Origin of the sequence: Myxococcus llanfairpwllgwyngyllgogerychwyrndrobwllllantysiliogogogochensis (assembly GCF_006636215.1) — a bacterium.
Lineage (GTDB): Bacteria > Myxococcota > Myxococcia > Myxococcales > Myxococcaceae > Myxococcus > Myxococcus llanfairpwllgwyngyllgogerychwyrndrobwllllantysiliogogogochensis.
Genome location: NZ_VIFM01000015.1, coordinates 1 through 57,671 on the forward strand (window position 1 = coordinate 1; position 57,671 = coordinate 57,671).

Sequence of the window (57,671 nt, forward strand, 5' to 3'; positions counted from 1 at the left end):
GCCCCCGCGCGCACCGCCCAAGCCCCCGCGCCCGAGCGACTGGATGCAGGACTTCCTGAACGCGCACGCGGCGGCGCATCCAGAGGCGGCGAAGCCTCGACTCACGAGGGCGAAGCCCGCGGCGCCTCCGCCCCCCGCGAAGCCGGGCACGCCCTCCTGGATGGAGGACTTTGGAGCGAAGCCACGCCCGGCGGCTCCCTCTCCTGGCACTCGGCGTGAGCCGTCCGCCCCCTCGGCGTCCGTGCCCTCGAAGAAGCCCGACTGGATGTCCGACTTCGAGGACTGAGGGCGCCTCGCGCGAGGGCGTGGAACCCCGCCGGAAGGTGATAGCCTCGGCCCCCAACCTGGCAGGGGGAACGATGGGTCACGAGAAGCCGGTCGAGCCGTTTTCGGATCTTCACGTCGAGGAGGGGAAGGTACGTGCGGTGTTGCTGCACGACCCCACCGTCGAGGGCCTGGACGTCGCCATCTACATGGACGCGTCCGGCAGCATGCAGGAGGAGTACAAGTACGAACGTCCCAACCGCTCCTTCCTGGAGTGGTTGCGCGGCGCGCCCCTGAAGGACCCCGCCAACCAGGTGGAGCCGCAGGTGCAGTGGATGCTGGAGTACCTGGCCACCAAGGACCGCAACGGAATGCTCCGCGTCGCCTACTGGGCCAGCGGCTCTTCCGGCAAGGACGTCGAGGTGGTGGGCGAGCTCAAGGGCGTGGACGTCAAGCAGTACAAGTTCCCCGGCGCGAAGAGGCTGGGCAAAAACACCTTCCTGGCGCCGGCGCTGAAGGACTACGTGCGCTACCTCAAGGAGCAGGTGCCGCTGGGCGCTCGCCGCGGCTGCGCGGTCATCGTCACCGACGGACAGTTGCATGACGCCGACGAGGTGGAGGCGTTCTCCGCGAAGGTGGCGAAGGACATCGCGGCGGGACGGCTGCCCCGGCTGAACTTCGTGCTCGTCGGCGTGGGTGACGCCATCGACGAGGAGCAGCTCGAGAAGATTGCCCACATGGAGTACCCGGGCGTGGGGCACCTGTGGTGCCACCGCATCGCGAAGGAAATCAACCAGGTCGCCGAGCTGGTGGCGGTGCTGGTGGACGAGAACATGACGGTGGCCGCTGGCGGCACCATCTACGACGACAAGGGCAAGGTGCTGAAGACGTACGAGGGCCGCCTGCCCGCGGTGCTGGAGTTCGACGTGCCCGAGGGAGCGGAGAGCTTCACCCTGGAGGTGAACGGCCAGCGCTTCACCCAGCCGCTGCCGGACGAGGACCACCACGAGGAAGACGAGGACCATCACTGATGGCTGGCCACGAAGTCATCGTGCGTCCGTTCTCGGACGTGCATCGGATGGGGAACAAGGTGGTGGCCACGCTGCTGCATGACCCCACGGTGGAGGGGCTGGACGTGGCCCTCTACATGGATGGCTCGGCGAGCATGGAGGACGAGTACGGTCCTCGCGGTGTGCTGGCCAAGCTGGCGCCGGTGAAGAACCTGGTCGAGCCGCAGATGCGGTGGATGCTGGAGTACCTGGCCAGCAAGGACCGCGACGGGCAGGTGCGCGTGGCGTACTGGGCCACCGGGGATGGCAGCCAGTTGGAGGAAGTGGGGCTGCTGTCGGCGGTGCAGGCCAAGGACTTCCGCTTCCCGGGGCCGAGGGCCTACGGCAAGGCCACGGTGATGCTGCCGGTGCTGCGCGACTTCGTGGCGCACATGAAGCAGCAGGTGCAGACGGGCGCGCGGCGCGGGCTGGCGGTCATCATCACCGACTCGCAGTTGTCGGACGGCAACGACGTGCGGGCCTACGCCACGCAGGTGGCGAAGGAAATCGCGGCGGGCCGGCTGCCTCGGATGAGCTTCGTCTTCGTCGGCGTGGGCGACCAGGTGGACGAGGAGCAGATGGAGGAGATCTCCCACGAGACGTATCCGGGCGTGGGCCACCTGTGGTGCCACCGCATCGCCGACCGCATGGAGGAGATGGCGGAGCTGGTGGCGGTGCTGGTGGACGAGACGATGACGGTGGCTGCTGGTGGCACCGTCTACGACGAGCAGGGCAAGACGCTGAAGTCGTACGAGGGTCGGCTCCCCGCGGTGCTGGAGTTCGACGTTCCTCCGGAGTGCAAGGCGTTCACCCTGGAGGTCGCGGGGCAGCGCTTCACGCAGCCGATTCCCGAGGAGCACGAGGACGACGACCACCACGAGGAGGAGGCCGAGCCCGTGCGTGCTCCGACTCCCGCCCCCGCCCCTGCCCGCAAGCACGGCGGACACCGCCACTAGGTTTCAGCTTCAGGAAGAAGACGCCATGTCCGAGCAGAAGAAGACCGATGCCCAGGCCGACCACGTCCACGGACCGGACTGCAAGCATGACCACGGACATGGCCACGGGCCGTCCCTCGCGGCGGTGAAGCCGGCCGCCGCGAAGCCCGTACTGAAGGGATTGAAGATCATCGGCCCCAAGCGCGAGGACAAGCACGTCCACGGGCCGGGGTGTACCCATGACCATGCCGCGCACGGTGGAGACGCGCATCAGCACGGTCATGACCATGCCCACGGTGCCGATGCGCATCAGCACGGTCCAGGGTGCTCACACGACCACGGTCAGGCCGCCGCGCATGAGCACGGAGCCGGGTGCGACCACGACCACGGCGACCACGGGCATCACCACCACCACCCGAAGCCGAAGCGCGTCCGTCCACCGGGCTACCGCTCGGCGGAGGGCGGAGGAGTCGCGCTCCAGCTCGACCTGGAGGACGCGCTACCGGGAGAGACAGATGACGCGGGCCGCTTCCAGAAGTTGGAAGCCGCGCTCGAGGCGCACCACGGCGTCATCGACGTGCACCTGCGCCGGGACCAGGGCTACGCGGAGGTCTGCCTCCACTACAACCCCGGGCTGGTGAACGCGGCGGCGCTGCTCGCGACGGTGAAGCGCACGGGTGAGCAGGTGGCGAAGCGGTACAAGAGTCACACGTGGTTCGTGCGAGGGATGAGCTCAGCCGACTCGGCGACGGCCATCGAGCACGGGCTCGGCAAGCTCCCGGGCGTGCTGTCCGCGAACGTGGCGTATGCCAGTGAGCGACTCGTCGTGGAGTACGACAGCGAGGACATCTCGCTGAAGGGCATCGAGACCGGAGCGAAGAAGCTCGGCTACACGCTGGAGGTGCCGAGCCACGGCCATGCGTGTTCGCACCATGCGCACGGAGGCGGCCTGGCGCCGCTCCTGGAGATGCCGCTGGTGGTGGCCTCGGGAGTGCTGCTCGTCGCGGGGTGGCTGCTGGAGCGCTTCGCGCCCGTGCCCGCGCTAGTGCCCACCGTGGTGTGGGCGCTGTCCATCCTGAGTGGCGGGTTCTTCGCCATCCGGGGTTCGGTGAAGTCGTTGCTCCAGCTGCGCATCGACATCGAGACGATGATGGTGGTGGCCGCGCTAGGAGCCGCGGTGCTGGGTTCCTGGTTCGAAGGGGCCTTCCTCCTCTTCCTGTTCAGCGCGGGTCACGCGCTGGAGCACAGGGCAATGGACCGTGCGAGGCGCTCCATCGAGTCGCTCGGTGCGCTGCGTCCCGAGGTGGCCCGAGTGCGCCGGGGTGGCGAGCTGGTGGAAGTGCCCGTCGCGCAGGTGCTCCGTGGCGACCGCGTCGTCGTCCGTCCGGGAGACCGCGTTCCGCTCGACGGCATCATCCGAGAGGGAAAGAGTTCGCTGGAGCAGGCCGCCATCACTGGCGAGTCCATGCCCGTCCCCAAGAAGCCTGGGGACGAGGTGTTCTCCGGAACGGTCAACTGCGAGGCGCTGCTGGAGGTGGAGGTCACGCGGCTCTCGTCGGAGTCGGTGCTCGCGCGAGTGGTCGACATGGTGGCCGAGGCCGAGGCCCAGAAGGGTCCGAACCAGCGCTTCGCGCAGCGGCTGGAGCGCACGTTCGCCCCGCTGGTGATGATTGGCGCGGTGGTGTTCCCCGTGGTGCTCGTGTTGATGGGGATGCCGCTCAAGGAGGCGATTCTGCGCGCGGTCTCCCTGCTCGTCGCCGCGTCTCCGTGTGCGCTGGCCATCTCCACGCCGTCGGCCGTGTTGTCCGCTGTGGCGGCGGCCGCGCGAGGTGGCGTGCTCATCAAGGGCGGCATCTACCTGGAGCTGCTCGGGAAGGTGAATGCCATGGCCTTCGACAAGACGGGTACGCTCACGGTGGGCAAGCCGAAGCTGCTCAGCACTGCGCCGGTCGAGGGCGTGACGGACGAGGAGCTGCTCGGAACGGCGGCGGCAGTGGAAGCGCTCTCGGCGCACCCGTTGGCGCACGCCGTGGTGGAGGCCGCGTCCGCGAGGGGCATCCAGGCCCCGGCCGGAAGCAACATGGAAGCCATCCACGGCAAGGGCCTGCGCGCGAAGGTGGGTGACGCGCTGGTGGACGTGGGCAGCCTGGCGCTGTTCGAAGGGGACACTGTTCCCGCCGACATCAAGGCGCAGGTGGACCGGCTGGAGGAGGCGGGGCAGACGACGATGGTGGTGCGCAAGGCAGGGCGCTACCTCGGAGTGCTTGGGGTTGCGGATACCGTGCGCGCGGGAGCGCGGCATGTCATCGAGACGCTCAAGCAGCAGGGCATCACCCGGACGGTGATGCTGTCTGGAGACAATGCGCGGGTGGCGAGGTCCATCGCCGCGCAGGTGGGGCTCGACGAAGCGCGAGCGCCGATGATGCCCGCCGACAAAGTGACAGCGGTCCGGGAGATGGGGCGGCAGGGCTCGGTGGCCATGGTGGGCGACGGAGTCAACGACGCGCCCGCGCTGGCGGCTGCGGCGGTGGGCGTGGCGATGGGTGGAGCGGGCTCGGACGCGGCGCTGGAAACGGCGGATGTGGTGCTGATGAGCGATGACCTGTCCCGTCTGCCCTTCGCGTTGGGACTGGCGCGTCAAGCCACGGCGGTGATGAAGCAGAACCTGGTCATCGCGCTGGGAATCAGCGCGGTGCTCATCATCGCGACCCTCTTCGGCCTGACGCAGATCAGCCACGCGGTGGTGCTGCACGAGGGAAGCACGTTGCTCGTCGTAGCCAACGGCCTGCGCTTGCTCGCCGTCAGGCCCAAGGTGATGGGCTCAACGCCCTTGCCTTCGATGGGTATCCAGCCCGCGCCTCGGTGAGCCGAAGGAGGCTGGACTCTCTCCAGCCTCCTCCGTAACGCCCACCCTCACCAACAAGGAAGAGGGACGGAGCTCTTCAAATAGAGGCACGCACACAAGGTGCTTCCCACCCTCTACAAGACGAGTCCTACGCGATTTCGGTGGCCCGTGGAACACCGTGGAACCATCAAAAGCGTGCTGCTGGGTGACGCGCTTCGTGGCCAAGTACAACACCGAGCACCGACACTCCGCCATCCGCTTCGTCACGCCCGACGACAGGCACTTCGGTCGCGAGGCCTCGCTGCTGGCTCGACGCCACCGGGTGTACCAGCGCGCCCAATCCCGTCACCCGGAGCGCTGGAGCCGCGTCACGCGCAACTGAACTCCTGCGGGCTCCGTCCGCCTGGGCCCCTCGCCCAACCTCACCCCGGCCGTGCAGGAGATGAATCCCATCGGCTGAACCCTCTCACGCGACATCTACCTTGACGCTCACCAAAAGCCTCGCCAGACATGCGTACTGGAGGCCACCGCCAGCACGTAGGGCTGATGTAAGTCTTCGAGAAGCGCCCACGGACTTCTCTCCCGTCTTCATAAAGCCCGTCTCGTCCACCGCCAAGATGCCTCCTTCGCCCAGCGCCCTGCGTGCGTATTCCAGCACGTCGTCGCTCACCGCATCCGCGTCCCACTTCGCACGCAGCAGTAGGTGCAGGAACGAATAGGACGCTTGATGCCCCGCATCCGCCGAAAGGCTCTGCACGTTCTTGAGCTGTGCTCACCCCTGCAGAGCCTTCACGTACTCGACTGCGGTGGAATGCGCCTTGCGCCTGCGGAAATGCGGCCGCAGCCAGCCACTTACCGTCTCCAGCGCTATCGCGACACAGCCAACCAGTCGGACTTCCTATGCCTGTGCTTCTGTAGCCGATGGCTGCTGCATGAGAAGCCTCGCTCAGTCCTCCTCCTGTTTCTTCAACAGGAGGAGGACTGCGGGGCCTTCGGAACTTCAGCCGTAGGATTACGCGGACCAGATGCTGCTAAGTTAGGACTCTCTTGGTATGATCCCTGGTGAAGACAGCGTATCGATGGACCACACACAATGAACTATGGCGGATGGCGGAAATGACAAAGTCTGTTGCATTTTTCAACAACAAGGGCGGGGTCGGAAAGACAACACTGATCTGCAACATAGGCGCTGTACTGGCTCAGGAGTATGGCAAGCGAGTGCTGATCGTGGACGCCGATCCGCAATGCAACGCAACACAATACATCCTACAGGAGAAGCTCGTAAACAGTGTCTATGCCAATCCGGACAAGGCATTTACAATCAACAGCGTGGTGCATCCACTTGCTGTCGGTCGTGGATATAGCGGGAGATTCTCTCCCACTGAGGGAGGAGAGTATGGGGTTGATTTGATTTTGGGTGACCCCCGGCTCGCGATTGCAGAGGATTTGCTTTCGGGAGACTGGAAAGATGCCACCTCCGGCAGCACCCGAGGCCTCAGGACAACTTTCTTGTTTTCGGATCTAATTTCCAGATGCGGCAATTATGACTTCGTCTTGTTTGACATGGGGCCTTCTCTGGGTGCGATCAATCGCTCTGTTCTTCTGGCGGTTGATTTCTTTCTCGTCCCTATGTCAATTGACATTTTCTCCTTGCGCGCAATCGAGAACATTACACAGGTTCTAGACAAATGGCGCCGACAACTTCGGGTCGGCCTGGAGTTGAACGAAAACCCAGGCGATCTGAGCTTCATTCGACGGCCGGAGAGTCTAAAATTCTGTGGCTATATTACGCAGCAGTATAAGGCCAAGAAAGACAAGCACGGCAAGGTTCAGCCTGTTGCCGCCTACGAGCGAATTCGAGCCCAGATACCCGACATTATTGAGGCCAACTTCATTTCAAAACTGCAACCAGAACACTCTGAGGTGAATTATGAACTGGGCTCTGTCGAGAATTTGTCGAGCTTGATCCCAATGTCTCAACAGCAGAGGCGACCAATTTTTGCGATTTCGGCTCAGGGGACGCATAACTCCAAGGCTCGAAAGACCAAGAAGGTGTTTGCCGCCATGGCCGATCGGTTGATGGAGAATATTGAGGAACTCCAATGATCACTTGGCCGGCTAGCGTTATTGAAGCACTTGCGCAGCGACGAGCGGTTGTCTTTATCGGAGCCGGAATCTCTGCTGGCTCAGTAAACATGGAAGGCAGTCGTCCGCCAAACTGGACTGAGCTACTCACAACGGCTGCCGAAAAATGCCCTTCTTTAAAGACAAGGGCGCGCAAGTTAATTCGGAATGGCGACCTATTGACCGCATGTGAACTGATTGGTGGGGATTTGGCCGAAGACTGGCCTAGATTTCTTGACGCACAACTCTCGGCCGGATTCAAGCACAACAAGAACCACGAACACATTCACAATCTAAAGCAGCAAGTCGTTGTCACTCCCAATTTCGATAAAATATATGACGCCTATGCCTCGACACATGTCGACAGTGTCATTGTAAAATGGGCTCGCGACTATGATGTCGTTTCAGATCTTCGCCAGGGGAAACGACTGCTACTGAAGGTTCATGGCACAATCGACCATCCAGAGAGCATTATCCTCACGCGTTCGGCGTATGCTGCAGCGCGAGTCAAGGAATATGCTTTCTTTCGAGTCATTGATTCGCTCCTTCTTTTGAATACGACGCTGTTTCTTGGATGTGGATTGAGCGATCCAGATATTCAGTTGATACTCGAGAATCAATCTTTACGCCACAATCCGGGGCAGCCACACTACTTTGTGACTGCCGAAAAGCTGTCTTCGGAAGAGCAGAAAATTCTCAAAAATACGCGAGGGCTGCGAGTGATCAAGTATAGCTCCAGCAATGGACACATAGAGTTGACTGAGAGTCTGGCTGATTTGGTGGAAAAGGTGGCAAATGCCAGGAAGGGATTCTTGGCTAGGCAGATTGAGCGAGAGAGCATGGACACCACCTACGCAGTATTGGATGTGTAGTAGCGCTGATGTAAGCGGATTGTAGCCCTGCCGAATGGTAGAGCAGGGCCGGTTGTTGGTGAGGGCCACCCATGGTTCAGACGATGGTCTGCAAACTCGTTCCGACACATGCTGGCCGCGCGCGAAGCAGTTGCCAGCTCAATCAGAAACGGGCCGTCGGCAGGCTGCTGCTCGACTCAGAGTTGTAGGACAGTGTCTTCGTGCATAGACGCGGCGGTTAGCTTCACCCGCTTCTGTGGCTCACCCATACTTCGTGTGAGTCCCTTCGAAGGCGAACGGGACACGGCGAGCTGCCGGAGCCGACCGACGGCCGGCGTTCAGCGGTTGCACGCTTCCGCTCGCACAGTAGAGTAGCCGCGCATGGATGTCCTGGCGCCGAGGCTTGCGCAGATTCAGGATGAGTCATCTGCGTCTCACCATCCTACCCGTGGTCACCCAGCTTCTTCTCTCCTGCTGAGTCAAGGTGCTGAGCGCCCCCCGATCTCCGGAAAGCGATCATAAGCACGCAGGAGCGCTTCCAGATGAACGGGATTGCCGAGATCGAGCGGCGCATCAGTGAGCCGCACGACCCAACCGCCCGATTCCGTGCGCCGCGCTCGTGAGAGCAGGTCCGCATCCCGGGCTGAGTCCGGAAAGCCGAGGGCTTCTGCGGTAGCGGACGACCAGTAATTCAACCACCCAAGATAATGTGGAATCTCGGCCGCACGATTGTACCGTGGGCGAAGAAGGCCGGGGAGTCCGTGGGACGTCGCAGATGGCTCCTCTTCCGGACCACGAAACTGCTGCGACACGACCTCATTATAGCCCGACGGCGATACATGCCCCCAGACGGCGCGAGCTTTCTCGCCTATCGCCTCCAGCACATCAGGCGCCGCCGCGATGCCGCCTGCGTCGAGCGGCAGATTCGCATGAACGTCAAGGCGTGGCGGACTGCCTACAGCAAGGCCGCTTGGATTCTCCCACCCGGTAAGCGTCACAGGCCGGCTTTCGTCATCGTTGCAAAGGAATGGAAACCCACCGTCGGTCCTTTCCGCCGCAATCCATTCATCGCGGCGCGGCAATGCAACGAAGCCCCCTTTTTCAGAAAGCGTCCACGCGAGCCGCAATCCGGGCACAGCGCGCTCCATCCCATGAATGATGGCAAGCGGCCGTTTATCGTCATCAACAAGCGCGGGCGCGTACACGTTGAGGTTGAGAGATTTCTGCAAAGCCATCACCTTAACACCAGTCCATGACAACGATTTCAAGATCGGGATCCAGTTCAAGAAGCGCGGTCCTGTGAACAGCGCTTCGGACCCCCACGACAAATTTGTACCCACATGCCTCCGCGAGCATTTGCTCGCGCTTTATCTCCGGTAGTTTGACCCGGGCAAAGAACCTCTGTGAATGAGGCGAGTGCAGGTCAAAATCATCAGTCTTTACTTCCCATAGCGTGCGCGTGGCCCGCTGCAATGCATCAAATTGCTTGCCGTTGACGACTACATCCCAGCCAGGGAAGCTGTTGTTCGGGACCTTATCAGCACACCTGTTGTGCTCTTCATCTCCGCCTCGGTGCGGCACTGGGACGGGCTCGCACTTGTGACGTCGCTCCGGGCCTCGGGGCTCGGTCGTCCCCGGAGGGAACCAGTCCTGTCCTGATGGCACAGGCTTGGGCTTTCGCTTCGCGGAGAGTTCCTGCGGGGCAGGCATCGACTGAGGCACGGACTCTATTTCTTCGGAACCACTCCCTCTCCTCAACTCATAGGCATCCAGCGCTTCCTTGATGGCGACGCCCACCACCACAACGCCGACGACGACGACCGCGCCCACGACGATCTCAGGGGCAGCCAAGACACAGAGGCCAACTCCCAGGACAACCGTTCCCGCCGAGGCGACGGCGCACCTCCCGCTCAGGTCGTTGAACCGGATCCGCTCATGGTCCAGGGCGTGATAGCACCGCTCCGCCAGCACGGGCCAAGGGAGGGAAGCCTCACGGGCTGCGCACCGTCCCCCATCACTCCACGGTAGCGCTGCCGCTCTTTGGAGATTGGCGCGCCTGGGGTTCGGGGACACTCGCTCTCTCAAGTTTGGTTCTGACGTAGCGCACGCCGAGAGGACGAGCAGGAGTGCAGTGCAGGCGCGGAAGCGCATCGCTACGTCCTTTCAGTCGAACCTGTGAGCCGAACTACGCAACGGGACATGGCTCCCTCTCAGCAACAGGTGACGCGGGGACGATACAATACCCCCTGGGGGTGATACCCCGGCAAACCGCCCCAGGCGCACAGTGCTTCTCCTCCGCGCCACCGTCCGACGGCGGGGACTCTTCACGGGGGAGACTTCCATGCAGCCTGCCGTCCTGGCCCTGGCGATTTCGAGCCTGCTGTTGACGGGACTCCTGGTCCGCACCGCCCTCCAGCTCCGAGCCGTCCGGGCCCGCTTCAAGCCCGTGCTCGACGTGGAGGCCGAGCGACAGCGCGTCCTCTCCTCCCTGGAACGCACCAAGGCCGAGTCCGAACACATGCTCGCCACCGAGCGCAACCGCGTCGCCTCCGAGCTGGCCCGGGAACGCGACCTCGCGGACGCCGCCATCCGGGGCGCGAAGGCAGACCTGGAGCAGGTCAGGGCGTCGACGGACCATGCCATCCGCCTCGAACGAACCCGCGTCGCCTCGGAACTCACCCAGGCCCGCGAACAAGCCCAGACCGAACTCACCCGTGCTCGCGAGCAAGGCCGCACGGAACTCGCTCGCGCCAGGGAACAGGCCGACGCCGCCGTCCGGGAAGTCGAGGCCCGACGCAATCAAGCCCGCGAGGAACAGGCCCAGCTCGAGCCCCTCATCGTCAAGCTGCGCGCCGAACTCCGCCCCCTCGAAGAAGAGACCATCCTCCGCTCCTACGGGTTCTACAAACCCATCTACAACCTCTCCTCCTCGGAGAAGTACGAACACCGCCTCGACACCCTCCGCGAACGCCAGAAGGCCATGCTCAAGAACAAGCAAGCCGCCTCCTGCAAGATTGAATGGACGGTCAACGGCAGCAAGGCCGAGGGCAAGAAGCAAACGGAGCGCACCCTCAAGCTGATGCTCCGCGCCTTCAACGGCGAGGCGGACGCCTGCGTGGCCAAAGTCACCTACAAGAACATCAAGGCCATGGAGGCCCGCATCCAGAAGTCCGCCGAGGCCATCAGCGGCCTCACCGAGATTCAGCAGTGCTTCATCTCCACCGACTACGTCGAGCTGAAGCTGGAGGAACTGCGCCTCGCCCACGAATACGAAGAGAAGCGCCAGGAGGAGAAGGAAGAACAACGCCGCATCCGCGAGCAGATGCGCGAGGAAGAGACCGCGCAGCGAGAACTCGAACGCGCCAAGCTGGAGGCCGAGCGCGAGGCCCAGCGTGACGAAGAAGCCCTGCGCAAGGCCCGCGGGGAGCTGGAGCGCAGCAAGGGCGCCGAGCAATCCAAGCTCCTCGAACGCATCGCCGAACTGGAACGCCGCGTCGCCGAGGACCAGGAGCGCCAACGCGCCATCTCCCAGGCCCAGCTCACTCGCACCGGCCACGTCTACGTCATCTCCAACATCGGCTCCTTCGGAGAGGACATCTACAAGGTCGGCATGACGAGACGACTCGTGCCCCAGGACCGCATCGACGAGCTGGGCGATGCCTCCGTCCCCTTCGAGTTCGACGTCCACGCCATCATCCGCACACCCGACGCACCGTCGCTCGAAGCCGCGCTGCACCGCACCTTCTCCCACCGCCGCGTCAACCGCATCAACGAGCGCAAGGAGTTCTTCCGCGTCACGCTCGACGAGGTGGCCAAGGCCGTGCGCGAACACCACGGCGAGTTCGAGCTGACCCGCATCGCCGAGGCCGCCGAGTACCGCAAGTCGCTCGCCCTCGCCGAAGGGGAGCGCCACGACAGCCCCACCTCGCTCCGCCCCGAGCGCGCCGTCGCCTGAGCCGCCACCTCTTCACCCCGCACCAGGCGCTCCCACCTTCAACCCGACTCGCGCGCCTTCGCCCCACGCATTCCAGTCTCCGAAGAGAAGAACACCCTGGCACTCACGACGCAGTGCGTTCTCGTTGGCGTCCCGCGGCACGGCTCGCGCATTCCACCCGACGTGCTCGCTTGGCACCTCACCGAGCTTCAGCTCCTTGGCACGCAAAGAAGTCCTGCCCTTCACATGGAGCAGGAACGTCACGCCCCGAGGCGCTGGGACAAAAATGGAAACGTGGCATGTTGCGCCCGCGATGGCCGTCAGCGTTTTCGACCTCTTCAAGATTGGTATCGGTCCCTCGAGCTCCCACACGGTGGGGCCCATGCGAGCCGCGCGCACGTTCGTGCTGCGACTGGCGGAGCATGGCCACCTGGAGAAGCTCACGCGCCTGAAGGTGGAGCTGTTCGGCTCGCTCGGCGCCACGGGCAAGGGCCACGGCAGCGACAAGGCGGTGGTGCTCGGCCTGCGCGGGGACACGCCGGAGGCCGTGGACGTGGAGGCCATTCCCGCCATCGTCACGCGCTGGCGCACCGAGGGCCGCATCAGCGTGCTCGGCCAGCGGGACATCGTCTTCAAGGACGGCGAGCACCTGGTGATGCACCGCCGCCGCAGCCTCCCCTTCCACCCCAACGGGATGCGCTTCTCCGCGTCCGGCGCGGACGGCGTGGAGCTGGACGCGTGCGTCTACTACTCCGTGGGCGGCGGCTTCGTCGTCGATGAGTCCGCGGCCACCGGCCAGGACCCACTGCGCAAGGACACCACGCCCCTACCCTTCCCCTTCCAGTCCGCGGCGACGCTGCTGGAGTTGTGCGAGCGGGAGCGCATGCCCATCAGCGCCCTGATGATGGCGAACGAGAAGACGCTGCGCTCCGAGCAGGACATCCGCTCCGGACTCTTGCGCATCTGGGACGTCATGCAGGCGTGCGTGCGCCGGGGCTGCGCGTCCAGCGGCATCCTCCCGGGCGGCCTCAAGGTGGAGCGCCGCGCGGCGGCCATGTACCAGCGCCTGCTCAGTCGCCCCGAGGCCGGCCTCACCAACCCGCTCACCGTGCTCGACTGGGTGAACCTCTACGCGCTCGCCGTCAACGAGGAGAACGCCGCCGGAGGCCGCGTCGTCACCGCGCCCACCAACGGCGCGGCCGGCATCATCCCCGCCGTGCTGCACTACTACTGGCGCTTCTGGCCCGGCGCGAACGAGGACGGCGTGGTGCGCTTCCTCCTCACTGCCGGCGCCATCGGAGTGCTCTACAAGGAGAACGCCTCCATCAGCGGCGCCGAGGTCGGCTGCCAGGGCGAGGTGGGCAGCGCGTGCTCCATGGCCGCCGGCGCGCTCACCGAGGTGCTCGGAGGCACGCCGCTCCAGGTGGAGAACGCCGCCGAAATCGCGATGGAGCACAACCTGGGCCTCACCTGCGACCCCATTGGTGGCCTGGTGCAGGTGCCCTGCATCGAGCGCAACGCCATGGCGTCCGTGAAGGCCATCAACGCCTCGCGCATGGCGCTCTCCGGCGACGGACGCCACTTCGTCAGCCTGGACAAGGTCATCCGGACGATGCGCGACACCGGCCGCGACATGAAGGACAAGTACAAGGAGACCGCGCGCGGCGGGCTCGCCGTCAACGTGCTCGAGGTCGCGAACCTCAGCGTCGGCCTGCCGGAGTGCTGAGCCAGGCGCGGCGGCCCAGGGACTGATTCAGTCCATGCGATAGGGGTTGCCCACAACCCCCTCGGCGCGCAGCGTGTCGGCGGGCACGAGGTAGGGATTGGCGGCCGGTTCCAACGCGCGCAGGAAGTCGTCCCACGCCGCACGGTCCACGTCGGCATCGGCCGGGACCGCGAGGGACTCGAACCAGGCGCGCGGCACGGGACGCTCGGCGCCGTGGTCGAACACCTTGACCTTGCGGTCGGGGCGCGCGCCGACCGGGGCATTGGCGGCCAGGGCGGCCAGCGCCCGCCGCAGCCAGGGCTCGAACCCACAGTCGGGCGGCAAGACGTGGCTCGCCAGGAGCGCGCACTTGCCGGCCTCGTTCACCATCTGCTGGCGTCCCTTCTTGAACGCGAAGTGCAGGTCCTGGATGCGAATCAGGGCCAGTTGGCGCGGGCCCTCTGGATTGCCTGGGGTGTTGGCCGCGCTCGTCACGCCGTCGTAGTCGAGGCCGCGCGAGTACGGTACGGCGGCCGTCGAGGCCCAGGCCGCCTCCAGCCTGGACAGCAGGTCGTTGACGTCGGTCAGGCCCGAGAGCCGCCACGCCACCCATTCGATGCAGGCCAGCCCCAGAGCGGCCTTGCCCTTGTAGTTCACCAGGGATACCGCATGGGCCCATGGGTCGGGGATGTTGTCCGGGTTGTCGAGCGCGAGCGACAGCGCGTTGTCCCACGGGAAGGCGAGCGGCGCCGCGGCGATTGAAGCCGGGACATGGGCGGGGCGTTGCAGCACGAAGGGCTCCTCGGTATCGACTTCCGTCAGTCTCTCACCCGCCCCATCCATGCGTCCCCATGGGTCGGCAGTTTCGATGACCTGGGCCTGTCCCTGCCCTGAGACGTCTGCCTTCCAGCTCCACCCTCTCCCTCGAGCAGGGGAGGTATTCGCCTACGAATACAACCGGACGGCGCCTCGGTCCCCCGTGGAGGGGCTTCGAGGCGATGACTCAGTGGGACAGCCCCTTCGACGAGGGCCACCCTCGCCGAGCTGTCCCTGTTCGAGTAGCGCGGGCCCTCAGCCTGCGCCCAGCGGCACGTCCCACCGCCGGGCGAGCCGCGCCTGCTCCTCCGGTGTGCGCAGGTCCGTTGCAGGCAACGCCACTCCGGGCCGGTGCAGGACATACAGGTTCCAGAGGCCCTGGAGGCCCAAGGCCTGGATGTCCGCGTACATCCGCTGCTCCAGCGCCGGGGCGAGCACGAAGCCGGCGGACTCGAACTGGCGACGCCACCATGCGAACGACGCAATCGTGACGTGCCCTTCCAGCGGTCGGCCCCACTCGTCGCGCGCCAGGTCCACTTCCGGCACCGGGCCCAGGTAGTCGGGCCCCAGCGACCGGTAGTGCTCCAGTCGCTCCGGCCGCACCTTCCCGTCGAACCAGCCATCCGGTCCCGTGCCACAGGGGCCGAAGGACGGCGCCGTCACCACCAGGAAGCCCCGCGTCACGCGGTGCAGCTCCGAAATCGCGTGCGGCACCATGGAGGGCGGCAGGTGCTCCAGCGTCTCGAAGGCGGACACGAGCTCGAACTGTCCGTCGTCGAAAGGCAGGCGCTGGGACAGGTCTCCGAGTGACAGGTGCGGCTTCACGTCCCACGGAGCGTGGTGGATGGCGAAGTCGCTGAAGTCACTGCCCTGGGTGTCCCACCCCAGCTCGCGCAGCGCCTGCACCGTGAAACCCAGCGCGCAGCCCACGTCCAACGAGGTGCGCACGTCGAAGTGATTCCACAAAAGATAGGCCGCCTTGTTGGCGTGGCTGGAGTCGCGGCGGTAGTGCTCGTAGCCGCTGTTGCCCTCGCGGTCCAAGGGGTTGCGTCCGGCGCCGTAATAGCTGGCCCCGTACATGTCCTTGCTCCCCTGCGCCAGGAGCAGCGACAGCTCGAAGCTCAGCAGCTCCAGTCCACTGCGCAGCGGCGGCACGTGCGCGACGCCCACCGACACAAGTCGCCGCGCCTCCAACGCCAGCCGCCGCCGCACCCGGGCGGGCAGTCGCTGGAGGCCGTCTTTCGCGAGGAGGGATGAGAGTTTCAAGGACACGACTCCGGCAGGCAGAAGACCCCGCCCTTATGACACAGGAGCGAGGGGTCGAGTCATCACTCCGCGAGCGGAGGCGCGCGCCCCTGTCGTGGCGATGGGGGGCTCACCCCTCATCCTCCGGGCCGCCCCGACACCGCCCCGATATTCGACGCGAAATCCACGCGCCTCACGGGGCCGTACGGATGGGCAATGCCTCCCGTCACACGCTCTCCTCGCGGCGTCTTCGGCGTCGTGCTCGCACTGGCCTGTGGTTGCAGTCGTGGCACAGGCGCTGCGTCCGCGCCCTTCACGCCCGACAACGACACGGAGGTCCTGGAGCAGGTGCCCGCCCGAGCGACCGACGCCCGCGCCCGCGAGCGTGCCGCGTTGCGACAGGAGCTGGACCGCCAGCCCCGGCAGTTGGAGCTCGCCGTCCGCCTGGCCCGGTTGGAGTTGAAGGAGGGGCGAGCCCGGGGCGACCCACGACACCTTGGGTGGGCCCAGGCCGCGCTCGCGCCCTGGTGGGACGAGGCCGAGCCTCCCCATGAGGTCCGCCTGCTGCGCGCCACCCTGCGACAGAGCCGCCACGAGTTCGACGCGGCCCTGCGAGATTTGGAAGCCGCCGTCCGGGAGGACCCTCGGGACGCCCAGGCGTGGCTGACGCGCGCCGTGGTGCTGGGTGTCCGGGGTCACCATGCGGAGGCGGAGAAGAGCTGCGCGCCGCTGGACACGCTCGCGGGGGCCCTCACCGCCGCCGTGTGTCGCGCGCAGGTGGACAGCGTCGCCGGACATTCGCGGCGAGCCTATGCGCGGCTCTCGGAGGCGATGTCTCGGCGCGGGGGTATGGGCAGTCCCGAGGAGCAGGCCTGGGCGCTGTCCACCCTGGGCGAAGCCGCTGCCCGCGCGGGGGATTCGGCACGGGCGGAGCTTCTCTACACACAGGCGCTCGCGGCCGACCCGGATGACGCCTACACCCGCGCGGCGCTCGCGGACCTGCTGCTGGACCTGAACCGGCCGGGTGATGCGTCGCGGCTGATGAAGGACCACGCGACGGACGACGGCCACCTCCTGCGCCGCGTGCTGGCGGAGACGGCCCTGGGTTCCGCGGAAGCTCCCGCGCTCGCCCAGGAGCTGGCGGAGCGGTATGCGGCCAGCCGGCTGCGCGGTGACACGCTGCACGCACGCGAGGAAGCCCGCTTCGCGCTGCACGTGGAGAAGGACGCGCGCAAGGCGCTGTCGCTCGCCCAGGCCAACTGGGAGGCGCAACGAGAGCCCTGGGACGTGCGCGTCCTCCTCGAGTCCGCGCTGGCCGCCGGAGCACCCGAGGCGGCGCGCCCCGCCCTCACCTTCCTCGATGCCTCCTCCTGCGAGGACCCGGGACTGCTCGCGCTGGCCGAGCGGCTGAAGAAAGCCGCGCCATGAACACCTCCCGCGAAGCGCCGAGCCTCCTCGCCCTGGCCGCACGGCCCAAGAAGACCGCGCCATGAACCGCATCCTCGCCCTGCTCGTCCTGCTGCCCGCCATCGCCCTGGCTCACAAGCCCAGCGACAGCTACCTGCACCTCGAACGCGCCGCGCACGGCTTCAACGGCCGGTGGGACGTGGCGCTCAGGGACCTGGACACGGTGCTGGGCCTCGACTCCAACGGAGACGGCGCGCTCGCCTGGGGCGAGGTGCGCACCCGCCAGGAGGACATCGCCCGTCATGTCCTGTCACGGCTGTCGCTGGGCACGGCCGGCATGCCCTGCCCCACCACCGCCGAGGGCGACCTTCGTGTCGCGCGTCACTCCGACGGGGCCTACGCGGTGCTCGACTTCCGCGCGGCCTGCCCCGTCGAACCCTCGATGCTGACGCTCGACTACACCCTCCTGTTCGACCGCGACCCGCAGCACCGAGGCGTCGTCCAGGTCACAGGTGAGCAGGGACAGGGCACGCTCATCCTGTCCGCGTCACGCCACGCGGTGGAGATTCCCCTCGCGAGGCTGTCCGCATGGAGCCACTTCGGCGGCATGGTGCACTCCGGTGTCGAGCACATCTGGGCGGGCCTGGACCACCTGCTGTTCCTGCTGGCGCTGCTGCTGCCCTCCGTCCTGAGGCGCTCACCGACGGGCGGATGGGAGCCCGTGGACAGGTTCGGCCCCGCGCTGCGCGACGTCGTGAAGGTGGTGTCGGCGTTCACCGTGGCCCACTCACTCACGTTGAGCGTCGCCGCGCTCGGGCTCGTGTCCCTGCCCTCCCGACTCGTCGAGTCCGCCATCGCGGTGAGCGTCATCCTCGCGGCGGCCAACAATGTCTTTCCTCGGGTTCGAGGCACCCGCTGGGCCGTGGCCTTCGCGCTGGGCCTGCTGCATGGCTTCGGCTTCGCGTCGGTGCTCGCCGACCTGGGCCTGCCCGCCGGGGGACTCGCCACGACGCTCCTGGGCTTCAACGTGGGCGTGGAGTTGGGACAGCTCGCCTGCGTCGCCGTCTTCCTCCCCGTCGCCTTCCTGCTGCGCGGCGCGTCCATGTATCGCCGCGCGATACTCGTCGGGGGCTCGGCGGCCATCGGCCTCATCGCCTGCGTGTGGCTCGCGGAGCGAGCGCTGGACCTGAGCGTCCTTCCGCTCTGACCCATCCAATCACGTCGCATCCCCGTATTGCATTCACCACCGGATGTCCGGCGCAGCCCCTGGCCCGTCGGTGGGATTTGCCCCCAACGTTGTGGAGACACGCATGCAAAGACGACAACTCGCGAGCGCACTGGCGCTCGCGGCGGCGCTGCTCGTACCGACCGCCCACGCCTCCAGTCATCGTGAAGCCCCCTTCATCACCCGGATGCCCAAGGTCGACGCCACCGATTTCTACATGTTCCGCAGCTATGAGCCGGGCCGTGGGGACTACGTCACGCTCATCGCCAACTACCTGCCCCTCCAGGACGCGTACGGCGGCCCCAACTACTTCTCGTTGGACCCCGATGCCCTCTACGAAATCCTCGTCGACAACAACGGGGATGCCATCGAGGACATCACCTTCCAGTTCCGGTTCACCAACAACCTGAACGGCCCCAATGGCATCACGCTGAACGTGGGCAACAACGGCAGCACGAAGAGCGTGTCCGTGCCCTTCACCAACGTGGGCGCCATCACCAGCGCGGACCGGAGCGCGCAGAACGTCCAGGAGAACTACACCGTCAAGGTCGTCCGAGGCCCTCGCCGCGCGGCGGCCGGACAGGACGTGACGAACACCGCCGGCCACACCGCCCTCTTCCCGAAGCCGGCGGACTACGTGGGCACCAAGTCGCTGGGCAACGCCGCCACGTACGAGACCTACGCCCGCCAGCACATCCACAACGTCAACATCCCGGGTTGCACGGGCACCGCGAAGCTGTTCGTCGGCCAGCGTCGCGAGCCCTTCGCCGTGAACCTGGGCCCCGTGTTCGACCTGGTGAACGCGCCTCCCGCGGTCATCACCGACCCGAACGCCCGCAACGCCGTCCCAAACCCGCTGGCGAAGAAGAACATCACCACGCTGGCGCTCGAGGTCCCCATCTCCTGCCTCAAGGCGGGCACCCAGGACGTCATCGGCGGATGGACGGCGGCCAGCGTCCGTCAGGCCCGCGCCATCAACCCCACCGCGTCGTACACCGTGCCCTCCCGTGAGGGGGGCGCGTGGACGCAGGTGAGCCGCCTGGGCATGCCGCTGGTCAACGAGGTGGTCATCGGCATCAAGGACAAGGACCGCTTCAACGCCAGCGAGCCGAAGGACGACGCCCAGTTCGCCGACTACGTCACCCACCCCACCCTGCCCGCCATCCTGGAGCTGCTCTTCGGCGGCGCGGGCGTGAGGGCTCCCACCGTCTTCCCTCGCGCGGACCTGGTGGCCGCCTTCCTCACGGGTGTGACCAGCGTCAACGCGAACGGCTCCACCGCGGAGATGCAGCGACTCAACACCGCGCTGCCCGCCACGGTGAAGGCGAACCAGAACAACCTGGGCGCCGCCGCCTGCTTCGTCAATGGCCAGCTCACCCTGGCCAATCCAGGGTGTGACCCGGCGGGCTTCCCCAACGGCCGCCGGCCCGGCGATGACGTGGTGGACGTGGCGCTGCGCGTGTCCATGGGCTACCTGCTCGCGAACGACACGCAGGCCCCCGCGCGCAACGTCCCGTTCCATGACGCCGTGCTCCAGGATGCCTCGCAGTTCGACGCCGTCTTCCCCTATCTCACCACGCCGCAGGCGGGTGCCAACGGCGACGGGACGTGAGCCCATGAGCACGCTCCGAGCAATGAGCTGTGTGCTGCTCCTGGGGGCCGCGCTGGCCTACACGGGATGCAGCGACGACGACGATGACCGCTCCCCGTTTCCGCCTCACCCCGACGCAGGCGCGGATGCGGGGACTGACGCGGGCACGGATGCGGGGACGGACGCGGGCGTGGAGTTCACCGCCTTCGTGAGGGACCTGGTCCTCAACGAGACCTCGGACACCACGACGCCCGTGAAGCTCGACGACAAGAACTTCGTGGACAACGCGCCCACCGACGCGTTCGCCCCGGCGTTCTTCCAGCACTAATCGCACACACACCACCGTAACTGAAAGTGCCTGGGTCGCGGACACACCCCTGTGTGTCCGCGACCCTTTTTCGTTTCATTGCGACCCCTGAGAAATGCGAGACATTTCCCAAAGGGGCCAATCACGGCACGACGCCCTGTGAGCCTCACGTCATGAACACCCCCAGCGAGCACACCAAGGATGGCGTGAGCTACCCGCTGGAAGTCCACCTGGTGCACACCGACGCCCAGGGAACTCCGAAGGTGGTCGTGGGCGTGCTCATCGAGGAGGGCTTCGTGAACGCGGCGCTGTTCACCGCCTTCCGACACCTGCCCCGACACGAGGGGGAGGAGAGCGCGCCGGCCGGTGCGCTCGTCAACGCCACCGCGCTCCTGCCCTCCAACCGGGCGTTCTTCCAGTACGCGGGTTCGCTCACCACGCCCCCCCTGCAGCGAGGGACTCCAGTGGTTCGTGATGAAGCACCCCATCCAGATGTCCGACGCGCAGATTGGCGCGTTCGAGCGCCTGCCGCACATCAACCCGAACAACCGCCCCGTGCAGCCGCTGAATGGCCGCACCGTCGGCGCGCAGTCCGGCCACTAGTCGCGGGGGATTGAGGAGGCCGGGACCCATGACGAGCCACATGGGTCCCTTGGAGCTGCCCGAAGGGTCAGAGGCGTATCAGAACGACGGGCTTCCTGCCCTCGACAAAGCCCTTCTGCTTGCCCACCTCGGCGACCCTCCAGCGGACAGAGCCCCAGACGATCTCTTCGTCTACCTTGAGGGTCAAGGGCAACGGGGTGTCTATCTTGTGATTCGTATGAAGGTCATTCAGCATGCCCCTGAGCGCGCCCCCCCTGGGGATGCCCGGGAAGTGCAGGAAGTGGAAGGGCTCACGCTCCGGGGCCTTGAGTACCCTCGCGGACACCACCTGGAGATTCGCCACATCGCAATCACTCACGCGCGCGGCGGCCGTCACGCATTCGACATGGGCCATGGGGAAGGTCGCATTCGCCGCGACCCATTGCCAGAACGGGACGTGTTCGCGCACGTCGTCCCGCCAGACCTCGGCCACACGATCAAAAGGGGAGGATGCGCTGGCGGAAGCGCCCGACGACGAAGCCGACGCTTTCGGTCCCGGTGCCTTGGATGGCTCCAGGGAGGCGCAGAGACGGGTGATGCACTCGTCCGGCAACTGCTCCCAGGGAGTGTGATTGGCACACAGCCAGAGGAGGTCTCGCACCATGTTGGGCCCGGTCAGGTCGAGCGTGGAGCCCGTGGTGTGGTCCATCCAATAGCCCGCGAGCCGATGGTCGGGATCGAGCGCGAACGCCTCCCGTGGGGCCCTCCCCCCAATGATTCGATAGGCCAGACGAATGGTCTGTCGCATGGCATCGATGAGCAGACTGCGGGGAGCCGCCGCCACGATGCAGTTGCTGAGATAGAGGCTCTTGCCGGCGTAGGCCGGGGTCGTGGCGATCCGCTCGCGGCCGGGCCACCTGGCGGCGGACGCCGCGCCCTCGCGGTCCGGGGTGATTCCCACCAGGGCGCACGCGGGATCGACCTCGAGTCTTCCGAACGCGGAGAGCAGGTCGATGTCGACATCCATGTAGACCCCGCCGTAGTTGTAGAGCACCTCGTAGCGGAGGATGTCGGACGCCGCGGCCGCGAACATTCCGCGCAGGGTCAGCTCCTGGTCATAGGCATCCATGTTGAGGAAGTGCATGCCCGTCAGGAACTCGTGTGAGCGGAGGTTGCAGAGTCTGAATCGCCCGGGGTGCGCGCGCTCCAGCGCACGCAGGGGCTCCAGGTCATCGGCCGCTTCGTCGATGAGGTCCCTGGCCAGGGCGAGCTTCTCGTCCGGAGCCATCCCTTTCGAGAGGACTCGCAGGTTGTGCAGGTCACGCCCAGGGCGGACCGTCCCACGCACGTGCAGGGGGTCGTGCGCGGCACTGAGATCGTATTGCGCGCGCGCCTTGGGGTATTTCTTGAGAATCTTGCGCACGTGCATGTTGAAGACGTGCGCGTCGTCCCACCAGATCCACACCTGATGGTCTGGCGTGGCCTGGGTCTTCTCCAGCCAGCTCGTGATTCCCTTGAGGGTCTTCGTCGCCGCGATAGAGCCTCCGCCGGCCCAGGTCCCGTGGATGATATTGGGAATGAGGCTGAGCCCGGGCCTCGCCAGCGCGGAGGGTGGAGGACCCGAAGGACCTGAAGGCCCCGGAGGTTTCGGCGAGGCGAAGGGAATGGGCAGCACGAGGGGAGGCGGACCGGCACGCCTGGGCCCGACGGGGGGCGGTGGTGGCCCCCCATCATCCTCCGCATCTATCCGTTTCGCCTCGCGCTCGATGCGCGTCCTGTAATCAGGATCCTCGACGAGCGGCTCTCCGCACCCGCACTTCGTGCCGATATTGCTCGACGTATAACTGCTCTCACAGTTCGCGCAGTACGCCGACATCGCCTCCTTGCACCCGGAACACTGGAGGACGGGATTGTGCCTGCTGGTGTTCCGACCACAGTTGCGACAATGGTAGCCACTCATGTGTCAGACGACTGCAAGTCGGACGCCAGGACACTGAATAAGAGGGAAGTCGAGCCTCCGGGGCGACAGCGCATGAGGCTCGCGCGAAGCCGCGTCCTCACGGAACGAAGCGGCGTCTCGTGGGAACGCGCTGGCGCCCCCGCGGTATTCAGGCGAGCGGCTCGGCCGCCTGTCTTGATTCAGTGACAAATCCCAGCGCGGACTCACGCGCCGTGGCGCGCGCATATAAAAATCGCGTAATACGGAAATAACATGTGAGCCCACCGCTCACGGCATTGTCGGTGTCAGGGACAACCAGCAAGATGCCGCGGCCTCTGCGGCCCCCTGTCTCGTCGTGCCCCCCCAAGGAGAAGTCCGAATGACACCCTCGAAGCCACGACCCACCCGGGTCTCGCGACAGCCACGCGTCCACGCGCTGGCGCTGCTCGCGACTGTCCTGCTCGCGCTGCCCACCGCCGCGCGCGCCCAGACGACGTACACGCTGTTCGCCCCCGCCTCCGCGCCCGCCGTCCCCTCCGTCACCAATGACTTCGCCGCCGTGGAGCTCGGCGTGAAGTTCCAGTCAGACATCGAGGGAGACATCCTCGGCATCCGCTTCTACAAGGGCACCGCCAACACCGGCACCCACGTGGGAAGTCTCTGGAGCGCCGCCGGCGTGCGCCTCGCCTTCGCCACCTTCACCGGTGAGACGGCCTCCGGCTGGCAGCAGGTGACGTTCTCCACGCCCGTGCGCATCAGCGCCGGCACCACGTACATCGCCTCGTACCACGCGCCCGGCGGAGCCTACGGCTTCACCAGCGGAGGCCTGGCGTCGGCCGTGGACTCCCCTCCCCTGCACGCGCTCGCGAGCGGCACCAGCGGCGGCAACGGCGTCTTCACCTACGGCGCCGCGGGCTCCTTCCCGACGAGCAGCTTCGGCAGCTCCAACTACTGGGTGGACGTCGTCTTCCGCCCCGCCGCCCCCGTCACCCTGTGGCCCTCCACCGCCACGCCCGCCGTCGCCTCCGTCACCAATGACGCCCTCCCGGTGGAGCTGGGCATGAAGTTCAAGACGAACGTGAGTGGCAACGTGCTGGGCGTGCGCTTCTACAAGGGCGCCGCCAACACCGGCACCCACGTGGGCAGCCTCTGGAGCGCCAACGGGCAGCGCCTGGCCTTCGCCACCTTCACCGCCGAGACGGCCACCGGCTGGCAGCAGGTGACGTTCTCCACCCCCGTCGCCATCGCCGCCAACACCACCTACATCGCCTCGTACCACGCCCCTGTCGGCTCGTACGCGTTCGACAACGGCGGCCTCGCCAGCGGCCAGGACACCCCGCCCCTCTTCGCGCTGCCCGGCAGCACCAGCGGCGGCAACGGCGTCTACACCTACGGCGCCGCGGGCTCCTTCCCCGTCAACAGCTTCGGCAACTCCAACTACTGGGTGGACGTCGTCTTCCAGGCCACCGGCGCGCAGCCCCCGACGCAGCCCCCGGGCAACACCTTCCGCCTCTTCGCCGCCACGGCCACCCCCGGCACCGCCACCGCCAATGACACCGCCGCCATCGAAGTGGGCGTGAAGTTCCGCGCGGACGTGGACGGACAGGTGAAGGGCGTGCGCTTCTACAAGGGCAGCGGCAACAACGGCACCCACGTGGGCAACCTGTGGAGCGCCGCCGGTGCGCCCCTGGCCTCCGCCACCTTCACCAACGAGACGGCCGCGGGCTGGCAGGAGGTGACGTTCTCCACCCCCGTCGCCATCACCGCCGGCACCACCTACGTGGCGTCGTACTTCGCGCCGCTCGGTGGCTACTCGTTCGACAACAACGGCCTCACCGCCGGCGTGGACGCCCCTCCGCTGCACGCCCTGCCCGGGGCCACGACGGCCGGCGGCAACGGCGTCTTCGTCTATGGCTCCACGTCCACGTTCCCCAACGGCAGCTACCAGAACTCCAACTACTGGGTGGACGTCGTCTTCGAGTCCAATGGGCCGCCGCCCCGTCCGGGCGTCCACGGCGCGGGCCCGGTGCTCGTGGCCACCTCCCCCGGCAACCCCTTCACCGACTACCTGCGCGAAATCCTGGAGGCCGAGGGCATCGCCGCCTTCGCCACCACCGACGCCGGCAACATCGGCGTCTCCGTCTCCCTCAATGACTACAAGGTGCTGGTGCTCGGAGAGCAGACGCTGAGCGCGGCCCAGGTGACGCTCGTCACCAACTGGGTCACCGCCGGTGGCAGCCTCGTCGCCCTGCGGCCCGCGGCGAACCTCCAGTCCCTGCTCGGCCTCAATGCCTCTCAAGGCACGCAGGCCAATGGCTACATCCTGGTCAACGCCACCCAGGCGCCGGGCACGGGCATCACCGCGGAGACGATGCAGTACCACGGCCTCGCCGACCTGCGGACCGTGGTGGCTGGCACGCGCACCGTCGCCACGCTGTACGCGGATGCCACCAACGCGACGGCGTACACCGCCGTCAGCCAGCGCACCGTGGGCACCGGCACCGCCACCGCCTTCATGTATGACCTGGCGAAGTCCGTCATCTACACCCGCCAGGGCAACCCCGCCTGGCAGGGACAGAACCGGGACGGCTCCTCCATTGGTCCGGGCGCGCGCGCCAGCGACATGTTCTACGGCAACGCGTCCTTCGACCCGCAGCTGGACTGGGTGAACCTGGGCAAGGTCCAGATTCCCCAGGCGGACGAGCAGCAGCGCCTGCTCGCCAACGTGCTGCACCAGACGAGCACCACGCCGCTGCCGCGCCTCTGGTACTTCCCCCGCTCCAAGAAGGCCGTCGTGGTGATGACGGGCGACGGACACCCGGGCGGCGCCTCCACCCAGCGCTGGAACCAGTACCTCGCCGACAGCACGTCCGGGTGCAGCGTGGACGACTGGGAGTGCATCCGCGGCACCATCTACGACTACGTGGGCGGACTGAGCACCACCCAGGCCAACGGCTACGTGGCGCAGGGCTTCGAGTACGCGCTGCACATCAACACCGGCTGCGCGGACTACACGGCCAACACCCTGAACCCGAACTTCTTCACCCCGCAGCTGGCGAGCTTCGCGTCCGCCTTCCCCGCCGTCCCCGCGCCCGTCACCAATCGCACGCACTGCATCGCGTTCAGCGACTGGTCCACCCAGCCCAAGGTGTCGCGCCTGCACGGCATCCGCATGGACACCAACTACTACTACTGGCCGGAATACTGGGTGCAGGACCGCCCGGGCATGTTCACCGGCTCCGGCCTGGCCATGCGCTTCGCGGACCTGGACGGCACCCCGCTGGACGTCTACCAGCTCGCCACGCAGATGACTGACGAGTCCGGTCAGTCCTATCCGCTGCACATCGACACGCTGCTGGCCAACGCGCTGGGCACCAAGGGCTACTACGGCGCCTTCAACGCCAACATGCACGTCGACTCGCAGCCGTCGGCCGGCTCCTCCGGCTCGGCCGCCATCATCGCGTCCGCGAAGCGTGACGGCGTTCCGGTCATCACCGCGAAGCAACTGCTGGAGTGGCTCGATGCACGCGAGGCCACCCAGGTGTCCTCCCTGGCCTTCACCGGCACGGTGCTCACCTTCAACGTGACGAGCCCCGCGCGCAACCTGTCCCTCATGGTCCCCACCCGCACCACGACGGGCCGCACGCTGCTGTCCGTCACCCGCGCGGGCTCCGCCGTGACGACGGTGACGCGCACCATCAAGGGCGTGGACTTCGCCTTCGTCGACGGCGCCCTGGCCGGCACCTACACCGCCACCTACAACTGAGTCACTCGCGCCCCCACCAGGCGCGTCATCGTGCGGGGCCCGACGCAGTGCATGCGCGTCGGGCCCCGTTTCATTTCACCTCCGATGAAACCTGGGAGGTCCTGCCTTTGACATGGGGTGCCTTGTGTCGGATGGCCCGCAGCCTCTATGACGCGCCACCGGTCAGGCGCCCTGCTGGCCGCCCCCGAACAAGGACTCCACACCCCATGCTCAAGAAGATTCTCATTGGCCTCGCCGCCCTGCTGCTCATCCTGGCGGGCATCATCGCCACGCGCCCCTCGGAGTTCACCGTGCAGCGCACGGCGACGCTGCCGGCGAGCCCGGACATCGTCTTCGCGCAGGTGAATGACTTCCACCTGTGGGCCGCGTGGTCTCCGTGGGAGCGGTTGGACCCGAACATGACGCGGACGCACTCCGGCGCGGCGTCGGGCGTTGGCGCCATCTATGGGTGGACGGGCAATGACGACGTGGGCGAGGGTCGGATGACCATCGAGGAGAGCAAGCCCAACGAACTGGCCCGCATCAAGCTGGAGTTCATCAAGCCCTTCGCCGCCACCAGCATCACCACCTTCGCCTTCAAGCCCGTGGAGGGCGGCACCGAGGTCGTCTGGAGCATGACGGGCACCAACGGCTTCATCGCCAAGGCGATGTGCATGGTCATGGACATGGACGCGATGGTGGGCAAGGACTTCGAGTCGGGCTTCGCGAATCTCAAGACGGTGGTGGAGGCGGAGACGAAGAAGCGCGCCGAGGCCGAGGCCGCGCGCGTGGCCGCCGCGAAGGCGGAGGCGGAGAAGGCCGCCGCCGAGCTCGCCGCCGCCGCCGAGGCCGCCGCCGCCGCGGGCACGCAGCCCGTCGTCGCGCAGCCCACGCCGTAGTCGCCTCCCAGCACGACGGCCGTCTTCCCGACGCCCCTGTGTCGTGGTCCCCCCGGGTCCACGCGCGGGGGCGTCCTCGCGTGGGCCGCATGCAGTGTCGACCGCTGACACCTCCGAGGACCCGACCTGGCGGGTGGTGAACGCTCGCTCCCTTCGATGGAGCCTCTCTTTCCCTGGCACACGACGGCGGGCGTAGACCGCGAGCGCGCCAGTTCCCGGCGCGTTTCCTTCCCCTGGGAGCCCTCATGCCGCCGCGCAAGACTCCGTCGAAGCCGAACCCTCCGCCCCCCAGCAAGAACGAGCAACTGGAGGCATACCGCGCACGCCAGGAAGACACGGTGCTGACGACGGACCAGGGCATCCGCATCTCGGACACGGACAACTCGCTGAAGGCGGGCCTGCGCGGCCCCACGCTCCTGGAGGACTTCCACTTCCGCGAGAAGATGACCCGCTTCGACCACGAGCGAATCCCCGAGCGCGCCGTCCACGCGCGCGGCGCGGGCGCCCATGGATACTTCCAGGTCTACGAGTCCCTGGAGCGCTATACCCAGGCGCGCTTCCTCACCGACCCCAGCCTGCGCACGCCCGTCTTCGTGCGCTTCTCCACCGTGGGAGGCTCACGCGGCTCGGCGGACACCGTGCGCGACGTGCGCGGCTTCGCCACCAAGTTCTACACGCCCGAGGGCAACTACGACCTGGTGGGCAACAACATGCCCGTCTTCTTCATCCAGGACGGCATCAAGTTCCCCGACTTCGTCCACTCGGTGAAGCCGGAGCCGCACAACGAGATTCCGCAGGCGTCCTCGGCGCACGACTCGCTGTGGGACTTCGTCTCGTTGGTGCCGGAGACGGCGCACATGGTGATGTGGCTCATGTCGGACCGGGCCATTCCGCGCGGCTTCCGGCACATGGAAGGCTTTGGCGTCCACACCTACCGACTGGTCAACGCCAAGGGCAAGGCCACGCTGGTGAAGTTCCATTGGAAGCCCGTGCTGGGCACGCACTCGCTCGTCTGGGACGAGGCGCAGAAGGTGTCCGGCAAGGACCCGGATTTCCACCGCCGAGACTTGTGGGATGCGATTGAGCAGGGGAACTTCCCCGAGTACGAGCTGGGCATCCAGCTGGTTCCGGAAGGCGACGAGCTGAAGTATGGCTTTGACCTGCTGGACGCGACGAAGCTCCTGCCCGAGGAGCTGGTGCCCGTGCAGAAGGTCGGCAAGCTGGTGCTGGACCGCAACCCGGACAACTTCTTCGCGGAGACGGAGCAGGTGGCCTTCTGCGTGGCCAACATCGTCCCGGGCATCGACTTCACCAATGACCCGCTGCTCCAGGCGCGAATCTTCTCCTACCTGGACACGCAGTTGACGCGCCTGGGCGGTCCCAACTTCGCGGAGCTGCCCATCAACAAGCCCGTCTGCCCGGTGAACAACCACCAGCAGGATGGCTTCGGCCGGCAGACCATCAACACCAGCCGGGCCAACTACCACCCCAACTCCCTGGGCGGCGGCTGCCCGATGCTGGCCGACCCCAAGTCGGCCTTCGTCCACCGGCAGGAGCGCGTGGAGGGGCACAAGATTCGCGCGCGCAGCGGCAGCTTCGGGGACCACTTCAGCCAGGCCACGCTCTTCTTCAACAGCCTGTCGAAGCCGGAGCGCGAGCACCTCATCTCCGCGGTCGAGTTCGAGGTGAGCAAGGTGGAGCGCGCGGAGATTCGCGAGCGCGTGGTGAACCAGATTCTGGTGAACATCGACCGGCAGATGGCCGAGCGGGTGGCTCGCGCGGTGGGTGTCGCCCCACCGAAGCCACCCAAGGCCTCGGACGCGTCGGCGGGCAAGCCCGCGCCCAGGCTGAAGGCGTCCCCGGCGCTCAGCATGGAGAACACACCGCACGACTCCATCAAGACGCGCAAGGTGGCGGTGCTCGTCGCGGATGGCTTCGCGGGCAAGGAGCTGTCCCAGGTGCGCAAGACGCTGGAGGGGCTGGGCGCCCTGGTCGAAATCGTGGGCCCCACGCTCGCCCCGGTCTCCAGCGCGGACGGGAGCAAGGAGACGCCGGTGAAGACGTTCCAGAACACGTCGTCCGTGCTCTTCGACGCCGTCTATGTCCCCGGCGGAGACAAGAGCGTGACGGCGCTGAAGAAGCTGCCGCTCGCGGTGGACTTCGTGCGCGAGGCCTACGTCCACTGCAAGGCGCTGGCGCTGTCCGGCGCGGCCACCACGCTGCTGGACGCGGCGGGCCTGTCGCAGCCCATGGCCAAGGGACTGGATGACTCGATGGGCGTCGTGCGCAGCGCCAGGAACGAGACGCGAGGCTTCGGGCAGATGTTCGCCAAGGCCATCGCCGCGCACCGGCACTGGGTGCGTGAGGCGCCGCCCCCGGCGTAGCGTCAGCCGGGCGTGCGTCCCACGAAGAGGCCCAGCGCGAAGGCCGCCCCCATGAGGAGCAGCACCAGAATCATGGGGACGCCGCCTCGCGACTGGGCCTTCACGGCCATCGCCGCCTGTCCCACGCCGACCTGCTCCTCGGGGACGATGAGGCGGACCTTCATGACCGCCTTGACGAGCACGTCCTCCACGTCATGGAGGAAGCGCTCGTACTCCTCGGGCGCAAGCTCCAGGGGCTCGCCGTGGTGGGACTCGTAGCGCTTCGCCACGCCCTCGAAGCTGCGCAGCTGGGCCTCGCGCTTCGACACGTCCACCCAGCCGCACACGACGGACGGGCCGGAGCCCTTGCGCGGAACCAGGGAGATGGACTGGCGGGCCAGCTTGCCGCCCGCGGTGCTCGGGCCCTCGGGGTCGTCGATGCGCAGCACGCGATGCGGCCCGCGCCCATACATCTTCTTCGCCAGGGCGTCGCGCAGCTGCTCCGCGAGCAGGGCGGAGTGGTTTGCGAACATTGTCCGCAGCGCGGGGCCTTCCTCCGCGGCGGCGACCACCTTGCCAGCGGCCGGCTCAAGTGGACTGAGGCGCACCACGCCCGCCGTGAGGCCTTGTGAGGGCGGCTTTTCGCCCCCCTTCGACAGCCAGCCCGTTGCCTTCGCGGCGGGGGGGGGCTTTGACGGCGAGGCCCTGAGCATCGGAGGCGCGGGTGGGCGCAGCTCCGTGGCGGGAGCCGCCGGGGATCCACTTCCTCGAATCTCGGTGGCGAAGGGCGGCAGCGCATCGTCGCCCCGACCCTCGCCCGTGGTGAAGAGCTGGTATTCCTCGTCGTTGCCACCGTGCACGCCCGTGGCCGAGGTGTCCTCGTCGTCGTCCGCAGCGGAGACCTCGGGTCCCCGTCCGCGTGCGCCCGTGGCGCTCCTGCCGGTTCCTCGCGCTTCGGTGAGGATGGCCTCCTGGCCTCGGCCACCGCCCCGTGCGTCCGACGCTCCACTTGCCGCGCCCCTGCCGGTTCCTCGCGCTTCGGTGAGGATGGACTCCTGACCTCGGCCCCCCCGCGACTCCGACGCACCGCCCGCCTGCGCCCGACTTCCCGCGCGTGCCTCCGTGAGGATGGCTTCCTGGCCCCGGCCTGCCCCGCGCGCTTCCGTCTGAATGACCTCCTGGCCTCGACCACCCGCGCGTGGCTCGGAGGGGCGCGCGCCCGTGGCACGGCCACCGCGAGCCTCCGCGGCCTGGCCCTTGCGCACGTCGGTGATGATTTCCTCCTGCGCGTCGAGGGGGCCGATGCGCGTCTCGGGATGGGGCGGCTCCGGGGGCGCCAGACGCGTCTCCTCCGGGCGGTAGGACGACGGGATGTCCCGCGTCGCGTCCTCATCCTCCTCGGGCGCGATGCGCGTCTCCTCGCTCCGGCCGGGCCCACCGCCCCGCCTCTGTCCGTTCGCCATGGCCACTCCTCGTCCCGCCGAGGATAGCCCGGCCCGCGCCCGTTGGGTCAGCGCACGACGCGAACCCGCAACGTCCTCGCGTCCGAGCGGCCCCGGTCATCCACCGCCCGTACCACGTACGTCCCTGGTTTCGCGTCCCACTGAAGTGGCTCACCCCGCGAGGCCGTGCCCACCAGCTGCTCGTCCACGAACCAGAACACCCGCCGCACGTCCGCGTCCGTCACGGCCGACAGCGGCACCGCGCGCGAGGACTCCGACGACGCCCGCAGGTTGTAGTCCACGCCTTCCTCGGGCGTGGTGATGCGCGGCGCGGTGCCCGTGCTGGCGCTGCGCTCCAGGCCACAGTCCTCGCCCTCCGGAGGCGGCACGCGCCGGGGAAGGCCCGCCTTCTGGAACAGCCGCAGCAGGTCCGACGGCCAGAACTCGAACACCTCCGCGCGGGTGGAGGGCCCCGGTCCACACGCCCTCAGCCCCGAGCGAGTGTCCACCCACACCTCGCGGTGTACGTCACAGGTGTGGATGGGCGAGGTGCCCGGGATGAACCACGTGTCCACCTTGCGTGAGCAGTGCGGCCCCGGCAGCCCCCCGGACAGCGCGCACACGCGCACGCGACTCACGCCCTCCGGAGGCGTCTGGAGCACGCGGCGCACCTCCGCGTCGCGCGAGCGCACCGAGTCCACCAGCTCGAACATCAGCGGCGCGGCGGCCGTCTGTCCCACGAAGGCCGGGTTGGGCTGCCCGTCGAAGTTCCCCACCCACACCGCCACGACGTAGGGCCCCACCACGCCCACGCTCCACGCGTCCCGGAACCCGGTGGACGTCCCCGTCTTCCACGCCACGGGCACCGTGTCGCGCGTCCACTCCGAGCGAAAGGACTGTGAGGGCCGATTCGCCGTGGCCAGGGACTCCAGTACCAGGAAGCTGGCCTCCGGGCTCAGCAGCTTCACGCCCTCTTCCACGGGAGCGTCCACCGTCCAGCGCAGCGGGCGCAGGTGGCCGCCTTGGCCCAGCATCGCGTACAGCTCCACCAGCTCCGCCATGGTGACTTCGGCGGAGCCCAGCGCCAGGGAGAGGCCGTAGTGCTGCTCGTCGCGCAGGCCCGTCACGCCCGCCTTGCGCAAGAAGCCATGCAGGCCCGGGGCGCGCAGCTGCTTCGTCAGCGCCACCGCCGGAACGTTGCGGCTGCGCACCAGCGCCTCCACCGCCGGGAGCGGTCCCGCGAACTCCCCGTCGAAGTTCTCCGGGTCATACCCCCGGAAGCCCAGCGGCGAGTCCTTCAACATGGTGCGTGGGTGCAGCAGGCCCTCGTCGAAGGCCAGCCCGTAGATGAACGGCTTGAGCGCGGAGCCCGGCGAGCGCTTCGCGTGCGTGCCATCCACCTGGCCCTCGATGCGCGCGTCGAAGAAGTCCACCGAGCCCACCGCCGCGCGCACCTCCATCGACCGCCAGTCCACCAGCATCGCCACCGCGTTGCGGATGCCCATGTCGCGCCGGCGCTCCACGTACTGCCGGACGTGGCGCTCCAGCAGTCGTTGCAGGGGCAAATCCAACGTGCTCGTCAGGCTCGCGCCCACAGGGGCCCGCCGCAGCACGCTGCCCACGAAGTGCGGCGCGAGGAAGGGCAGGTCCTCCGGCTGGTGCACCGGGAGCGGCTGGGCCAGCAGCGGCCGGCGCTCCGTGTCCTCGGGGTGCTCCACCCGCCAGCGCTCGAAGAGGCGCAGCCGCGCGGCCGTCAGCGCTCCCGAGTCCCGACCCGGGTCCCTGCGCGCGGGGCTCTGCGGAATGACAGCCAGGGTGAGCGACTCGCCCAGCGTCAGCCGGGCCACGTCCCGGCCGAAGTACACGAGGCTGGCCGCGCCCACGCCCTCCACGTTGCGGCCGTAGGGCGCCAGGTTGAGGTACGCCTCCAGCAGTTCATCCTTGGACCAGGTGCATTCCAACTGCAGCGCCCGCAGCATCTGCAGGACCTTGCCGCCGGGCGTGCGCGACTCGATGCCATAGCGGATGCGCGCCAGCTGCATGGTGAGCGTGGAGCCGCCCATGCGCCGCCCGCCCGTCAGGTACGTGCTCCACACCGCGCGCCCCAGGGCCACGGGGTTGATGCCCGGGTGCGAGCGGAAGTGCTGGTCCTCGTGGAGCAGCGTGGCCTCCACGAGCGTCGCGGGGATGCGCTCCAGCGGCACCCACAGCCGGTACTTCTCGTCGGGCGACAGGGTGAGGCGCAAGAGCCGGCCTTCGTGGTCGAACACCGCCTGCGAGAAGCCCAGCCCCTCGCGCAGCGGCGGCCGGGGCACCGCGACGTACAGCGCCGCGAGCCCCAGCACCACCCCCAGCAGCTTGCGCCACCCCCGTCGAATCACGGCGCTGTCACCGTCACCTGAGACGCCACCGAGCGAGCCTTGACACTCCGGTCATACATGCCCTCGGCGAAGGCCGGAGGCATCACGAAGCGGCCCGCGTTGGTCGCCTTGATGCGGTAGATGAACTCCGTGACGGTGGTACCCGCCGTGCCATAGAGCACCACTCGGTCCTCGCGCACGTCCACGTACTCGGGGCTGAAGCTGGAGCGGTCGCTGCCCACCGGCGGCAGCCACCCACCGGCCACGGGTGCGGGCTCCGGCTCCCGGTAGGAGTTGTCCTGCGACTCGTCCTCGGACCCGCCGCCCTCGTAGGACTCGTCCCCTTCGGAGGAGCTGTCACCCTCGCCATATTCGGAGTCGCCCTCCGACTCGGGCTCGGCCTCGGGTTCGGGCTCGGGAGGCGCGGGCCGCTCCAGCACCACCTCGAAGCCTCCTGGCAGCAGGTCGGTGATGGCGATGTGGGACATGTTGCCCTGCAGCCCGCGAAGCTTGAGGTGCACCTCCACCTCGCCGCCCAGCGGGACGTCCGTCACCACCTTGCCGTCCAGGCTCCTCAGCTCGCGCTGCACCTCCAGCTTCTCGATGATGGGCGCCGTGGGAACCTGCGCGTCGTAGCCCGCCTGCGTCACCTGGAAGAACAGCGGCGCGCTCGCCCCGCTCTTCACCCGGACGGAGGTGGCCTGCTCGGAGAAGGCGACCTTGGGGAAGAGTCCCTCTGGCACCGTCAGCGGACGCAAGGTGTCCGCCACCTTCTCCAGCAGGGCCACGCCCGCGCGCGACGGCGTGCCCTGCTCACCCAGCGCCTTCGCGTAGGCCTCCAGGCCGAGGATGGCGTACGCGGAGGACAGCGTGTTGAAGCGCTCCTCTCCGAGCGGCTTCGCCAGCGACACCAGCATCGCCCCGGTGATGCTGGGGAGCCGCTCGGGGAAGTGGCGCGATATCAGGTAGAGCACCTGCGCGTCGTAGACGAGCCCGTCGTAGAGCGCCGCGTAGTCGTTCTCCTGGGGAGCGCCGATGAGCACCTTCTTCATCGCGCGTGTGGCTTCCTTCTCCTGCTTGAGCAGCTTGTACGTGGCGCCGACATACGCCGCCGTCAGGTCCACCGGCCACGTCTCCGCGGCGTTCGCGTCCAGCCACTCGCGCAGGACATTCACCGCCGAGCCCTGCACCTTGCCGTTGCGGGTGAGCACGTACTGCGCATAGGCCACGTTGCGCGCCTGGGTGAGGTCCTGCGGCTCGCGCTCCGCCAGCGTGCCCAGCCACGTGAGGCCCCGGTTCATCATGTCGGCGGGTACCGCGAAGCCGCGCTCCTTCGCCTCGGTGAGGAAGTGCAGCGCGTAGATGCTCGGCAGCACGGGCGCGTACGAGTTGGCGGCCCACAAGCCGAAGGCGCCCTCGTCGTTCTGCCGGGTGCGCAGCGTGTGGAGCGCGGCGGCGAAGCTGGCGTCGGCCACCTGCGGCCCCTGGCCCAAAAGCTCGCGGCGTCCCTTCAACGTCACCGCCGGGAAGGCGCGGCTGACGAGCTGCTCGGTGCAACCGTAGGGGTACTTCTCCAGGTACGCGGACAGGCCGCGCGCCAGGCCCAGCGGCATGGGGGACGCGCTCACCTCCAGCGTGCGGAAGGCGCCGTGCATCTTCCGGGGCACCGCGAGGTCCGCCTCGCCGTCCTTCACGTAGCCGCCCTTCACGGACGTCAGGTAGGGCACGGCCGGACGGACGCTCAGGTCCACGGACTGCCGACCCTTCTCCTTGCCCAGCGATGAGGTGAAGGTCAGCGTCCCCGAGCCGAGGACGGACTTCGCGCGCACCCGGAACGTGGTGCTCCCTTCGCGGCCCTCATCGATTTTCAGCGTGCGCCGGGCCTCGTCCAGGACCTCCAGGTGCTCGGAGGTCTTCAGCTCCAGCGTCACCTCGCTCCCCTTGCCCGCGCCCTCCACGCTGTTGGCCACCGCCACGCCCACGTTGAACTCGTCCCCGGGGGCGACGAAGGTGGGCACGCTGGGGGTGATGACGAAGGGGCCCCGGATGACGGCGCGGCGCGTGGAAGCGCCCACGGACTCCTGTCCCACGGCGACCGCCATCACCCGCAGCTCCCCGTTGAAGCTGTCCGGCACGGGGTAGACGAGCTCGCGCTCCGTCTCGTCGATATCGACGACGCCGGACCAGTACGCCACCGGCTTGTCCCTCTTGCGCTTGAAGGGGTTGAGGTTCTTGCCGATGGCCGCCATGCCCTCGTCGTCGCCACCCATGGAGGACACGGCCTTGGAGACGGAGAACTCCGGCAGGAGCAGGTCCAGAATCTGCCCCGTGCGCACCTCCAGCGCGCGCTTCTTGAAGAAGTGCGCCAGCGGGTCCGGCGTCGAGTAGCTCGCCACCTGGAGGATGCCCTCGTCCACCGCGTACACGACGGCGCGGCCCGGCCGGTTGCCCTTGTAGCGGATGCGGTACGGCTCTCCCGGACGCCCCTTCTCCGCGCTGGTCAGCGTCACCTGCAGGACGCGGCTGTCCTTGCTCACGGAGAACGGCACCACGCCGTAGCTCAGCGGACTCATGAAGATTTCCTGCGAGTCCATGGCGCGCACGAAGGTGACGTTGACGTACCCGTTGCCCTCCAGGCCCGGCGGGAGGCGAATCTTCTGCACGGTGCTGGTGGCGTCCGCCTTGAACCAGACCCATGCGTGGACGCGCTCGCGCTCCAGGGTGATGAGGCCCGCGCCGGTGTACGGCGCCTTGATGTTCAGCTCGATTTCATCCCCCGGCGCGTAGTCCTGACGGGAGAGCTTCACCTCCAGCTCCGCGTTCTTCTCCAGCGTGCGCGTGAGGTTGGCGTGGCCCGCCACCGTATAGTCCACGCGGCTGAGCTCCGTGCCCTCCCCGTCCTTCACCACCACCACGAAGTCGCCCGGCTGCTCCGTGGACAGCGCGTACTTGAAGCCAGCCTCACTGATGGTCAGCTCCCGCGTGCGCAGCACGGTGTCGCGGCGCGCGGACTGGTAGGCGTACGTGCCATTGGGCTGCTGCGTGAGGACGGACACCCAGCGCCGCTCGACGAGCTCCGCCTTGAGCCCCTGCACGGCCTTCTTCTTCAGCGTCGGGTCCACCGCGATGAAGTCCACCGAGCGCGCCGAGCCCTGGCTCAGGTACGTCAGCCCACCATCCGGCTTGAAGCCGACAAGGTACGGCAGGGGAGACACCAGCACGGAGGCCTCGGAGGACACGCCTCGCCCGCCCTCGGCCTCGTAGCCCTCCGCGAGCAGCGACACGCGCCACGTCGCCTTCTCGAACTTCTCCAGGCCCAGCTCCAGCTCCACCTCGCCCTCGTCGTTGGTGGTCGAGTCCTCCAGGCGCTCGCTGAAGCTGCGCGTCGCCATCATCGGGTCATGGAAGGTGTAGCCCGGGTACTGACGGAAGCCGGGATACGCAGGGCTGAAAGACAGCTCCGCGGACACTCGCCGGTCCGCTGCGGCGATGCCGAAGAGGTTCTTCAGTGTCACCCGGCCCTTGAGCCCCTGGGGCGGCACCCAGCCTTCGAGCCGGTCGGTTTCGAAGCGCGTGGTGATGCGCATCCGGTCCGGGAGGAACTCCTCCACGCGCACCTGCGTCGAGCCGAGCAGGCTGCCTCGCAGTCCATCCTTCACCACGTACAGGTTCACCGCGTAGTGGCCCGTGGGAGACGTCTCCTCCGTCGTGTACTGGAGCGACTCCAGTCCGGTGGCGGAGAGGGAGAGCTTCTGCTTGTGCACCTCCAGGCCGCGAGGGTCCGTGACGGAGGCCTCCAGCGGCACGCCCGTGGGCGGCTGGCTCCAGTCGGAGGGCTTCACCACCATGGCGACGTGGAAGGTGTCGCCGGGTCGGTACAGGCCCCGGTCCGAGAAGAGGAAGGCCGTCAGGCGCTCCGGCGTGGTGCCGCTCGTCATGCCGCCCACGTCGAAGCGGCTGAAGTTGAGCTGCCGGTCCGAGCGATTGAAGGGAAGGAAGGCGAAGTCCTCACCCTTGCGCGCCAGATAGGCGATGGGCGTCTGCTCGCGCGTGAAGTCGGTCAGCTTGGGGAAGGCCACGTGGCCGTCCGCATCGGTGGTCGCGCTGAGCACCGGCAGGCCGTTCTTGCCCAGCACGCTCACCGTGACGCCTTCGGCGGGGAGCCCCGCGCCGAGCGACTGCACGAAGAGGTCATGCGAGCCATCCGCGCTGTCCTTCACCACCAGACCCAGGTCCGTCACCAGCAGGAGCCGTGAGTCCTCCTTGCCCGTCGTCCGATTGTGCGCGGCGTCCCAGCTCTGCACCTTGAAGAAGAACAGGCCCCGCCGGGCCGAAGGGTTGTTCGCGGGGGTGAGGTACTCCGTCAAATCGAACGCGGCGTACTGCGCCTTGCCCCGGCCCACGCCTTCCAGCGGGCGCACCACGGAGAAGCTCTCGGTGATGTTCTGCTCGTCGAAGCGGTAGTTGCTGAAGCTGGGGTGCGCGAAGCGGCCCTCTGTCTGACTCACCAGGTGGTTGAGCTGGTCCGGCAGCACGCGGCCCAACTGGAAGCGCAGCGCCTGGACGTCACGTGAGAGGACGGTGACCTTCTTCTCACCGGCGAGGCTGAGCAGCGCGCCCTCGTGGAGGATGCTCACCTCCTCGGGGAAGCGCGGCACGGACTCGGTGCTGTTGAACTCCTCGGCCAGCACGTAGCCGCCGGCGGAGCGGGTGCCCTTCTTGAGCCGGATGTAGAGGTAGCGGCCCACGTCCGCGCGGATGCGGAAGCTGTGCAGCGTGGCGTGTTCCTTGTCCGCGGGCACCGGGTCCAGCGCCAGTTTCTCCGCCTTCGCGAGCAGCTCGTCGCCGATGAGCCGCGCATCGCTCCAGGAATGGTTGGTGCGCGCGGCCTCGTCCGCGGTGGCGGGCTTGTCCTTGGGCAGCACCCAGACCTGGAGATTCTTTCGCAGCTCCTCCTCGGTGACCCCCGTGGTCAGGTTGACGATGAGCACCTGCTCGGGCTCGTAGCGGTCATTGCGCACGAGCGACACGTGGGTGCCCGACACGCGGAAGTAGCTGAACATGCCGGGGATGGTGACCTGCCGTTCCTGTATCCCTTCGGTCCCCTTGCCTCCCCGCGCGGCCTGGACGCCGGACGCCATCCGCAACACCATGGTGGCCTCCTTGTCGGGGATGGGGATGAGGTCCGACTGGAGGTAGGCCTGTCCCTTCAGCTTGTCGTAGGTGACGTTGAACTTGTGCTCTTGGGGACGGGAGCCCAGCAGCCCTTCCTTGGGCACGTCGAAACGCAGCGAGAGGTTGCGCACGAGCGAAGCCGGGTCCACCGGATGCGAGAAGGCCACCGTGGCCACCACGCGCTTCTCCTTCGGATTGCGCGGGTCCTCGTAGAACTCCATGCTGTTGATGGACGCGGTGAAGGGCTCCGAGCGGAACAGCGTCTCGTAGGACTCGAGCAGGATGTGCTCGGGGAAGAGCGAGCGGTCCAGCGTGACGCGGTACTCCTGCCCCACGCCCCAGTCGGCACCCGGAACGAAGGAGAGCGTCCGGTCATTCGACCAGCGCCACGTTCCAGGATGCTCGGGCTTGAGGGTGATGCCCGCCGTCACCGGCTTGCCGATGGCTTCCAGCGGGGCCACCGAGCCGGTGAACCGCACGTGCACCGAGTCCCACCGAGGCGTGCCGTCGTCGAGCGGCGTCAACGAGGGAGACGTGGCGCTGAGCGAGTAGCGCACCGGCTGAGGCCGGCTCTGATACCAGCGATAGCCGGCATCCGCCGCGACGACGAGCAGCCCCAGGGCGACGACCGACAGCGCGATGCGCTTGGGATTGCGGCGGACCCAGCCGAACACGGCGCGCGCGAAGCGGGCGAGGGCGTGGCCCAGCACGGCGGCCCAGGTGGGAGGCGTCCAGCGAAGCTCACCGAAGATGCGGCGAGCGAGCCGAGGTCTCGGCGGGGTGGGTTCGGATTCGTTTGAGGACATGGGGTGTCGTGCGGCGGCGGGAGCCAGCTCAGCGAGAGAGCAAGCACGGGGCCAGCGCGGCGCGATGTAAGCACGGCGGCCGGGTGAAACTGAAACAGGGGGGCTGTGTACCGAGGACCGCGCGTCCCGTGCGCGAGGAGCCGCGAGTCACCACCCACGCGCGGCTGGCTGACCGCTCACCCGAGACGAAAATGACTCAGGAGGGAGGGCGTCGGGGTGAGGTGCGCCGGGCCCGCGGCGTCAGTACGAAGGCGAGCCACTTGACGGCGAGCCACTTGACCAGGGCAGCTCGAACCAGCGGCGCTTCTCATGGCCTGCGGGGCTTGCCGGCTGGGATTGCGGTGGGCTGTAGGACGGGCTGCCCCAGTCCGGAAAGTCGACGACCATCACCTCACTGCCTCCTCGGTGCGGCATGAGCCGAATCAGGCCCACCAGCAAGGCCGTCAAGGCCAGTATGGCGAAGACCCAACGCGGGTTGCTCCATTGCGAGGACCCGCGAGTGACCTCTGTCTCCTCATGAGCGGTGACCACCTCGAGTGGGGGCTGAGCACGCTCCTCGGCCTTCTCGACAGTGACGGGTACGGCCGCCGAGGCTTCGACGGTGGACTCCACGGGCGGATGCGCACCGCTCCGCTCCCGCCCTTCACCTGACGCCTTCGCTCCCTCGTCCGAGGAGGCCGAAACGACTGGCGTGGAGGGCTCGACCGTCAGTGCCTCGACCGACGCCCGCAGCGCGGAGAGCGCCTCCACCGCCGAGGAGAACCGCGCCGAGCGCTTCGGCGCGAGCAGCCTGCTCAAGAAGACACGGAGCGGCTCGGAGACCTGGAGGTGCTGCTCGAACGACAACACCAGTCCCTCGTCGACGAGGTCCGCGGGCTCGCGTCCACTGAGGGCATGGACCAGCGTCGCCCCCAGCGCGTAGAGGTCACTGGAGGGCTCCACCGTGCCACCGAGCTGCTCGGGCGGCATGTACCCGAACGTCCCCACCAGCGTGGACCCATGTGTCACATCGCGCGACAGGTGACGGGCCGCGCCGAAGTCCACCAGCGCCACGCGTCCATCCGGCCGGAGGATGAGATTCGCCGGCTTCACGTCGCGATGCACCAGCGCGGGCGTGCGCCGATGCAGCGCCGAGAGCGTCTGAAGCACCTGCTCCGCCAGCGTCCACGCCTCCGCCTCGTCCAGCCGGCGGCGCGTGAGGCGCTGGAGCAGCGTCTCCCCTTCGAGCAGCTCCTGCGCGAGATAGAGGCGCGTCCCCACCCCACTGCCTTCCTTGAAGCTCGCGACGAAGCGCGGAATGTCCGGGTGCTCCAGCGAGCGCAGCACCGTGGCCTCCCGCTCGAAGGCGTCGAGTTGCTCCACCCCGGGCACCAGCGCGAACAGCAGCTCCTTGAGCGCGACACGCGCCCCCTGCCCATCCACCGCCAGGTACACGCGACCATGCGGAGACTGCGAGATGAGCCGCAGGACGCGATATCCGCCCGGCGCCACGGCCGCGCCGCAATGGGCGCAACGAGCACCTTCCAGCATGGCGTCACACACCACACACGCCGCGCCCGCGTCCTCTTCACGAAGCCCTGACTGAGACCGGACACGCTCCACGCCGCACCTCCCGCGAGGGCTCCAGTCTACGGAGCCCTCCGGGACGAATGCGAACCATGGGCCAACCGAATCCCGCTACGTCCGGCTGTACACGTCCGGGTCATGCCGCTCCATGAACCGGTCCGGGCTCTTCAGGGGCGTGAAGCCATACTGGGCATACAGTCCGTGGGCGTCCCGCGTGGCCAGCAGGAAGCGCCGCAGCCCCTGGAGGTCCGGATGGGCGAAGACGACCTCCATCAGCCACTTGCCCAGGCCCTTGCCCTGCTGCGTCTCCAGGATGAACACGTCACAGAGATAGGCGAACGACATCCGGTCCGTGACGACACGCGCGTAACCCACCTGCGCGCCGTCCGCGCCATACAGGCCGAAGACCATCGAGTGACGAATCCCCTTCTCCACCAGCGCACGAGAAATACCCGGGCTCCAGTACGAGCGCGTCAGGTAGCCATGCACCACGTCCACGTCGAGGCGGGCGGAGTCGTCGGAGATGACGAAACCGTCCTGGCGATGAACCACATACACACCGGACACGGCGGGAGACACCGCTTGCTGGGTCATGCGAAACATGTTTCCCAGCCCGAAGCCGCCACGCAAGCCCGGAATGCGGAACGCCGGGCTCAGCGCTTCGTCGCGCCCGCTTCCCGGGCCTCCACGACCTTCACCCAGTCGGGCTTCACCGGTGTCGGGCGGTAGTCCTTGTCCAGCCGGACCTCCTTGCCCATTTCAATCGTCCAGCACTCCAGCTCGCGCAGCCACAGCTCGTGCAGGTGCGCGCGCGCCCGCTCCGGCTCCATGAAGACATACGCCACGCGTGTCAGCGGCTGCCCGGGCCCCACCGCGCCATCCAGACGCAGCGAGCACGCATCCAGCATCTCGCTCGCGGACACGTCGCGGCCGTGGATGACCATGCGCAGCAGCTTGTCCTTCGGCTCGTAGAAGCCGTCGAACGTGTGCTTTCGCTTGTACCCGGACCGGATGATGCCGCCCTCCGCGTTGGCTCCCATGCGCGCATGGCCCGGCTTCGCCTCCGCGAGCGCCGTGGCGGAGTCCGCCTCCAGGTCATGGAACTGGACCAGGGAGACGTCGTCCGGCCCCTTCAACAAGCGCCACGGTCCGAACTCCAGCCACCGGCGCGACACCAGCCGCGCGTGGCCCTGGCCGCGGAACGCACAGCCCCAGCCGTGCGGGTAGTGCAGGTCATCCAGGATGGGCGCGGCGTACGCCTTGCCGTCGACCTTCCAGTCCGAAAACAGGCTGGCGAACGACGCCAGGAAGAAGGGCAGCGGCGCCAGCTCCGCGAGCACCTGCCGCGCGTCCCTCTCATGCGACCCCGCGACGAGGGCCACGGGGGACTCGACGAGGAGGAAGTTCCAGGAGTCGCCCGCCCAGACGGCCTTCGCGCGCCGCCGGGCCTTCAGCATGCGCGTCTCCAGCCAGTCCGCGCCGGGCGACTGGTCCGTGAAGTCCACCGAGAGCGCGCTCGGGGACGTCTTCGGAAGGAGTCGGCTGACCATGGCCCGCACCAGGACTGGCAGGTCAGGACCCGACAGCCCCAGCTTCATCTCCGTCTCCGTCACCCCGCGACCTCCTGGCCCCCGCTACCTCGTGATGCCGAGGGTCTTCTCGAGCTCCGCCTGACTCTGGTTGAGGATACCCCGGTTGTTGGCATCAATCATCAGCGACGTCCCGTCGGCCTTGAAGACCTCCACCTTGAGGTACTGGCCGCCGGAGCCGTCGAACATGTCGTGCAGGAACTTGGAGTTGGCCACCACGCCCCGGGGGTCCACGAAGGTCTCCACCACCTGCTCGATGGGCGTATCCGTCCCGTCGAGCGTCTTGCCGTAGAGCTTGACCAGGTCCATCAACTGCTCCTGCTCGCGCTCACCGAACTTCGTGGAGACGTTCTTCAATTCGCGCACCGTGCCCGGCTCCAGCACGTCGATGCGGCGGTTGGCCGTGAAGCTGACGCCGAGGTCGGCCGCGGCCTGCTTGCTGACGGTGACCTCCGTGGCGCCGTGGCGCGTGCTCTCGAAGGTGGACTGGTACCAGCGCTGGGCGAGCGCGCCCTTGTCCGCGGGCCCCAGCTCCCGGGTGATGCGCAGCATCTCCGTGTGGCTTGCGGCCACCAGCGCCTGCTCGGGACTCTTGGTGACCTTGAGCGCCTCCGCGTAGGCGGGCGTGGCGCGCAGCCGGGCCGGGTCCGTCATCCGCGTGAGGAGCTGGTCGGTGTACTTGTCCTTCAGCTCGTGGCGCACGGTGCCGAACGACAGGCCCCCGGGCGACTCGCGCAGCAGATTGACCAGCTCCTGCTTGTCCTTGATGAGCCCCTCGGCCTCCAGCGACTTCACCCAGGCGCCGAACGGCGACTTCGGATTGTTGCCGCCCAGGGCGTCGAACGCCTCCTGGCGCGTGACGTTGGCGGGGAACTTGGGCTCGATGTAGCCGGTGGGCGCGTCGGTGAACTCCCCGAAGATGCCCTCGGCCTCCTTGCCGGACGGCTCGTACAGCTTCCGGGGCCCGCTCTCCACCGAGTTGCGCTGCAGGTAGAGCTGGCCGTTCTCGTTCTCCACCCAGAAGTGGTCCTTCGGCAGCCCCTCGGCCTCCGTCGTGGGATAGCCGCGATTGAGCGCCTCCGTCTTCCCCTTGCTGAGCTGCTCCGCCGCGACATAGCCGCGCGCCGGGGCCAGTGAGCCCACCTGCGCGGCGTGGGTGTCGAGCTGCGCGCGCAGGTCCGCGATTTCGCGCTCCATCACCTCGCGCTGCGCCGCCGTGGGCACCTCGCCGCTGCCGTTGAGCTTCTGCAGCCGCGTGTCGATGCGCTGCTGCACTCCCTCCAGGTCCTTGATGATGGCGTTGAGCTTCTTCACCTCGAGCTGGGACTCGAAGCCCTGGGTGCCGTAGCCCGGCTGCCCCGTGAGCGCCTGATTCACCCGGTCCTTGAGCTGACGGACCTGACCCAGCGGCCCCTCGTATTTCTGGAGCGTGCGGGCCGTCTCCATGTGCGCCTGGATTTGCGCGGGCGTGGCGTCCGGCCCCGCCTCGATTCGCACCCGCCCGTCGCCGTAGCGCACGTGCACGGTCCCGCCGTCCAGCGCCGGGTTCGTCAGCACCGGCACCTCGCGCGGAGCCGTCAGGCGGGCGGCGCCCTGCATCACGCCATCCATGGCCACGCCACCGCCGGCGCCGAACACGGTGCCCACCGTGCCGTCCACCACCGCGCGCTGGCCCACCTGCTGGAGGCCCGGCAGCAGGCCGTTCTTCCACGTCTCGCTCTGGAGGGACTGGTCCGTCGCTCCGCCCAGCGCACCGCCGACGCCGCCCTCCCAGGCGCCCTGGATGGCCGTGCTGCGCAGCCGCTGTCCCACCGTCTGCTTGGCGACCTGTTCGACGGTCTCCGTGGCCGCCGTGGCGCCCGCGCCGCCCAGGCCCTTGGGCAGGGGGATGACGGCGGTGCCGCCCTCCACGGCGCCCACCACCGCCTGCTGGGCGACCCCGTCCATGCCCAGCGAGTCGCCCTTGAAGTACGCCTGCGTCGCCACGCGCGTCGTGGCGCCCAGCGCCGCGTAGCCCGCGATGGCCAGCGGCGTCGCCGCGCCACCGGTGGCAACCACCGCCGCCGTCGTCACCACCGCGACGGCCGCCGTGGCCGCCATGTCCGCGGTGCTGTCCTTCGTCTCCTGCAGGTCCTTCACGTCATCCGTGGCGTACGTGGTGCGCCGCTGCGCCGCGGACGTGTCGCCCGTGGCGATGGCCGTCTCCGCCGCCGTCAGGTTGCGCTCCAGGCGCTCCGAGTCCGACTCGCCCTTGGTGACGTTCTGGATGGTGTCGATGATGCCCAGGCCGCCGCTCTGCTCGAACTGCTGCTGAGCCCGCAGGCGGTCCACTTGCTGCTTCGCCGCATCCGGCGCCTTGGGGTCGATGGCCCCCAGGTCATACATCTGGTCGACGATCTCGAACTTGTCGCGCCCGCCCAGCTCCGACGTCAGGTCCGAGCGCAAGTCCCGCTTGTAGAGGTCGCGGTACGCGGCGGTGATGTCATTGATTTGCGCCTTGGACTTGTTGCCCAGCACCTCGCGCAGCGCCGCCTCGTCCGTGCCCACGCCGTCCATGGCCCGGTGGAGCTGCTCGGCCGCCGCCTGCGCCTGGCCGAGCTTGTCATCGGCCGCGGGAGGGTTGAGGTAGCGCAGGCCCACCTGCGTGTCCGCGCCGCCCCAGCCCCGGACCTCGGACTCCAGCGAGCGGCCCGTCTGCTTCTGGAACTCCGCCTTGAGGGCGGACATGTCCTCCGGCTTCGTGTTCTTCAGCACGTCGAGGATGGCGCTCTCGTCCGCGCCGAACCAGCCCTGCGTCGCGCTGTTGATTTGCGCGGCGCTGGCGGCGGCCGGGTTGTCCTCCATCAGCCCGCGGGCGCGGGTGTAGTCCTCCTTCGACAGCTTCTTCTGAAGCTCCGCCTGAAGCGCCGCGTCCGCGAGCAGGACCTTCTTCTGCTCCGGGGGCAGGTTCTTCAGCGTGTCGAAGACCTTGTCGCTGTCGGCGCCGAAGAAGCCCTGGAGCGCGTCATGCACCTTGGAGCGCGCCGCGCCCGCCTCCAGTTGCGTCACCTGCTCCGGCGTGGTGGCGCGGGTGGTGTCCAGCAGGCTGTTGAGCTGCGTGCGCTGGGCGTCATCCAGGCGCGGCCCCAGCGCCTGCTTCATGAACTCCTCGGGCGTGGAGGCCCGGATGTTCGGATGGTCCTTGCCGTACATCTGCTGGAAGGAGCGGGCAATGGACTGACGCTCCGTGGGGCTGGCGTCGCGCAGCGTGTTGACGATGGCGTCCTTGTCCCCGAAGAAGCCCGTCTGCTCCTGGATGGCCGCCGCGCCCGCGTTGCCCTTGTTGCCGGACAGGATGTTGTTGACGCGGGTGAGCTCGTCACCGCTCAGCTCGTCGCGCAGGACCAGGTCCAGGTGCTCCTTGTAGTGCTCCCGGAAGGACTGGCGGATGAGCGCGATGTCGCCCGGCGTGCGCTTGTCCAACGTCTTGAAGATGGCGGCCTCGTCCGTGCCCCAGCCGGTGAGGCCGCCCTTCGTCGCGCGGTACAGCTCCGTGGCGTCCTTGGCCGCCTGCTCGCGGGTGTAGCCCGGCGTGACGCCCGGAGGGCCCGCGGGCGTCTGCCGTTGCGCCGGAACCTGGGTGGTATTGGCCGGAACGAAGGAGCTGGCGTTGGTGGCCCGGTTGCCCGCATTGCGGGCCGACGTCGCCGCCTGCTGGGCGAACGTCGTGGCCTGCTTCACGGCCTGCTCCGCGCGGGTCAGCTCGGCCTTGGGCGCGTTCTTCTTCTTCGCCTCCGCGAGCGCCGCCTGCGCCTGCTTCAGCGCTTCCTGCGCCTGTTTGGCCGCGGCTTCCGCGCGGGCCTGCGCCTGGGCCGCCTGCGCGGCTTGGGCCCGGGCCGCTTCCGCCGCCGCACGGGCCGCTGCTTCCGCCGCGAGCTGCGCCGCTCGAGCGGCCCGCTCGGCTTCCGCCGCCGCGCTCGAAGCGCCTGAATCCCCTGTACCCGTGGCTCGAGTGGAACCGCCCTCGTTGACTCGCATGCCCCCGACTCCGCGAAAGTCCGCCACGGCGGACATGGACCTACACGAGTCCAGCCCGCAATGCGGGTCCACTCGTCACTCGAAAGAGATTATCCGAGATTCGATGCGAGGAGTTGTGTGAGGCAGGAAGGCGGGTCGCCAAAGCAAGACGTCCCACGTTCCCTTCAGCGGTCCTTCTCCTCCAGGCGCACCTTCACGTCGGTGATGACCTTGAGTCGACGGGGCGGGTCTTCCTTCTCCGAGGACAGGTCTGCCTGGACGCGCATTTCCATCTCACTGCTTGCGGGCCAGAGTCTGTCCAAGCGGAAGACGGTCTCCCCCTTGGTCTGTGAGCGGATCATCATCCGCTCGGAGCTGTCCGAGCGCGTCTGGTATTCGGCCGGCACGGGCTGGTTCTTCGACGTCTGCTGGATGAGGAAGCGCGTCCCCGCCCGGCTTCCCTCCAATGAAAAGAGTTCGAAGCTGCCGGTGCCCTGCGTCCCCACGGGGCCGCTGCCATACAGCGGCTGATCCCACCGCGCGCCCAGGCCAATGGCTTCCTGGGGAAAGGGGTTGCCCACGAACTGGAGCGCCTTGGCCAGGTCTTGCAGCTCCCTGCGGCGCTGGGGCTCCAGGTGGGCGGGCAGCTTCAGGTCCAGGGTGTTGCCCCGCCATCCGGACAGGCCCGCACCGGTGAGGCCCGGGAGGAACGCCAGGCTCTTGCGGACTTCATCCACGTGCTGCTCGGACGTGCCGGGGTGGACGAGCAGGTCCACCGCGTCGAGCGTGAAGTCATAGCGCGTGTCCCCCTCCGGGGAGACCGACTGGACGTGGATGATGAAGGTCATCCGCGTGGAGGGCGCTGGCGGCGCGCGCCGCGTCGTGCCGCCCGTCTCCACCGTGACGGACGAGGCGTGGATGGCGGAGACGACCTGCTTCGACCCGGGTGCGGGCTTGAGAAGCAACTGCCTGCGCGGCTCACGGCCCTGCGTGACGAGGAGCATGGCCGTGACGCTAGCCCGGCCTCTTCGCCCGAGCCAAGCCGACGCGAGCGCAATAACAAGCAACAATTCCACGAACACTTCATTCCCCCGTCAACGACTGTCGTCCAATTTCTCTCCCTCCTTGAGAAAACGAGCCAATCATTATCACCCCACCGGGTGCGGACCCACCCTGCCTGGAGACTCAGAATTAACAGTGTTCCATCGATTTTATCTTTTGGTTGAGTAATCCGTGGATTCATCTTTTTGAACACTCTACAAGGCGCCCGTCACAACGAGGGGCACCCATGGCCAAGGCGCGAGACAAACATCCTTTTGTATTGCCAGAGTTCTATGTCCCCTGGCCCGCGCGCCTGAATCCAAACCTCGAAGCAGCCCGGGTGCACTCCAAGGCGTGGGCGCGCGAATTGGGAATCATCGGCGCGCCCAAGGACGGCAGCGCTCCGGAAATCTGGAGCGAGAAGAAGTTCGACGCGATGGACTACGCGCTCTTGTGCGCCTACACCCATCCGGAGGCGCCGAGCCCGGAGCTGGACCTCATCACGGACTGGTACGTCTGGGTCTTCTACTTCGACGACCACTTCCTCGAAATCTACAAGCGTCCGCAGGACCGCGAGGGCTCCAAGGCGTACCTGGACCGGCTTCCCCAGTTCATGCCGGTGGACCTGTCCACGCCCATGCCCAAGCCCACCAACCCGGTGGAGGCGGGCCTGGCGGACCTGTGGATGCGCACGGTGCCCTCCAAGTCGGTGGAGTGGCGCAAGCGCTTCTTCGAGAGCACCAAGGCGCTCCTGGACGAGTCCACGTGGGAGCTGGACAACATCAGTGAGCACCGGGTCTCCAACCCGATTGAGTACATCGAGATGCGCCGCAAGGTGGGCGGGGCGCCCTGGTCCGCGGACCTGGTGGAGCACGCTGTCTTCGCTGAAGTCCCGGACCGCATCGCCGCCAGCCGGGCCATGCTGGTGCTGAAGCACTCGTTCGCGGACGCGGTCCACCTGCGCAACGACTTGTTCTCCTACGAGCGGGAGATTCTGGAGGAAGGCGAGCTGTCCAACGGCGTGCTCGTCATGGAGCGCTTCCTGGACATCGACCCGCAGGCGGCGGCCAACCTGGTCAACGACGTGCTCACGTCGCGGCTCCAGCAGTTCGAGAACACGGCGGTGACGGAGCTGCCCTCGCTCTTCGCGGAGCACGGCCTCAACCCGGTGGAGCAGGCCAACGTCCTCGTCTACATCCGAGGGCTCCAGGACTGGCAGTCCGGTGGCCACGAGTGGCACCTGCGCTCCAGCCGCTACATGAAGCCCGTCTCGGGCCCCGGCGCCGAGCTGAACCTCCCCTTCCCGGGCCTGGGCACGTCCGCGCTGCGCATCCCCCTGTCGCCCGGCGCGCTGGGCCTCAAGCGCTTCAAGAGCTTTGCCCACGTGCCCTATCAGCCGGTGGGCCACCTGGTGCCTCCGAAGTTCTACATGCCGTACACCACGGGGCTCAGCCCCCACCTGGACGGCTCGCGCAAGGACTCCAAGGCGTGGGCACGGCGCATGGGCATGCTGGACGCGCTGCCCGGTCTGCCCGGCGTGTACATCTGGGATGACCACAAGTTCGACGTCGCGGACGTGGCGCTGTGCGGCGCGCTCATCCATCCGGACGCCTCCGTCGCCGAGCTGAATCTGACCGCGGGCTGGCTCGTCTGGGGCACCTACGCGGACGACTACTTCCCGGCCTTCTACGGCTACACCAAGGACATGGCCGGGGCGAAGCTCTTCAACGCCCGGCTGACGGCGTTCATGCCGGACGACCCGGCCACCAGCACGGCGGTCGCGACGAACCCGGTGGAGCGGGGCCTCGCCGACCTGTGGGCGCGCACCGCGGCCAACCTGACGCCCAACGCGCGCAACCTGTTCCGCAAGGCCATCCAGGACATGACGGAGAGCTGGCTGTGGGAGCTGGCCAATCAGATACAGAACCGCGTCCCGGACCCGGTCGACTATGTGGAGATGCGCCGCAAGACGTTCGGCTCGGACCTGACCATGAGCCTGTCGCGGCTGGCCCACGGCGACGCGATTCCGGCGGAAATCTTCCACACCCGACCCATCCGCTCGCTGGAGAACTCGGCGGCCGACTACGCCTGCCTCACCAACGACGTCTTCTCCTATCAGAAGGAGATTGAGTACGAGGGCGAGCTGAACAACGGCGTCCTCGTCGTCCAGCGCTTCCTGGACCTGGCGCCCACCCAGGCAGTGGAGGTCGTCAATGACTTGATGACCGCGCGGATGGAGCAGTTCCAGCACACCGTCGCCACCGAGCTGCCGTCGCTCATCCTCAACTTCAAGCTGGACGCGCGGGCGCAGGAGAAGCTCAACCTGTACGTCGTGAAGCTCCAGAACTGGATGGCCGGCGTGCTCATCTGGCACCAGACGGTGGACCGGTACAAGGAGTTCGAGCTGAAGGGCAGCCGCAAGCCCATGCCTCACGTGCACGGCCCCACGGGGCTGGGCACCTCCGCGGCCCGAATCGCCTCGATGTTCAGCGCCCTCCGCCAGTCCTGACTCATTCGTAATCCCAACCTTTTCCCAGTCTCCCCACCTCTGAAAGACAAGGTGCCCTCATGGCGAACTCGATGAAGCCCGGCAACGAAGCAGAGAACCAGCTGTTGAGCCTCGGGACGGCGGCGGCGCGGCAGCTCGCGACGACGACCAAGTCCGTTCCGCAGATGCAGGGCATCTCCTCCCGGTGGCTGCTCAAGCTGCTGCCGTGGGTGCAGGTGTCCGGTGGCGTGTACCGCGTCAACCGCCGCATGACGTACGCGGTGGGCGACGGCCGCGTGACGTTCACCACGGCCGGCGCCAAGGTCCAGGTCATCCCCCAGGAGCTGTGTGAGCTGCCCCTGCTGCGCGGGTTCGACGACGTGGAAGTGCTGCAGGCCCTGGCCAACCGCTTCGAGCAGAAGGAGTTCAAGGCGGGCGAGGTCATCACCGCCAAGGGCCAGGAGGCGGACTCCATCTGCCTCATCGCCCACGGCAAGGTGAACCAGATTGGCGCCGGCAAGTACGGCGACGAGACGGTGATTGGCGTGCTCGCCGACGGCGACCACTACAGCTTCCAGGCGCTGCTGGAGTCGCAGGACTTCTGGACCTTCACGGCGAAGGCCGTCACGGCGTGCACCGTGCTGATGCTCCAGCAGTCCGCGTTCGAGGCGGTGGTCGCCCAGGCGCCCTCGCTCCAGAAGCACATCGAGCAGTTCAAGGCGCGCTCGAAGAAGAAGCAGGACACGTCGGGCCAGGCCGCCATCGAGCTGGCCGCGGGCCACACGGGCGAGCCGGTGCTGCCGGGCACGTACGTGGACTACGAGACGTCGCCGCGCGAGTACGAGCTGAGCGTCGCGCAGACGGTGCTCCAGATTCACAGCCGCGTCGCGGACCTCTTCAACGAGCCGATGAACCAGACGGAGCAGCAGCTGCGTCTGACGGTGGAGGCCCTGAAGGAGCGCAAGGAGCACGAGCTCATCAACAACCGCGACTTCGGCCTGCTGCACAACGCCGACCTGAAGCAGCGCATCCACACCCGCTCCGGCCCTCCGACGCCGGACGACATGGACGAGCTGCTCTCCACCGTGTGGAAGGACCCGTCCTTCTTCCTGGCGCACCCGCGCGCCATCGCCGCCTTCGGCCAGGAGTGCAACCGCCGGGGCATCTACCCCACGAGCGTGGAGCTCAACGGCAACATGGTGCCCGCCTGGCGCGGCATCCCCATCTTCCCGTGCAACAAGATTCCCGTCTCCGACTCCCGCACCAGCTCCATCCTGCTGATGCGCGCGGGTGAGAAGAACCAGGGCGTCGTCGGTCTGCACCAGGCCGGCATCCCGGACGAAATCGAGCCCAGCCTCTCTGTCCGCTTCATGGGCATCAACGAGAAGGCCATCATCAACTACCTGGTCAGCGCGTACTTCTCCGCCGCCGTCCTCATCCCGGACGCGCTGGGCATCCTGGAGAGCGTCGAGATTGGCCGCTCGGAGTAACGAAAGCCCGACGCCATGACGAACCCAAACAATCCAGGCGGCGGAATGGACTCGCAGTTGACGAGCTTGAGCACGGCGGGTGCTCGGCAGCTCGCGACGACGACCAAGACCGTACCGCAGATGCAGGGCATCACCCCCCGGTGGCTGTTGCGCATGCTGCCGTGGGTGGAGGTGACGGGCGGCACGTACCGCGTCAACCGTCGCCTGAGCTACTCGGTGGGAGACGACCGGCTCAACTTCGGCAACGTGGGCGCCCGGGTGGAAGTGCCCGCCCAGGAGCTGCACAAGCTGCCGCTGCTGCGCGGCTTCGAGGGTGACAGCGCGGTGTTCCAGGCCCTGGCGAGCCGCTTCGTCCAGAAGGAGTACAAGGCCGGCGAGTCCATCGTCGAGGCGGGGACTCCCGCCGAGCACGTGTTCCTGTTGGCCCACGGCAAGGCGAAGAAGCTGGGCAAGGGCAAGTACGGGGACGAGCTGGTGCTGGACGTGCTCGCGGACGGCGACCACTTCGGTGACCAGGCGGTGGTGGAGTCGAACGACCAGTGGAGCTTCAGCGTCAAGGCGACCACGGCCTGCACGGTGCTGGCGCTGCCGCAGCAGGTGTTCGAGGACCTCATCAAGCAGTCCCCTGCCCTGCAGGCACACGTCGCGCGGTACAAGGAGCGCCTGAAGAAGCCCCAGGACAAGATGGGGCAGGCGGCGATTCCGATGGCCGCGGGTCACTCCGGTGAGCCGTCACTGCACGGCGGCTACGTGGACTACGAGCTGGCTCCGCGCGAGTACGAGCTGAGCGTGGCGCAGACGGTGCTCCGCGTGCACACCCGTGTCGCGGACCTGTTCAACGGGCCGATGAACCAGACGGAGCAGCAGCTCCGGCTGACGATTGAGGCGCTGAAGGAGCGGCAGGAGCACGAGCTCATCAACAACCGTGACTTCGGTCTGCTCCACAACGCGGACCTGAAGCAGCGCATCCACACGCGCTCCGGCCCTCCGACGCCGGACGACATGGACGAGCTGCTCAGCCGGCGCCGCAAGTCACGTTTCTTCCTGGCGCACCCGCGCACCATCGCCGCGTTTGGCCGGGAGTGCACCCGTCGCGGGCTGTACCCGACGGTGGTGGACGTGCAGGGCACCAAGGCGATGGCGTGGCGCGGCGTTCCCATCCTGCCGTGCGACAAGATTCCCATCACCGAGCAGCGCACCAGCTCCATCATCGTGATGCGCACCGGTGAGTCGGACCAGGGCGTCATCGGCCTGCACCGCACGGGGCTCCAGGACGAAGTCGAGCCGGGCCTGTCCGTGCGCCGCATGGACATCAGCGAGAAGGCCATCTCGTCCTATCTCGTCAGCACGTACTTCTCCGCGGCGCTCCTGATTCCGGATGCGCTCGGAGTGCTCGAGAACGTCGAGCTGGGCGGCTGAGGTTTCGCCACGGGAGCGGGCTCGCAGGTGGAGCCCGCTCTCGGCAACACGGGGCGTGTCCGGAGTGTCCCGGGATGGGTCCAGGCAGACCAGGAGCCGGCCTGTCCCGAGTCATGGCTGTCCATTCCGGGCTGACGTGTCACGCGGCTTCGCTGACGTGTCCGTGACGCGTCCGTTTTGACTGTCTTCGATTGTTGGCGTGAGGAACATCGCTCCGCCCTGCTCTTGGACAAGTCCATCCCTGTCACGGGTCCAGCGCTTGCAGATCACCGCCCCGCGTGCGGCGTGGCCCTGGCTCGCCGCCGCAGGGAGAGTGACTCCATGACGCAGCCCCACTTCATTCCGCTTCACACCGCCACGCACGCGCTGGCGCGCTCCGTGACGCGGCTTTGCCGTCGCCATCATCCCGAGGACCTTCGCGCTCCCACCCCGGAGGCGACGCGATGAGCCCCGCACATGGCCCACGTGGAGTCCTCCTCGCCGCGCTCCTGCTCGTGGGCACGACGGCCTCGGCGCAGGTGACCTTCGACTGTCAGACGATTCAAGAGCGCGCTCCCGCCACCGGCCTCGGCGCCAATCCGAAGGCCGTGGCCTCCGTGCCGCTCGCCAGACAGCAACAGGGCTACGTCCGCGTGGGCGGCGGGTGCGAGGTGTCGCGCTTCGGCTACGACTCCGCGCACGCCGAGGTCATGGTGCAGAACGCTCCCGACGGGGACTTCGGCTGGCGGTGCAAGGGCGCCGACCCCGCGCTCGTCATCAATCCCGCGTGGGCCAAGGCCTCCGTCACCTTCTGCAAGGCCAGCGCGCCCAACGTCAGCAGCCTGCGCTTGCAGTGCAAGACGCTCAGCTCGAAGACGGGCCCCTCGCGCAACCCGCTCGCGGAGGTGTCCCTCACCCCCCAGCTCGCCACCGAGGGTTATGTCGTCGTCTCCGGCGGCTGTGACTCCTCCCACGCGCTGAACGGCTCCATCCACGCGGAGAACGTCGTCGTCTCCAAGCCCACGGCGAACGGCAAGGGCTGGCGCTGTCAGGCCGCGGACCCGCCGAACCATCCACAGGACGCCACCGTCACCGCGTCACTCGTCGCGTGTCAGCTCGCGGTGGACCCCGCGCAGGCGGCCCTCCTCATCCCGAAGCCCGCGCTGCGCTGCGCGGTGAGCCATGGCGTGAAGACCACGGGCATGGCCTATCCCCGCGCCCTCGCCGCCGCCACGGGCAAGGTCATCAGTGGTGGCTGCGACCTCTCCTATGCCGGCAATGGCTCCGTGCATGCACAGTTCATGGTGCAGCACGGTCCCCAGGCGGACGGCGCCTGGTCCTGCTGGGGCGCGGACCCGCCGCTCATCAGCAACCCGGGCAGCGCACAGGCCAGCGTGCTGAGCTGCGGCATCACCACCGTCCCCGCCACCACACCGCTTCCCGCGCCAACGCCGACTCCCTCGCCCACTCCGACGGCGCGCAAGAATCCGGTCGTCATCGTCGGCGGCACCCTGGCGAGCGAAATCCTGTACTGGACGCTGGAGAGCCGGTTGGACAGGGATGGCTACCAGCGCTTCTTCTTCGAGCTGCCCAGCGGCGGCTTGATTGACCTGCATGAGAGCGCGCGACAGCTCAAGTTCAAGGTGGCGGACGTGCTGCTCCAGACGGGCGCGAGCAAGGTCCATTTGATTGGCCACAGCCAGGGTGGCGCGGTGGCCCGCGCGTACGTGCGTGACTTCGGCAATGCGTCGGTGGAGAGCATCATCAGCCTGGGCACGCCCCACAAGGGCACCGACGACGACCCGCTGCTCGCCCTGGTGGCGCGCCTGTTGTTCAACTGCACCGGCACCGCGGCGGACCCGCTGCCCTGCAAGCAGATGAAGGCGGGCTCGGCGTTCATCGCGGAGATCAACACGCGCCCACCGAACGACCCCGTCTACTACACCAACATCAACACCCTGCATGACGTGTTCACCAAGGCGAACTCGAACGGGAAGATGGACAACTGTGACCGGACGAGCCCGTCGGGCGAGGCGCTGCAGTGCAACGTGACGGTGCAGGACTTCTGCAAGGACAACCTCGTCGAGCACGTCGGACTCGCGTCGAACGGAGTGGTCTACAGCGGCATCCGACAGGCGCTGGAGCATCGGAAGATAGCGCTCAACTGCACGGAGCTCTGAGGCTCGCCGTCGTAATTCCATCCGCCGCCCGCCCGTGGGAGGTGCCCGCGCGCGGGCGGCGTTCGAGGTTCGCCGACGGACTCAGCTCGCGTCGGTGGCCACCTTGCCGAGGTGGCGCAGGAACCCGGCCCAGCCCTGCTGGTAGTCGCTGCGGTCGACCGGCAGCTCGAAGCGGTCGTGGATGACGGTGACGCGCGTGTGGCGCCCTTCCGCGAGGGGCTCCAGCAGCCACGTCACGCGCGTCATCGGCTTGTCCGGCTCACCCCGCCAGTCGGTCCAATCGGTGACCAGGCGCTCGTTCTCGACCTTCTCGAGGATGCGGGTGGGGCCGCCCGCCACGGACCTGCCCTCGCAGGTGTAGTTCCATCCGTAGGAAATCTCACCGCGCTCCGCGTCGACGCGGGCGGCGCCAAAGAGCCAGCGGTTCATCAGCTCGGGGACGAGCAGGGCGCGGTACACCTTCGCGGGCGGCGCGGCGATTTCAATCGATGCGCGCACCTCGGGGGCATTGCTGCTGAAGTCGGGCAGCGTGAGCTGGATGCCCTCGCGAAGGTGGTCCTTGAGGTTCCCGGTGTGGATGCGCCACAGGTCGTCAATCACGTGACGCGGCTGGCGAAACGGCAGCTGCCCTCGCACGGCGTGGCGAATCACCAGTGAACACGCGTCCGGGCCCTCTCCTGACTGGAGCGTATAGTTCACCTCGGTCGGGACGCCTTGAATCGTCCAGCTGAACCTGAGTTCGCGGCCGGGCTCGAGCGCCGTCAGGACCTGGTCGCGGCCAGGCTCGCGGGGCGCGCCGAGGGTGGCCTTGCCCCAGAAGCGGTAGGCCCCACCGACGCGCGGCTCGACCTCGGCGTGCTCGGCGAACCAGTGACGCAGCTCGGCCGGGTCGGTCAGTGCGCGGTAGACCCGCTCGGGTGGAGCCGGCAGCTTGAAGGTGAACTCGTGCTCGAACGACGGGCTCATCGGGGTCTCCTCTTCAGGGAACGTGGGGCGCGACGCACCGGGACCTGGGGTGGGCCTGGAGCGTCGTCGTCGGGCATCGACTCGATGAATTGCTTCAGGTCATGGAGCCGCGCGGGCCAGAACACGCGGTAGTCATCGAGCCAATCGCTGATGAGCCGCAGGCGCAGCGGCTCCAGCGTGTAGACGCGCTCGCGTCCCCGGCGCTCCTCGCGGACCATCTCCGCCTGGCGCAGCACGCGCAGGTGGCGCGACACCGCGGGCCGGGTCATCGCGAAGCCCGTGGCGAGGCTCCCCGCGGTCGCTTCGGAGCCTCGGAGCCGGGCCAGCAGCGCCCGCCGGGTGCTGTCGGCGAGCGCGAAGAACACCGCGTCGAGCGTCGAGGACGGCCCCGAAGACGTGGGCAGGTGGGCGTGGGCGGAGCGAGGACTCATATGTCAACGACTCGTTACATATCAGCGCACGCGAAATCGCGGCAAGCAGATTCGAAACGAAGACGTTACGCGTCGTTCGTTCCCCCAAGCGGGGCCACTCGCGGGCGGCGTTCAAGAGTCGTGGACGGCCCCTGCGTCAGGGAAGACAGGTCGTCGTCAGGAGCTTGAGGGGAGCACTTCCGTCCTGGCTCACCATCAGCTCGAGTCTGTCATCGGCGTTGAATTTCCCCGCGACGAGCCCCATGGGCATCGCCTCCAGGACGACGTCTTGCCTCTCCGCGAGCGAGCCATCGCCCAGCCCCATCAACAGGCTGACCCTGTTCGCGGCCGGAATCGTCGCGGCGACATCCAGCTGTGACGTCGGCGCCATGCAAGGTGTGCAAGGGAGTACTCAGTGCCGACACATTTCACGGCGGTAACGCAACCGCGAGGAGTTCCCCCGGCGATGGCGACTGACGCATTGAGACACTCCAAACCACAACGGCGGGTATGTGCATGTATTGGCTTCGCGTCGGGGGCATGGGACAAGATGCGCGCCATGACTTCACCCAGCGTGCATCCCGCGCAGCGCATCGCCGACCACGCCGGCGGCGCTCAGCATCACCGAGGCCGTGGCCGTGTAGTCACGCCGTTTCCGAAGAGCAGTCACCCGTGGGGGAGCTGAACATGAAGAAGACCGTGCTGACGTTGTGTCTTGCTGGAGGTGTCCTGGGCTGTGGCGCGCCGGAGGGAACGCTCGACGAAGGCGTCGCGCCGGAGGGCACCCAGTCCCAGGCCATCCTCGGCGATGTCGTGAGCTTCAATGGCGACCCGAACTCCGACCTGCTGTGGAGGAACCAGGCCACGGGCAACATGCTCACCTGGCTCATGGCCGGCCCCTCCCTGGCCGCCACGGCGGTGATGCCCGCCGTGTCGCC

38 protein-coding genes and 2 pseudogenes (1 of these 40 running past the window's edge) are annotated in these 57,671 nt (G+C 67.7%); 23 read left to right on the forward strand and 17 right to left on the reverse strand.

Going from position 1 to position 57,671, the window contains the following annotated elements:
* The 5 genes and pseudogenes from FJV41_RS05640 to FJV41_RS52075 form a co-directional block, all read left to right on the forward strand.
* Positions 1-286, forward strand: a pseudogene (locus FJV41_RS05640) (hypothetical protein); the annotation flags it as partial.
* A 73-nt stretch (positions 287-359) separates the two neighbouring features.
* On the forward strand, positions 360-1,295 hold the full coding sequence (locus tag FJV41_RS05645; protein WP_141641377.1) for a vWA domain-containing protein: 936 nt from the start codon (positions 360-362) through the stop codon (positions 1,293-1,295).
* Positions 1,295-2,269, forward strand: a complete 975-nt coding sequence (locus FJV41_RS05650) for a vWA domain-containing protein (protein WP_141641378.1) — start codon at positions 1,295-1,297, stop codon at positions 2,267-2,269. The genes FJV41_RS05645 and FJV41_RS05650 overlap by 1 nt, the downstream gene beginning before the upstream one ends.
* 25 nt (positions 2,270-2,294) lie before the next feature.
* Positions 2,295-5,114, forward strand: coding sequence for a heavy metal translocating P-type ATPase (locus tag FJV41_RS05655; protein ID WP_141641379.1), 2,820 nt, complete (start codon positions 2,295-2,297; stop codon positions 5,112-5,114).
* 157 nt (positions 5,115-5,271) lie between these two features.
* Positions 5,272-5,475: a hypothetical protein gene (locus FJV41_RS52075; protein ID WP_181790412.1), complete on the forward strand. Its 204-nt coding sequence runs from the start codon at positions 5,272-5,274 to the stop codon at positions 5,473-5,475.
* A gap of 84 nt (positions 5,476-5,559) precedes the next feature.
* Here the strand turns inward: FJV41_RS52075 and FJV41_RS54930 are convergent, their stop codons facing one another.
* Entirely contained in the window at positions 5,560-5,850 is a 291-nt protein-coding gene (locus FJV41_RS54930) for a transposase (protein WP_141641380.1), read from the reverse strand.
* A gap of 350 nt (positions 5,851-6,200) precedes the next feature.
* On the opposite strand from FJV41_RS54930, the gene FJV41_RS05665 reads away from it, so the two are divergent.
* On the forward strand, positions 6,201-7,199 hold the full coding sequence (locus tag FJV41_RS05665) for a ParA family protein (RefSeq protein WP_281291379.1): 999 nt from the start codon (positions 6,201-6,203) through the stop codon (positions 7,197-7,199).
* Complete coding sequence (locus tag FJV41_RS05670) at positions 7,196-8,089, forward strand: SIR2 family protein (protein WP_141641381.1); 894 nt, start codon at positions 7,196-7,198, stop codon at positions 8,087-8,089. Before FJV41_RS05665 ends, FJV41_RS05670 begins: the two co-directional genes overlap by 4 nt.
* 458 nt (positions 8,090-8,547) lie before the next feature.
* Here FJV41_RS05670 and FJV41_RS05675 read toward each other — a convergent pair whose 3' ends face one another.
* Both FJV41_RS05675 and FJV41_RS05680 read right to left on the reverse strand, forming a co-directional pair.
* Positions 8,548-9,303, reverse strand: coding sequence for a DUF5953 family protein (locus FJV41_RS05675; RefSeq protein ID WP_141641382.1), 756 nt, complete (start codon positions 9,301-9,303; stop codon positions 8,548-8,550).
* 4 nt (positions 9,304-9,307) lie between these two features.
* A complete protein-coding gene (locus FJV41_RS05680) occupies positions 9,308-10,039 on the reverse strand; it encodes a DUF6310 domain-containing protein (RefSeq protein ID WP_306440861.1) in 732 nt (243 codons plus the stop codon).
* Positions 10,040-10,409: 370 nt separating this feature from the next.
* On the opposite strand from FJV41_RS05680, the gene FJV41_RS05685 reads away from it, so the two are divergent.
* Both FJV41_RS05685 and FJV41_RS05690 read left to right on the forward strand, forming a co-directional pair.
* On the forward strand, positions 10,410-12,023 hold the full coding sequence (locus FJV41_RS05685; protein ID WP_141641384.1) for an SNIPE associated domain-containing protein: 1,614 nt from the start codon (positions 10,410-10,412) through the stop codon (positions 12,021-12,023).
* A gap of 292 nt (positions 12,024-12,315) precedes the next feature.
* Positions 12,316-13,728 carry an L-serine ammonia-lyase gene (locus tag FJV41_RS05690; RefSeq protein WP_141641385.1) on the forward strand — a complete coding sequence of 471 codons (1,413 nt, stop codon included), beginning with the start codon at positions 12,316-12,318 and terminating at the stop codon, positions 13,726-13,728.
* 27 nt (positions 13,729-13,755) lie between these two features.
* Here the strand turns inward: FJV41_RS05690 and FJV41_RS05695 are convergent, their stop codons facing one another.
* Together FJV41_RS05695 and FJV41_RS05700 are read right to left on the reverse strand one after the other, a co-directional pair.
* The gene (locus tag FJV41_RS05695) at positions 13,756-14,499 is read right to left on the reverse strand and encodes a hypothetical protein (RefSeq protein ID WP_141641386.1); all 744 of its coding nucleotides are present in this window, start codon (positions 14,497-14,499) and stop codon (positions 13,756-13,758) included.
* A 279-nt stretch (positions 14,500-14,778) separates the two neighbouring features.
* Positions 14,779-15,789, reverse strand: a complete 1,011-nt coding sequence (locus FJV41_RS05700; protein ID WP_141641387.1) for a class I SAM-dependent methyltransferase — start codon at positions 15,787-15,789, stop codon at positions 14,779-14,781.
* A 195-nt stretch (positions 15,790-15,984) separates the two neighbouring features.
* Here FJV41_RS05700 and FJV41_RS05705 point away from each other — a divergent pair, with 195 nt between their 5' ends.
* The 6 genes and pseudogenes from FJV41_RS05705 (at position 15,985) to FJV41_RS54535 (ending at position 20,901) form a co-directional block, all read left to right on the forward strand.
* Positions 15,985-17,196, forward strand: a complete 1,212-nt coding sequence (locus FJV41_RS05705) for a tetratricopeptide repeat protein (protein ID WP_141641388.1) — start codon at positions 15,985-15,987, stop codon at positions 17,194-17,196.
* Between the two features lie 61 nt (positions 17,197-17,257).
* Positions 17,258-18,382, forward strand: coding sequence for a HupE/UreJ family protein (locus tag FJV41_RS05710; protein ID WP_141641389.1), 1,125 nt, complete (start codon positions 17,258-17,260; stop codon positions 18,380-18,382).
* 103 nt (positions 18,383-18,485) lie between these two features.
* Entirely contained in the window at positions 18,486-20,012 is a 1,527-nt protein-coding gene (locus tag FJV41_RS05715; protein WP_141641390.1) for a DUF4331 domain-containing protein, read from the forward strand.
* 4 nt (positions 20,013-20,016) lie between these two features.
* Positions 20,017-20,319, forward strand: a complete 303-nt coding sequence (locus tag FJV41_RS05720; protein WP_141641391.1) for a hypothetical protein — start codon at positions 20,017-20,019, stop codon at positions 20,317-20,319.
* A gap of 152 nt (positions 20,320-20,471) precedes the next feature.
* Positions 20,472-20,678 (forward strand): annotated as a pseudogene (locus FJV41_RS54530) (carbonic anhydrase family protein); the annotation flags it as partial.
* 94 nt (positions 20,679-20,772) lie between these two features.
* The gene (locus FJV41_RS54535) at positions 20,773-20,901 is read left to right on the forward strand and encodes a hypothetical protein (protein WP_281291380.1); all 129 of its coding nucleotides are present in this window, start codon (positions 20,773-20,775) and stop codon (positions 20,899-20,901) included.
* A 67-nt stretch (positions 20,902-20,968) separates the two neighbouring features.
* Here the strand turns inward: FJV41_RS54535 and FJV41_RS05730 are convergent, their stop codons facing one another.
* Positions 20,969-22,555 (reverse strand): TcdA/TcdB catalytic glycosyltransferase domain-containing protein, encoded by a 1,587-nt coding sequence (locus FJV41_RS05730; RefSeq protein WP_174485233.1) that lies wholly within the window; start codon positions 22,553-22,555, stop codon positions 20,969-20,971.
* 643 nt (positions 22,556-23,198) lie between these two features.
* On the opposite strand from FJV41_RS05730, the gene FJV41_RS05740 reads away from it, so the two are divergent.
* The 3 genes from FJV41_RS05740 to FJV41_RS05750 all read left to right on the forward strand — a co-directional run bounded on the left by FJV41_RS05740 (position 23,199) and on the right by FJV41_RS05750 (position 29,847).
* Entirely contained in the window at positions 23,199-26,585 is a 3,387-nt protein-coding gene (locus FJV41_RS05740; RefSeq protein WP_141641394.1) for a DUF4082 domain-containing protein, read from the forward strand.
* 206 nt (positions 26,586-26,791) lie between these two features.
* Positions 26,792-27,463, forward strand: a complete 672-nt coding sequence (locus tag FJV41_RS05745) for an SRPBCC family protein (RefSeq protein ID WP_141641395.1) — start codon at positions 26,792-26,794, stop codon at positions 27,461-27,463.
* Positions 27,464-27,708: 245 nt separating this feature from the next.
* A complete protein-coding gene (locus FJV41_RS05750; RefSeq protein WP_141641396.1) occupies positions 27,709-29,847 on the forward strand; it encodes a catalase in 2,139 nt (712 codons plus the stop codon).
* 2 nt (positions 29,848-29,849) lie between these two features.
* Here FJV41_RS05750 and FJV41_RS53505 read toward each other — a convergent pair whose 3' ends face one another.
* The 8 genes from FJV41_RS53505 to FJV41_RS05790 all read right to left on the reverse strand — a co-directional run bounded on the left by FJV41_RS53505 (position 29,850) and on the right by FJV41_RS05790 (position 47,764).
* Positions 29,850-31,289: a hypothetical protein gene (locus FJV41_RS53505; protein WP_246137021.1), complete on the reverse strand. Its 1,440-nt coding sequence runs from the start codon at positions 31,287-31,289 to the stop codon at positions 29,850-29,852.
* Between the two features lie 47 nt (positions 31,290-31,336).
* Positions 31,337-33,649, reverse strand: coding sequence for a penicillin-binding protein 1C (gene pbpC / locus FJV41_RS05760; RefSeq protein WP_141641397.1), 2,313 nt, complete (start codon positions 33,647-33,649; stop codon positions 31,337-31,339).
* Positions 33,646-39,609: an alpha-2-macroglobulin family protein gene (locus FJV41_RS05765; protein ID WP_141641398.1), complete on the reverse strand. Its 5,964-nt coding sequence runs from the start codon at positions 39,607-39,609 to the stop codon at positions 33,646-33,648. Before FJV41_RS05765 ends, pbpC begins: the two co-directional genes overlap by 4 nt.
* Before the next feature lie 240 nt (positions 39,610-39,849).
* Positions 39,850-41,211 (reverse strand): serine/threonine protein kinase, encoded by a 1,362-nt coding sequence (locus tag FJV41_RS05770; RefSeq protein ID WP_141641399.1) that lies wholly within the window; start codon positions 41,209-41,211, stop codon positions 39,850-39,852.
* 75 nt (positions 41,212-41,286) lie between these two features.
* Positions 41,287-41,769, reverse strand: coding sequence for a GNAT family N-acetyltransferase (locus tag FJV41_RS05775; protein WP_141641400.1), 483 nt, complete (start codon positions 41,767-41,769; stop codon positions 41,287-41,289).
* Between the two features lie 59 nt (positions 41,770-41,828).
* A complete protein-coding gene (locus FJV41_RS05780) occupies positions 41,829-42,788 on the reverse strand; it encodes a hypothetical protein (protein ID WP_141641401.1) in 960 nt (319 codons plus the stop codon).
* Positions 42,789-42,809: 21 nt separating this feature from the next.
* Positions 42,810-46,781 (reverse strand): annexin, encoded by a 3,972-nt coding sequence (locus FJV41_RS05785; protein ID WP_141641402.1) that lies wholly within the window; start codon positions 46,779-46,781, stop codon positions 42,810-42,812.
* 164 nt (positions 46,782-46,945) lie between these two features.
* Entirely contained in the window at positions 46,946-47,764 is an 819-nt protein-coding gene (locus FJV41_RS05790) for a hypothetical protein (protein ID WP_141641403.1), read from the reverse strand.
* A gap of 284 nt (positions 47,765-48,048) precedes the next feature.
* Between FJV41_RS05790 and FJV41_RS05795 the strand changes: the two genes are divergently transcribed.
* From FJV41_RS05795 to FJV41_RS05810, 4 genes are all read left to right on the forward strand, one after another.
* Complete coding sequence (locus tag FJV41_RS05795; protein ID WP_141641404.1) at positions 48,049-50,310, forward strand: family 2 encapsulin nanocompartment cargo protein terpene cyclase; 2,262 nt, start codon at positions 48,049-48,051, stop codon at positions 50,308-50,310.
* Between the two features lie 59 nt (positions 50,311-50,369).
* Positions 50,370-51,779, forward strand: a complete 1,410-nt coding sequence (locus FJV41_RS05800) for a family 2B encapsulin nanocompartment shell protein (protein ID WP_141641405.1) — start codon at positions 50,370-50,372, stop codon at positions 51,777-51,779.
* 15 nt (positions 51,780-51,794) lie between these two features.
* A complete protein-coding gene (locus FJV41_RS05805) occupies positions 51,795-53,198 on the forward strand; it encodes a family 2B encapsulin nanocompartment shell protein (protein WP_141641406.1) in 1,404 nt (467 codons plus the stop codon).
* Between the two features lie 443 nt (positions 53,199-53,641).
* Complete coding sequence (locus FJV41_RS05810; protein WP_141641407.1) at positions 53,642-55,357, forward strand: alpha/beta fold hydrolase; 1,716 nt, start codon at positions 53,642-53,644, stop codon at positions 55,355-55,357.
* Positions 55,358-55,438: 81 nt separating this feature from the next.
* Here the strand turns inward: FJV41_RS05810 and FJV41_RS05815 are convergent, their stop codons facing one another.
* From FJV41_RS05815 to FJV41_RS52080, 3 genes are all read right to left on the reverse strand, one after another.
* A complete protein-coding gene (locus tag FJV41_RS05815; protein WP_141641408.1) occupies positions 55,439-56,323 on the reverse strand; it encodes an SRPBCC family protein in 885 nt (294 codons plus the stop codon).
* Positions 56,320-56,754, reverse strand: coding sequence for an ArsR/SmtB family transcription factor (locus FJV41_RS05820; RefSeq protein WP_141641409.1), 435 nt, complete (start codon positions 56,752-56,754; stop codon positions 56,320-56,322). Before FJV41_RS05820 ends, FJV41_RS05815 begins: the two co-directional genes overlap by 4 nt.
* Before the next feature lie 136 nt (positions 56,755-56,890).
* Entirely contained in the window at positions 56,891-57,124 is a 234-nt protein-coding gene (locus tag FJV41_RS52080; RefSeq protein WP_181790418.1) for a hypothetical protein, read from the reverse strand.
* Between the two features lie 296 nt (positions 57,125-57,420).
* Here FJV41_RS52080 and FJV41_RS05830 point away from each other — a divergent pair, with 296 nt between their 5' ends.
* Positions 57,421-57,671: the start of an FG-GAP repeat domain-containing protein gene (locus tag FJV41_RS05830; protein ID WP_181790414.1), read on the forward strand. Its footprint extends 679 nt past the window's final position; only the first 251 of its 930 coding nucleotides appear in the window; the start codon lies at positions 57,421-57,423; its stop codon lies off the right edge, out of view.

What these genes read in the sequence shown, in the direction of transcription:
- FJV41_RS05645 (WP_141641377.1), top strand. Translation starts at nt 360, where the DNA reads ATGGGTCACGAGAAGCCGGTCGAGCCGTTTTCGGATCTTCACGTCGAG.
- FJV41_RS05650 (WP_141641378.1), top strand. Translation starts at nt 1,295, where the DNA reads ATGGCTGGCCACGAAGTCATCGTGCGTCCGTTCTCGGACGTGCATCGG.
- FJV41_RS05655 (WP_141641379.1), top strand. Translation starts at nt 2,295, where the DNA reads ATGTCCGAGCAGAAGAAGACCGATGCCCAGGCCGACCACGTCCACGGA.
- FJV41_RS05665 (WP_281291379.1), top strand. Translation starts at nt 6,201, where the DNA reads ATGGCGGAAATGACAAAGTCTGTTGCATTTTTCAACAACAAGGGCGGG.
- FJV41_RS05670 (WP_141641381.1), top strand. Translation starts at nt 7,196, where the DNA reads ATGATCACTTGGCCGGCTAGCGTTATTGAAGCACTTGCGCAGCGACGA.
- FJV41_RS05675 (WP_141641382.1), bottom strand. Translation starts at nt 9,303, where the DNA reads ATGGCTTTGCAGAAATCTCTCAACCTCAACGTGTACGCGCCCGCGCTT.
- FJV41_RS05685 (WP_141641384.1), top strand. Translation starts at nt 10,410, where the DNA reads ATGCAGCCTGCCGTCCTGGCCCTGGCGATTTCGAGCCTGCTGTTGACG.
- FJV41_RS05690 (WP_141641385.1), top strand. Translation starts at nt 12,316, where the DNA reads ATGGCCGTCAGCGTTTTCGACCTCTTCAAGATTGGTATCGGTCCCTCG.
- FJV41_RS05705 (WP_141641388.1), top strand. Translation starts at nt 15,985, where the DNA reads ATGCCTCCCGTCACACGCTCTCCTCGCGGCGTCTTCGGCGTCGTGCTC.
- FJV41_RS05710 (WP_141641389.1), top strand. Translation starts at nt 17,258, where the DNA reads ATGAACCGCATCCTCGCCCTGCTCGTCCTGCTGCCCGCCATCGCCCTG.
- FJV41_RS05715 (WP_141641390.1), top strand. Translation starts at nt 18,486, where the DNA reads ATGCAAAGACGACAACTCGCGAGCGCACTGGCGCTCGCGGCGGCGCTG.
- FJV41_RS05720 (WP_141641391.1), top strand. Translation starts at nt 20,017, where the DNA reads ATGAGCACGCTCCGAGCAATGAGCTGTGTGCTGCTCCTGGGGGCCGCG.
- FJV41_RS54535 (WP_281291380.1), top strand. Translation starts at nt 20,773, where the DNA reads ATGAAGCACCCCATCCAGATGTCCGACGCGCAGATTGGCGCGTTCGAG.
- FJV41_RS05740 (WP_141641394.1), top strand. Translation starts at nt 23,199, where the DNA reads ATGACACCCTCGAAGCCACGACCCACCCGGGTCTCGCGACAGCCACGC.
- FJV41_RS05745 (WP_141641395.1), top strand. Translation starts at nt 26,792, where the DNA reads ATGCTCAAGAAGATTCTCATTGGCCTCGCCGCCCTGCTGCTCATCCTG.
- FJV41_RS05750 (WP_141641396.1), top strand. Translation starts at nt 27,709, where the DNA reads ATGCCGCCGCGCAAGACTCCGTCGAAGCCGAACCCTCCGCCCCCCAGC.
- FJV41_RS53505 (WP_246137021.1), bottom strand. Translation starts at nt 31,289, where the DNA reads ATGGCGAACGGACAGAGGCGGGGCGGTGGGCCCGGCCGGAGCGAGGAG.
- FJV41_RS05765 (WP_141641398.1), bottom strand. Translation starts at nt 39,609, where the DNA reads ATGTCCTCAAACGAATCCGAACCCACCCCGCCGAGACCTCGGCTCGCT.
- FJV41_RS05775 (WP_141641400.1), bottom strand. Translation starts at nt 41,769, where the DNA reads ATGACCCAGCAAGCGGTGTCTCCCGCCGTGTCCGGTGTGTATGTGGTT.
- FJV41_RS05785 (WP_141641402.1), bottom strand. Translation starts at nt 46,781, where the DNA reads ATGCGAGTCAACGAGGGCGGTTCCACTCGAGCCACGGGTACAGGGGAT.
- FJV41_RS05790 (WP_141641403.1), bottom strand. Translation starts at nt 47,764, where the DNA reads ATGCTCCTCGTCACGCAGGGCCGTGAGCCGCGCAGGCAGTTGCTTCTC.
- FJV41_RS05795 (WP_141641404.1), top strand. Translation starts at nt 48,049, where the DNA reads ATGGCCAAGGCGCGAGACAAACATCCTTTTGTATTGCCAGAGTTCTAT.
- FJV41_RS05800 (WP_141641405.1), top strand. Translation starts at nt 50,370, where the DNA reads ATGGCGAACTCGATGAAGCCCGGCAACGAAGCAGAGAACCAGCTGTTG.
- FJV41_RS05805 (WP_141641406.1), top strand. Translation starts at nt 51,795, where the DNA reads ATGACGAACCCAAACAATCCAGGCGGCGGAATGGACTCGCAGTTGACG.
- FJV41_RS05810 (WP_141641407.1), top strand. Translation starts at nt 53,642, where the DNA reads ATGAGCCCCGCACATGGCCCACGTGGAGTCCTCCTCGCCGCGCTCCTG.
- FJV41_RS05815 (WP_141641408.1), bottom strand. Translation starts at nt 56,323, where the DNA reads ATGAGCCCGTCGTTCGAGCACGAGTTCACCTTCAAGCTGCCGGCTCCA.
- FJV41_RS05820 (WP_141641409.1), bottom strand. Translation starts at nt 56,754, where the DNA reads ATGAGTCCTCGCTCCGCCCACGCCCACCTGCCCACGTCTTCGGGGCCG.
- FJV41_RS52080 (WP_181790418.1), bottom strand. Translation starts at nt 57,124, where the DNA reads ATGGCGCCGACGTCACAGCTGGATGTCGCCGCGACGATTCCGGCCGCG.